The sequence below is a fragment of the Kitasatospora sp. NPDC093102 genome (assembly GCF_040683915.1).
Classification (GTDB): Bacteria; Actinomycetota; Actinomycetes; order Streptomycetales; family Streptomycetaceae; genus Kitasatospora.
The window spans coordinates 75,747-132,920 of record NZ_JBFBFA010000017.1; the positions used below are offsets into that span (position 1 = coordinate 75,747).

45 protein-coding genes (1 of these 45 cut by a window edge) are annotated in these 57,174 nt (G+C 73.2%); 31 read left to right on the forward strand and 14 right to left on the reverse strand.

Going from position 1 to position 57,174, the window contains the following annotated elements; all coding sequences use genetic code 11:
- A protein-coding gene (locus AB0O11_RS22250) for a GH1 family beta-glucosidase (RefSeq protein WP_363389628.1) crosses the window boundary here: on the forward strand, positions 1–1,146 show its 3' portion. Its footprint begins 195 nt before the window's first position; only the last 1,146 of its 1,341 coding nucleotides appear in the window; the start codon falls outside the window, past its left edge; the stop codon is at positions 1,144–1,146.
- Positions 1,147–1,258: 112 nt separating this feature from the next.
- Here the strand turns inward: AB0O11_RS22250 and AB0O11_RS22255 are convergent, their stop codons facing one another.
- Positions 1,259–1,567 (reverse strand): ferredoxin, encoded by a 309-nt coding sequence (locus tag AB0O11_RS22255; protein ID WP_363389631.1) that lies wholly within the window; start codon positions 1,565–1,567, stop codon positions 1,259–1,261.
- A gap of 951 nt (positions 1,568–2,518) precedes the next feature.
- Here AB0O11_RS22255 and AB0O11_RS22260 point away from each other — a divergent pair.
- Positions 2,519–2,770, forward strand: coding sequence for a hypothetical protein (locus AB0O11_RS22260; RefSeq protein ID WP_363389633.1), 252 nt, complete (start codon positions 2,519–2,521; stop codon positions 2,768–2,770).
- Positions 2,771–2,783: 13 nt separating this feature from the next.
- Positions 2,784–3,917 (forward strand): SPFH domain-containing protein, encoded by a 1,134-nt coding sequence (locus tag AB0O11_RS22265; RefSeq protein WP_363389636.1) that lies wholly within the window; start codon positions 2,784–2,786, stop codon positions 3,915–3,917.
- Positions 3,918–4,027: 110 nt separating this feature from the next.
- Here AB0O11_RS22265 and AB0O11_RS22270 read toward each other — a convergent pair whose 3' ends face one another.
- A complete protein-coding gene (locus AB0O11_RS22270; RefSeq protein ID WP_363389749.1) occupies positions 4,028–4,765 on the reverse strand; it encodes a polysaccharide deacetylase family protein in 738 nt (245 codons plus the stop codon).
- A gap of 274 nt (positions 4,766–5,039) precedes the next feature.
- Between AB0O11_RS22270 and AB0O11_RS22275 the strand changes: the two genes are divergently transcribed.
- The 7 genes from AB0O11_RS22275 (at position 5,040) to AB0O11_RS22305 (ending at position 16,001) form a co-directional block, all read left to right on the forward strand.
- Positions 5,040–5,720, forward strand: a complete 681-nt coding sequence (locus tag AB0O11_RS22275) for a response regulator transcription factor (protein WP_363389639.1) — start codon at positions 5,040–5,042, stop codon at positions 5,718–5,720.
- On the forward strand, positions 5,717–7,183 hold the full coding sequence (locus AB0O11_RS22280) for a HAMP domain-containing sensor histidine kinase (protein WP_363389642.1): 1,467 nt from the start codon (positions 5,717–5,719) through the stop codon (positions 7,181–7,183). The genes AB0O11_RS22275 and AB0O11_RS22280 overlap by 4 nt, the downstream gene beginning before the upstream one ends.
- The gene (locus tag AB0O11_RS22285) at positions 7,180–7,659 is read left to right on the forward strand and encodes a GerMN domain-containing protein (protein ID WP_363389645.1); all 480 of its coding nucleotides are present in this window, start codon (positions 7,180–7,182) and stop codon (positions 7,657–7,659) included. The genes AB0O11_RS22280 and AB0O11_RS22285 overlap by 4 nt, the downstream gene beginning before the upstream one ends.
- Before the next feature lie 247 nt (positions 7,660–7,906).
- Entirely contained in the window at positions 7,907–9,421 is a 1,515-nt protein-coding gene (locus AB0O11_RS22290; protein WP_363389752.1) for a TIGR02677 family protein, read from the forward strand.
- A gap of 34 nt (positions 9,422–9,455) precedes the next feature.
- Positions 9,456–10,670, forward strand: coding sequence for a TIGR02678 family protein (locus tag AB0O11_RS22295; protein WP_363389648.1), 1,215 nt, complete (start codon positions 9,456–9,458; stop codon positions 10,668–10,670).
- A gap of 16 nt (positions 10,671–10,686) precedes the next feature.
- On the forward strand, positions 10,687–14,772 hold the full coding sequence (locus tag AB0O11_RS22300) for a TIGR02680 family protein (protein WP_363389651.1): 4,086 nt from the start codon (positions 10,687–10,689) through the stop codon (positions 14,770–14,772).
- A complete protein-coding gene (locus tag AB0O11_RS22305) occupies positions 14,769–16,001 on the forward strand; it encodes a TIGR02679 family protein (protein ID WP_363389654.1) in 1,233 nt (410 codons plus the stop codon). The genes AB0O11_RS22300 and AB0O11_RS22305 overlap by 4 nt, the downstream gene beginning before the upstream one ends.
- Positions 16,002–16,170: 169 nt before the next feature.
- Here AB0O11_RS22305 and AB0O11_RS22310 read toward each other — a convergent pair whose 3' ends face one another.
- The gene (locus AB0O11_RS22310; protein WP_363389657.1) at positions 16,171–17,298 is read right to left on the reverse strand and encodes an NADH:flavin oxidoreductase; all 1,128 of its coding nucleotides are present in this window, start codon (positions 17,296–17,298) and stop codon (positions 16,171–16,173) included.
- A gap of 266 nt (positions 17,299–17,564) precedes the next feature.
- Between AB0O11_RS22310 and AB0O11_RS22315 the strand changes: the two genes are divergently transcribed.
- From AB0O11_RS22315 to AB0O11_RS22335, 5 genes are all read left to right on the forward strand, one after another.
- The gene (locus AB0O11_RS22315; protein ID WP_363389660.1) at positions 17,565–19,700 is read left to right on the forward strand and encodes a SpoIIE family protein phosphatase; all 2,136 of its coding nucleotides are present in this window, start codon (positions 17,565–17,567) and stop codon (positions 19,698–19,700) included.
- Positions 19,701–19,995: 295 nt separating this feature from the next.
- Positions 19,996–22,590 (forward strand): SpoIIE family protein phosphatase, encoded by a 2,595-nt coding sequence (locus tag AB0O11_RS22320; protein ID WP_363389755.1) that lies wholly within the window; start codon positions 19,996–19,998, stop codon positions 22,588–22,590.
- A gap of 181 nt (positions 22,591–22,771) precedes the next feature.
- Positions 22,772–23,899: a hypothetical protein gene (locus AB0O11_RS22325; RefSeq protein WP_363389662.1), complete on the forward strand. Its 1,128-nt coding sequence runs from the start codon at positions 22,772–22,774 to the stop codon at positions 23,897–23,899.
- A gap of 201 nt (positions 23,900–24,100) precedes the next feature.
- Positions 24,101–24,307 carry a hypothetical protein gene (locus AB0O11_RS22330; RefSeq protein ID WP_363389664.1) on the forward strand — a complete coding sequence of 69 codons (207 nt, stop codon included), beginning with the start codon at positions 24,101–24,103 and terminating at the stop codon, positions 24,305–24,307.
- Positions 24,308–24,601: 294 nt separating this feature from the next.
- On the forward strand, positions 24,602–26,662 hold the full coding sequence (locus tag AB0O11_RS22335; protein ID WP_363389667.1) for a phosphocholine-specific phospholipase C: 2,061 nt from the start codon (positions 24,602–24,604) through the stop codon (positions 26,660–26,662).
- Between the two features lie 97 nt (positions 26,663–26,759).
- On the opposite strand, the gene AB0O11_RS22340 is transcribed toward AB0O11_RS22335, so the two are convergent.
- Genes AB0O11_RS22340 through AB0O11_RS22350 form a run of 3 tightly spaced genes read right to left on the reverse strand, consistent with a single transcriptional unit; the run spans position 26,760 to position 30,414 of the window.
- Positions 26,760–28,469 (reverse strand): urease subunit alpha, encoded by a 1,710-nt coding sequence (locus tag AB0O11_RS22340; protein ID WP_363389670.1) that lies wholly within the window; start codon positions 28,467–28,469, stop codon positions 26,760–26,762.
- The gene (gene ureA, locus AB0O11_RS22345; protein WP_363389672.1) at positions 28,466–29,173 is read right to left on the reverse strand and encodes an urease subunit gamma; all 708 of its coding nucleotides are present in this window, start codon (positions 29,171–29,173) and stop codon (positions 28,466–28,468) included. The genes AB0O11_RS22340 and ureA overlap by 4 nt, the downstream gene beginning before the upstream one ends.
- A 38-nt stretch (positions 29,174–29,211) precedes the next feature.
- On the reverse strand, positions 29,212–30,414 hold the full coding sequence (locus tag AB0O11_RS22350; protein WP_363389675.1) for an agmatine deiminase family protein: 1,203 nt from the start codon (positions 30,412–30,414) through the stop codon (positions 29,212–29,214).
- A 266-nt stretch (positions 30,415–30,680) separates the two neighbouring features.
- Between AB0O11_RS22350 and tatA the strand changes: the two genes are divergently transcribed.
- Positions 30,681–30,929 carry a Sec-independent protein translocase subunit TatA gene (gene tatA / locus AB0O11_RS22355; protein WP_363389677.1) on the forward strand — a complete coding sequence of 83 codons (249 nt, stop codon included), beginning with the start codon at positions 30,681–30,683 and terminating at the stop codon, positions 30,927–30,929.
- Positions 30,930–31,005: 76 nt separating this feature from the next.
- Here tatA and AB0O11_RS22360 read toward each other — a convergent pair whose 3' ends face one another.
- Together AB0O11_RS22360 and AB0O11_RS22365 are read right to left on the reverse strand one after the other, a co-directional pair.
- On the reverse strand, positions 31,006–32,694 hold the full coding sequence (locus tag AB0O11_RS22360; RefSeq protein ID WP_363389680.1) for a protein kinase: 1,689 nt from the start codon (positions 32,692–32,694) through the stop codon (positions 31,006–31,008).
- A 154-nt stretch (positions 32,695–32,848) separates the two neighbouring features.
- Positions 32,849–33,418 (reverse strand): TetR/AcrR family transcriptional regulator, encoded by a 570-nt coding sequence (locus AB0O11_RS22365; protein ID WP_224285347.1) that lies wholly within the window; start codon positions 33,416–33,418, stop codon positions 32,849–32,851.
- Positions 33,419–33,709: 291 nt separating this feature from the next.
- Here AB0O11_RS22365 and AB0O11_RS22370 point away from each other — a divergent pair, with 291 nt between their 5' ends.
- From AB0O11_RS22370 to AB0O11_RS22400, 7 genes are all read left to right on the forward strand, one after another.
- Entirely contained in the window at positions 33,710–34,714 is a 1,005-nt protein-coding gene (locus AB0O11_RS22370; RefSeq protein ID WP_363389683.1) for an agmatine deiminase family protein, read from the forward strand.
- Between the two features lie 32 nt (positions 34,715–34,746).
- Positions 34,747–36,396, forward strand: coding sequence for an ABC transporter substrate-binding protein (locus tag AB0O11_RS22375; RefSeq protein WP_363389686.1), 1,650 nt, complete (start codon positions 34,747–34,749; stop codon positions 36,394–36,396).
- Positions 36,393–37,352 carry an ABC transporter permease gene (locus tag AB0O11_RS22380; RefSeq protein ID WP_363389689.1) on the forward strand — a complete coding sequence of 320 codons (960 nt, stop codon included), beginning with the start codon at positions 36,393–36,395 and terminating at the stop codon, positions 37,350–37,352. Before AB0O11_RS22375 ends, AB0O11_RS22380 begins: the two co-directional genes overlap by 4 nt.
- On the forward strand, positions 37,349–38,203 hold the full coding sequence (locus AB0O11_RS22385; RefSeq protein WP_363389692.1) for an ABC transporter permease: 855 nt from the start codon (positions 37,349–37,351) through the stop codon (positions 38,201–38,203). The genes AB0O11_RS22380 and AB0O11_RS22385 overlap by 4 nt, the downstream gene beginning before the upstream one ends.
- Positions 38,200–39,183, forward strand: a complete 984-nt coding sequence (locus AB0O11_RS22390) for an ABC transporter ATP-binding protein (protein WP_363389695.1) — start codon at positions 38,200–38,202, stop codon at positions 39,181–39,183. The genes AB0O11_RS22385 and AB0O11_RS22390 overlap by 4 nt, the downstream gene beginning before the upstream one ends.
- Positions 39,176–39,973, forward strand: coding sequence for an ATP-binding cassette domain-containing protein (locus tag AB0O11_RS22395; protein ID WP_363389701.1), 798 nt, complete (start codon positions 39,176–39,178; stop codon positions 39,971–39,973). Before AB0O11_RS22390 ends, AB0O11_RS22395 begins: the two co-directional genes overlap by 8 nt.
- A 219-nt stretch (positions 39,974–40,192) precedes the next feature.
- Positions 40,193–41,374 carry an agmatine deiminase family protein gene (locus AB0O11_RS22400; protein ID WP_363389704.1) on the forward strand — a complete coding sequence of 394 codons (1,182 nt, stop codon included), beginning with the start codon at positions 40,193–40,195 and terminating at the stop codon, positions 41,372–41,374.
- Between the two features lie 49 nt (positions 41,375–41,423).
- On the opposite strand, the gene AB0O11_RS22405 is transcribed toward AB0O11_RS22400, so the two are convergent.
- Positions 41,424–42,077, reverse strand: coding sequence for a TetR/AcrR family transcriptional regulator (locus AB0O11_RS22405; protein WP_363389706.1), 654 nt, complete (start codon positions 42,075–42,077; stop codon positions 41,424–41,426).
- A gap of 142 nt (positions 42,078–42,219) precedes the next feature.
- Between AB0O11_RS22405 and AB0O11_RS22410 the strand changes: the two genes are divergently transcribed.
- Complete coding sequence (locus AB0O11_RS22410; protein WP_363389709.1) at positions 42,220–43,398, forward strand: agmatine deiminase family protein; 1,179 nt, start codon at positions 42,220–42,222, stop codon at positions 43,396–43,398.
- An 80-nt stretch (positions 43,399–43,478) separates the two neighbouring features.
- On the opposite strand, the gene AB0O11_RS22415 is transcribed toward AB0O11_RS22410, so the two are convergent.
- The 3 genes from AB0O11_RS22415 to AB0O11_RS22425 form a co-directional block, all read right to left on the reverse strand.
- Complete coding sequence (locus AB0O11_RS22415) at positions 43,479–44,639, reverse strand: agmatine deiminase family protein (protein ID WP_363389712.1); 1,161 nt, start codon at positions 44,637–44,639, stop codon at positions 43,479–43,481.
- 88 nt (positions 44,640–44,727) lie between these two features.
- On the reverse strand, positions 44,728–45,765 hold the full coding sequence (locus tag AB0O11_RS22420) for an agmatine deiminase family protein (RefSeq protein WP_363389714.1): 1,038 nt from the start codon (positions 45,763–45,765) through the stop codon (positions 44,728–44,730).
- A gap of 230 nt (positions 45,766–45,995) precedes the next feature.
- Positions 45,996–46,574, reverse strand: coding sequence for a TetR/AcrR family transcriptional regulator (locus AB0O11_RS22425; RefSeq protein ID WP_363389717.1), 579 nt, complete (start codon positions 46,572–46,574; stop codon positions 45,996–45,998).
- 236 nt (positions 46,575–46,810) lie between these two features.
- Here AB0O11_RS22425 and AB0O11_RS22430 point away from each other — a divergent pair, with 236 nt between their 5' ends.
- From AB0O11_RS22430 to AB0O11_RS22455, 6 genes are all read left to right on the forward strand, one after another.
- Positions 46,811–49,603, forward strand: coding sequence for an AAA family ATPase (locus AB0O11_RS22430; RefSeq protein ID WP_363389720.1), 2,793 nt, complete (start codon positions 46,811–46,813; stop codon positions 49,601–49,603).
- A gap of 218 nt (positions 49,604–49,821) precedes the next feature.
- Positions 49,822–50,382 carry an RNA polymerase sigma factor gene (locus tag AB0O11_RS22435; RefSeq protein ID WP_363389723.1) on the forward strand — a complete coding sequence of 187 codons (561 nt, stop codon included), beginning with the start codon at positions 49,822–49,824 and terminating at the stop codon, positions 50,380–50,382.
- A gap of 100 nt (positions 50,383–50,482) precedes the next feature.
- Complete coding sequence (locus tag AB0O11_RS22440; RefSeq protein ID WP_363389726.1) at positions 50,483–51,310, forward strand: zf-HC2 domain-containing protein; 828 nt, start codon at positions 50,483–50,485, stop codon at positions 51,308–51,310.
- 32 nt (positions 51,311–51,342) lie between these two features.
- Positions 51,343–52,152 carry an ABC transporter ATP-binding protein gene (locus AB0O11_RS22445; protein ID WP_363389729.1) on the forward strand — a complete coding sequence of 270 codons (810 nt, stop codon included), beginning with the start codon at positions 51,343–51,345 and terminating at the stop codon, positions 52,150–52,152.
- Entirely contained in the window at positions 52,149–53,543 is a 1,395-nt protein-coding gene (locus AB0O11_RS22450) for a hypothetical protein (RefSeq protein WP_363389732.1), read from the forward strand. Before AB0O11_RS22445 ends, AB0O11_RS22450 begins: the two co-directional genes overlap by 4 nt.
- Positions 53,540–54,124 (forward strand): hypothetical protein, encoded by a 585-nt coding sequence (locus AB0O11_RS22455; protein WP_363389735.1) that lies wholly within the window; start codon positions 53,540–53,542, stop codon positions 54,122–54,124. The genes AB0O11_RS22450 and AB0O11_RS22455 overlap by 4 nt, the downstream gene beginning before the upstream one ends.
- A 139-nt stretch (positions 54,125–54,263) precedes the next feature.
- Here AB0O11_RS22455 and AB0O11_RS22460 read toward each other — a convergent pair whose 3' ends face one another.
- The gene (locus AB0O11_RS22460) at positions 54,264–56,441 is read right to left on the reverse strand and encodes an HAD-IIB family hydrolase (protein ID WP_363389738.1); all 2,178 of its coding nucleotides are present in this window, start codon (positions 56,439–56,441) and stop codon (positions 54,264–54,266) included.
- Between the two features lie 47 nt (positions 56,442–56,488).
- Between AB0O11_RS22460 and AB0O11_RS22465 the strand changes: the two genes are divergently transcribed.
- On the forward strand, positions 56,489–56,698 hold the full coding sequence (locus AB0O11_RS22465) for a hypothetical protein (protein ID WP_363389741.1): 210 nt from the start codon (positions 56,489–56,491) through the stop codon (positions 56,696–56,698).
- 171 nt (positions 56,699–56,869) lie between these two features.
- Here the strand turns inward: AB0O11_RS22465 and AB0O11_RS22470 are convergent.
- On the reverse strand, positions 56,870–57,174 hold a 305-nt coding region (locus AB0O11_RS22470), incomplete at its 5' end, for a hypothetical protein (RefSeq protein ID WP_363389743.1).

Below are 57,174 nucleotides of genomic sequence, written 5' to 3' on the forward strand. Positions count from 1 at the left end.
ATCGCCCTGATGAAGGGCCTCGGGCTGGACGGCTACCGCTTCTCCATCGCCTGGCCCCGCGTCCTGCCCACCGGAGCGGGCACCGTCAACCCGGCCGGCCTCGCCTTCTATGACCGCCTCGTCGACGCGTTGTTGGAGGCGGGCATCACCCCGCTCCCGACCCTCTTCCACTGGGACCTCCCGCAGGCCCTGGAAGACCACGGCGGCTGGCTCAACCGCGACACCGCGTACCGCTTCGCCGAGTACGCCACCGTCATGGCCGACCGCCTCGGCGACCGCATCCCCACCTGGATCACCCTCAACGAGCCCTTCGTGCACACGGTGTTCGGCTACGCGCTGGGCACCCACGCCCCGGGCCGCACGCTCATGTTCGAGGCACTCCCGGCCGCCCACCACCAGCTCCTCGCCCACGGCCTCGCCGCCTCGCTGCTCCACGAGCGCGGCCTGGAGGTGATGCTCTCCAACAACCTCACCCCCGTCCAGCCGGCCACCGACTCCGCCGAGGACGCGGCCGCCGCCGAGGCCTACGACGCCCTGCACAACCGCCTGTTCACCGACCCCGTCCTCCTCGGCCGCTACCCCGACCTCTCCGCCCTGGGCGTCCCCGACGACATCTTCGGCGCGGTCCAGCCCGGCGACGTGGACCTCATCCACGCCCCCGGCCTCGACGGCCTCGGCCTCAACTTCTACAACCCCACCCGCGTCGCGGCCCCCACCGGCCCCGGCCTGCCCTTCGACCTGGTCGACATCCCCGACGTCCCCCGCACCGCCTTCGGCTGGCCCGTCGTCCCCGACGGAATCCGTGAACTCCTCGTCGGTTTGAAGGAGTTGTACGGCGCCGCCCTCCCGCCCATCACCATCACCGAGAACGGCTGCTCCGTCGCCGAGTCCACCGACCCCGACCAACCCCGCATCGACTACCTCGCCACCCACCTCGACGCCCTCGCCGCCGCGGTGTCCGAAGGCGTCGACGTCCGCGGCTACTACACCTGGTCTCTGATGGACAACTTCGAGTGGGCGGAGGGGTTCAACCAAAGGTTCGGCCTCGTCCACGTCGACTTCGAGACGCAGAAGCGCACCCCGAGGGCCTCCTACGCCTGGTACCGCGACCTGATCGCCGCCCACCGAGCCAGGCAGGGACGGTAGTCGGCCTGGGCTGGGCGGCGATGCCGTCGGAACGGTGCGGGGAGCGCCGGGCCTTGTGCAGGAGCCGACCGGCCGGTTCGCCGTTCGCGCGAGTCCGCTCCCTGAGGGCCGCTCACCGGAGTCGGCCGGGCCCCCGCTCGGGGCGGCGCATGCGCAGGGCGAGTGCCGGGCGCTGGTTCGCGGCCCGGCGGGCACCGTGTTCCTGCCAGGGGGCGACGGGGATGCTGGTCGACGCGGGATAGCCGTGCGGGCCGAGCCGGACGAGGCCGGGAGCCAGGACGCCGCACAGGCCGTGCCCGGCGCAGCGGGACCAGTCCACCTCCAGGCGTGCGCCTTCGGTGCGGGGCAGCGGCAGCACGCCGAGGACGGGCCTTCCGCACCCGGGGTCGGCGACGTGGGCCTCGACGTCCCGAGCGAACACGTCGAGTGCGCTCAGCACGAAGCCGGCCGGCCCGCCGGCGCCCGTGGCCAGCGCGGCGAGCGCTTCGGCCGCGTCGGGCAGCCCGCGCCTGTACGGCCCGCACTGCCCGGCGGACTCGCCCGCCAGCCAGGCCGCTACCCGGGTGATCTCGCCGAGCGGGCACGTGACGGCTGAATGGCGATGACGTGGTGGGCCATGGCGACCGGCGCGCCACCGACCGCGGTACCGGGGAGAAGGGTGGGTGCGGACATCTGGAATCCTTCTTCCGATTCGGTGGACCGGCGGGGCGCCGGCCGGCAGCGCCATCGGATCGACTGGACCCGCTTCGAAGCCGCGTCGAAGAGCGCACCCGGTCGTGGGGTGGGTGACACGGCCGGATCCGCCGCCCATTCTCAGTGGCGCCCGAACGGGAGACAAAGGCCCCCGAATACGACACCGGGCAGTAGGAGGGCCCCGCGTGGGACCGGTCCGCAGTGCGAACGGGGGCTCGTGTCCACGGCCGAACGTCGTAGATGCCCGGAGGGATGTAACCGGGCTCACGCTCCGAAGCCGCGGACGGCGACGGAGCGTCGCCGAAGGGCCACGCTCGGCCTCCTCCGCGTCGGCTTCGGGACGTGGCGTCGCGCGCCGGAGGCCTCGTACGCCCGGTGCCGCGACCTGGCCGCCGCCCATCGGACACGGACCAGGAGGCAGGGCGGGCGACAGGGGTCGTCGCGGCGGCCGTCTTTGACGCCGCGTCAGCGCCGGTGTGTGCGCCGCGGACTCCTCGGCGCGGCCGAATGTATTCCTGCGCATTCCTTCGACAGCGGGAGTGCCGCGTGACACCCTGGAATCAGCGTTGCCCCGGTACGGCAAGTCGGTCGTGCGCCTGTGCTCGTGTGCGCCTGTGTGCCTCCGGCGCCGGCTGCTGCCGGGGCGGTCGCGCGACGTTCGACGAGAGAGGGGTCGCCGGTGGTGGCGGACCAGGCCGTGATCGGTTGCCCGGGGGTGTTGGTGATCGGCACCCGGGGGACGGTCGGCCCTGGTGAGGTCCTGGTGAAGATCAGGGGCGGTTCGGAGTCCTTCCTCGCGTGGTCGGAGGAGCCGCTGCCGAAGGGGACGCCCGTCCTGGTGATCGAATCGCGTGGTACGCGCCAGGTCGACGTCATCGAGTGGACCGACCCGACCGACCCGTGGGCCGACCGTGCCGACGGAATTCGCTGAGGAGACGACCAGGATGTTCGGCTATCGCGTTCCCGCGCCCGACCAGGCGATGCTGATCTCAGGCGGAAAGCGCGGCCTCGCGGGTGCGCCGTTCCGCGTGGTGACCGGGCACGGCACGTTCGTGCTGCCGGTCTTCCGCAAGGTCCGCTTCCTGACTCTGGCGATGTGCGAGGCAGAGGTCGCCGAGACCTGCGTCACCAAGCAGGGCATCGCGCTGACGGTGCGGGCGGTGATCGCGTTCAAGGTCGGCAACGACAGCGAGAGCATCGTCAACGCCGGCCAGCGCTTCCTGTCCGACCAGGAGCAGATGTCCGTGCTGACCGGCCGGATCTTCGCCGGGCACCTGCGCGCCATCATCGGCTCGATGACGGTCGAGGAGATCGTCACCGAGCGGCAGAAGCTCGCCACTGAGGTCCTGGACACCTCGAAGGCCGAGATGGCGAAGATCGGACTGACCGTGGACTCGCTTCAGATCCAGTCGATCGACGACGGAGACACCGGGTACATCGTCGCGATGTCAGCCCCGCACCGGGCGGCCATCCAGCGGCAGGCCCAGATCGCCCAGGCCCAGGCCGCCCAGGCCGCAGCGGAGGCGGAGCAGCAGTCCGCCCGGCAGCAGGCCGAGTACGCTCGCCAGACGGCGGTGGTGAAAGCGCAGTACAGCGCCGAGGTGGACCAGGCCCAGGCCCAGGCCGCCCAGGCCGGCCCGCTGGCGCAGGCGCACGCGCAGCAGGAGGTGCTGGCGGCGCAGACCGAGCTGGCCCAGCGCGCGGCGGAGCTGCGCCAGCAGCAACTGGTCGCCGAGATCGTGAAGCCGGCGGAGGCGGAGGCCGAGCGGATCCGTGTCGTGGCGCTGGCCGAGGCGGAGCGGATGAAGATCCAGGCCGAGGCGGCGGCCTCGCATGACCGGGTGGCGCTGGACCGGATGCTGATCGACCAGTTGCCGCAGATCGTCAAGGAGGCGGCGGGCGGGCTCGCGGGCGCCAACGTGAACGTGCTCAACGGCACCGACGGCTTGGGCGAGATCGCCGCTGGCCTGGTCAGCCAGGGACTGACGATCCTGGACTCGGTCCGCCGGGGCCTGGGTACGCAGCAGGGCCACGCCGGCCAGGACGGCGAGCGGGCCGGGATCGAACCAGGGCAGTAGGCGGAGGCCTCCGGCCGCACCCGGGATCGGGAGTCCTGCCGGCGCCTCGTCGCCAGGACCCCCCATCCGGCTTTCTCCCCGACGCCGTCACGTGCACGGTCGATGACCGGTCACCGGCGGGGAAAGCTGAAGGTGTAGCCGTTGTCCTTGAGCCACGGCAGGAGTTGCTCCAGGGCTTCCAGGGTCTGGGCGCGGTTGCCGCCGCCGTCGTGGAGGAGGACGGTCGGGCCGATGCCCAGCTGGGCCTTCACGGTTTCGACGATCTTCTCCGCGCCGGGGCGTTCGAAGTCGCGGGTGTCGGCGTTCCAGCCGAGCGGGCGCATGCCGTGGGCGGCGGCGATCTGACGGCTTTCGGGGGTGAAGGCTCCGCCCGGGGCGCGATAGTACGGAACGGGGGCGCCGCCAGCGGCCTCCTGGATCATCCGCAGGCCGTCGACGATCTCCTTCTCCTGGTAGGCGACATCCTTGTGGTCCATCGCGGTGTCGTGACTCACGGTGTGGTCGCACAGCCGGTGGCCGGCGGCGACGATCCGCTGGGCGAGGTCGGGGTGGGCCTGGGCGTTGGGGCCGAGCATGCAGAAGACGGCCTTGGCCCCGTTCTTGGCGAGGACGTCCAGGATCTGGGGTGTCCACCGCGGGTCGGGGCCGTCGTCGATGGTCAGGTTGACGGTCTTGCCCGGGTCCTCGGACTGACGGGAGATGCTCATGTCCACCACCGGCGACGGCAGGCCCGGGGCCGGGGCCGAGGCCGGGGCCGGGGCCGAGACCGTGCCGCTCGCGCCGGTGGGCACGGAGGGCTTGCTCCCCGCACCGGCGACGCCCAGCAGGGTCAAGGCCGCCGCACCCAGCGCCGCCAGCCCCAGAGCGGTGCTCCGGCGTCCGGACGGCCGGCTCGGCCGGTCCGCCCACGGGTACCAGCTGCGAGGGGTCTCGTCGGTCGGGGTCGGCTCGCGGTGGTCGCGCACGGTGGTACTCCTCGTCAGGGGTTCGGGTGTCGGTGTCCACCACCGTCCACCGCACGGTTGCGCGCCCTGTGATCTGCATATGAGCGTTTCGCAACAACCCACCCCGTCCCCGCGCCGCAGGCACGTCTGCGCAGGTCGAGCCCGGATACTGGCTGGCATGGCACGGCTATTGCTGATCGAGGACGACGACTCCGTACGCGAGGCGTTGGCGTTGGGCCTGCGCCGCCAAGGCCACGAGGTGCGCACCGCGGCCTCCGGCGAGGAGGGGCTGGAGCGCGCGCGGCAGGAGCCTCCGGAGCTCGTGCTGCTGGACCTGATGCTGCCCGGGATCGACGGCTTCGAGGTGTGCCGACGGCTGCGGCAGGCCGGACCGACCCCGGTGATCATGCTGACCGCGCGCGGGGACGACGTGGACACCGTGCTCGGCCTGGAGGCCGGGGCCGACGACTACGTGGTCAAGCCCGCGCAGTCCCGCGTCCTGGACGCCCGGATCCGCGCCGTGCTGCGCCGCGCGGGCGGCACCGGCCCGGAGGCGGAGCGGGAGGCGCACGGCGATCTGGTGCTGGACCGGGCGGCGCTGACCGTCACCAAGCGCGGCGCCCCGCTGCCGCTGGCCCCCAGTGAGCTGCGGCTGCTGCTGGAGCTGGCCGCCGCCCCGGGACGGGTGTTCAGCCGCGAGCAACTCCTGGAATCCGTTTGGGGATTGGGGCGGCAGGAGGACATCCGTCTGGTCGACGCCGGAGTGAACCGGCTGCGCGCCAAGATGGAGGACAACCCCTCCGTGCCACGCTACATCCAGACGGTGCGCGGCTTCGGCTACCGCTTCGGGCCGCTGTGACCACGCCGCTCGACGGCGCCGACCCCCGCGCCCCCCGACGGGTCCGACTGCGCCGTGCGGCGGCGGGGCTGCGGCCGCGGCTGCTGGTCGCGTTCGTCGCCGTCGCCACCGTGAGCGCGCTGGCCACCGCCGCGCTCACCTACCGTGCCGCGACCAACTCCACCCTGGAGCTGACCCAGGACACCACCCTGGACGAGCTGCGCCGCCGCGTCGACGTCCTCTCCCCGGGCCTGCCGTTCCCCCCGACCCAGAGCGAACTCGACCGGCTGGCAGGTGAGTTGTCGGGCACCGACGGTTTCCGCGACTGGCGCGTCCTGGCCGCCTACGGCACCGTGCACTCGGAGTGGACCCAGCCCGTCGCCGTCCCGCCCACCCTGGCGGCCACCGTCGACGCCGGCCACGCCGCGTTCCAGCGTTTCACCGCCGACGACCACCCCTGGCTCGCCGCCGGCGTCCCCGTCACGTACGCGAAGGGCGGCCCGTCCGGCCTGACCGTCTACGCCCTCCTCCCGCTCGACCGCGAGCAGAGTGCCGCCAACGCACTGCTCGCCGGGGCGGCTGGAGCAGGGGTGTTCGCCGCGATCCTGGCCGCCGGGCTGGCACTGCTGGCCGCCCGCCAGGTCCTGCGGCCGGTCCGGGCGCTCGGCGACGCCGCCCGGGCCCTCGCCCAGGGGCGGCTCGACACCCGGCTGACCGTCACCGGGCACGACGAACTCGCCCAGCTCTCCAAGACGTTCAACCACACCGCGCGCACTCTCCAGGGCACCATCGAGGAACTGCGCGCCGTCGAATCCCAGGGCCGCCGCTTCGCCGCCGACGTCTCCCACGAACTGCGCACCCCGCTGGCCGCGATGCTCGCCGTCACCGACATCCTCGACGAGGACGCCGAACTGCTGCCCGCCGACACCGCCACCGCCCTGCGCATGATCAGCAACGAGACCACCCGCCTCACCCGGCTCGTCAACGACCTCATCGAGATCTCCCGCCTCGACGCCGGCGCCGCACCCCTGCACACCGAGTCCGTCGACGCCGCCACCGCCGTCCGCGAGACCCTAGACCTGCGCGGCTGGAACGACCGGGTCGACCTCGACCTGCCCGCCGCCCTGCCCGTCCGCCTCGACCCGCGCCGCTTCGACGTCATCGTCGCCAACCTGGTCGGCAACGCCCTGCGCCACGGCCGCCCGCCCGTTCGGCTCACCCTGCGTGACACGGACGACGAGCTCGTGCTCACCGTCACCGACCGGGGGCCGGGCATCCCACCCGCCGAACTCCCGCACCTGTTCGACCGGTTCTACAAGGCCGACAAGGCCCGGGCCCGCTCCGAGGGCAGCGGGCTCGGCCTCGCCATCGCACAGGAGAACGCCCGGCTGCACGGCGGTCTCATCGAGGCCGCCAACGCGCCGTCCGGCGGCGCTGTGTTCACCCTCGTCCTGCCCCGCGGCCTCGTCACGGAGGACACATGACCACCCGGCACCGCTGCTTGGCCGCCGCGGCCGTGCTGCTACTGGCCTGCGGCTGCTCGATCTCCACCACCGGCCCGGTGCGCAGCGGGCAGCCGGCCACCGGGGTCCAGCCGGGCACCCGGCTGTACTTCCTCGACCAGCACGGCATCCACCTCACCATCCGGCCGGACGCACAACGCGAGGACCTCCAGCAGACCCTGAACACCCTGCTCGCCGGCCCCGACCACGCCGAGACCCGCTCCGGCCTCTACAGCGACCTGCCCGCCTCCGCCGGCGTCCAGGCCACCGTCACCCCCGGAGTGGTCACGCTGCGCCTGTCCTGGCCCGCATCCTCGCTGTCCGCCCCCGCCATCCAGCAGCTCGTCTGCACCACCGAGGACGCCCCCACCACCGGGCCCGTGCCGAAGGTGGCCATCGTCAGCCGCGACGCCCCCTCCGCCATCCAGCAGCAGTGCGACCTCCACCGCGCCGGCTGATCACCACCACGCCGACGGGCCCGGCACGCGAAACACGCGTACCGGGCCCGCGCCGGCACCACCGATCTCCTCGACCGGCACCCCCGAAGCAGCCGATCCACCTGGACGTCCAGCCCGAGGTCCGACCACACCATCGGTCCACGGAGACGCAGGGGAAGCGCATTCGGCACACGAGCACCGGTGTGCGTCCGCGTACTGTGGTGCCCGACGAGGAGGAGGGGGCTCGGTGCGCAGGGTTCCGCCGGAGATGTTCCGGTTCACGACGGGGGAGAAGGCCGAACTCTACGGTGCGATCCTCCAGGCCTTCGGCGCGGCCAACGAGCGGTTGGAGACCGCTCTCGGGCTGGACGAAGTCCGCACCCGGCTGCGGACGGTCGGCTGGCTCGACGCGGTGCACGACGACGATCTCCAGGAGGCGCTGCGGAAACTCAGGGAGTGGCAGCTGCTGGACGTCGTTCAGAACCACGCGGAGAACTACCGCACCGCAGAGGAGTACGAGCGCCGCAACCTCCAGTACTCGCTGACCCGGCGCGGTGAAGCCGCGTTCGCCGGGGTCGAGCACGCCCTGTCCGTGCTCGCCTCGACGGGTGCGCTCCAGACGGCGGTGCTGGAGGCGGTCACGGACCGGCTCGACGAGCTGTACGTCCTGCTGGGCGACTCCGCCTCCTCGGACCGTCGGGTCTTCACCACACTGCAGGAGCTGGAGGGACACCTGGAGGCGCTGCTGGCCAACACCAAGGCGTTCAACGGCGAGTTGCAGCGCCTGCTGCGCGCCGAGGGCGCGGACCTGGCGACCTTCCGCGAGGTGAAGGCCGCAACGGTGGCCTACCTCCAGGAGTTCCTGGTCAACCTCGACCAGCGAGGTCGGACGGTGGCCACGGCCGTGGAACGGGTCGAGCGGCGCGGGGTGAGCCTGCTGCACGAGCGGGCGCTGCGGGGCGCCGAGCTGCCGCCGGTCGCCGACGGCGACCCCGCGCCGGCCTGGTTGGAGCGGCGCCGGGCGCGCTGGGAGGGGCTGCGGGCCTGGTTCCGGCCGGCGGACGGGGCACGGCCCCGGGTGGAGCAGCTGCACGACGTGGCGCGGCGGGCGATCGTGACGCTCCTCCAGGTCCTCGACCGGATCACCGAGTCACGGCGCCGTTCGTCCAGTGCCGTCCAGGACTTCCGGGAACTGGCCCGCTGGTTCGCCGCGGCGCCCGGCGAGGACGACCTGCACCGCCTGTGGTCGGCCGCCTTCGGGCTCGGCCCCGCCCGTCATGCCCATCTCGCGCATCCCGATCCTGAGTTGGTGCCCTCGTCGGGCAGCTGGGCCGAGGCCCCGCCGGTGGAGGTGTCGGCGCTGCTGCGCACCAGCGGCCGCACCGAACGGTTCACGCGCACCGGAAAGGTGCGCGACATCGGCGGCATCAAGGCGGCCCGGGCCGAGCGGGCCCGGAAGGAGCGCGTCGAACTCGAAGCCGCCTGGGACCTCCTGGGCACCGACGGCCCGGTGCGGCTCTCCGGTTTCGGCATGCTGGACCACACCGTCTTCGAGCGGCTGCTCGACCTCCTCGGCCGGGCGCTGGCCGTACGTCCGGACGCCGGCGGAACGCGTCGGGCCGTCACCTCCGACGGCCGCGTCGAGATCGTGCTCCGGCTGCTTCCCGACGGCGGGCGGGCCGTCCTGCGGACCTCCCACGGACGGCTGGAGGGGCCCGACTACCTGGTGGAGATCCGCAGCCCGGGCGCCCCGCGGGCGGTCACCCGTGAGGACAGCGCATGAGTGGGCGAAGCGCGATCCTCATCAGGAGAGGCATATGAGCACCCTTGCCAACCAACTGGTCCTGGCCGAGCGGCAGGACATCGCCCGAGGCATCAGACTCCTCCTCGGCCGACCGCTGATCACCGAGCGCGGCGACCCGCCCGCCTTCGAGCTGATCCGCCGCCGGCAGGACCCGTTGACGAAGTGGTTCGACTACAACTGCGGCTGGCAGCTGGTGGTGGAGCCGCGCCTGGGGTACGCGCGCCTGCTCAAGATCCGGGCCGTCCCCGACGCCTCGCGCCCTGCCCGCCGGCTGCGGTCCGGCAAGGCTCCGTTCGACCGCCGCCGCTACACGCTGCTGTGCGTCGTCTCGGCCGAGCTGCTCCCGGTCCCGGTCACGACGGTCGGCCTGCTCGCCGACCGGGTCGTCCAGGCCTGCGCCACCGACGAGGCGCTGCCGTCCTTCGACACGGCGAGCAAGTCCGAGCGCATGGCCTTCGTGGACGTCCTGAAACTGCTGGAGGCCCACGGCGCGCTCCTCACCGTGGACGGCGTCACGGAGAGCTTCGTCGACTCGGCGAAGGCCAAGGTCCTCTACCGGGTGGACGCCACCGTACTGATGCGCCTGCTCGCCGCGCCCGTCGGGCCGTCCCGGCTGGCCGTGCCGGCGGAGGACGTACCACTGCGCTTCGAGGAACTCCTGCGCGGCACCGTGCGCGAGAGCAGGTACGGCGGTGCCGACGCCTCCGATGCGCAGCGCAACCTCCGGCTGCGGCACTCGGTGCTGCGCCGGCTCCTCGACGATCCCGTCCTCCACCACGACGAGCTCGGCGCCGACGAACTGGCCTACCTCACCTCGCCGACCGGGCGCCAGATCGTCCGGCGCGCCGCCGAACAGGGCGGCTTCGTGCTGGAGGAACGGGCCGACGGCCTGCTGCTCGTCGACCCGGACGGGATCGCGACCGACAGCCGCTTCCCGGACGACTCCGCGACGGCCCGTGTCGCCGCCCTGCTCCTGCTGGAACCTCTGACGGCCGCTCCGGACGGGCTGACACCGGAACAGCTCACCGTCGAGGCGGACGAACTCCTGCGGCGCTTCCCGAAGTGGGCGAAGAGCTACCAGTCGGAGGACGGCGCCCAGCGCCTCGCGGCCGATGCCGTTCGCGTCCTCGGCGACTTCGGCCTGGCCCGTCGGATCGGCGACCGCACCGTTCCCCGACCCGCGGCGTTCCGGTACCGGACCACCGTGACCGACGGTCCCGCAACCTGACCAGGGAAGACCTCCGATGACCGTGACACAGCTCCCGCAGCGCTCCGAGTTCCCGACGGCGGCCGCAGCAGTGCGATGGCAGCCCTCCAGGGCCGGCATCCTCAACGTCTGGCGCTACTACGACGAGACCTTCACCTTCCACGAGGGCCGACTGCTCCTGAGGGGGCAGAACGGCACCGGCAAGTCCAAGGCACTGGAGGTGCTGCTGCCGTTCCTGCTCGACGCCAGCCTGCGCCCCAACCGGCTGTCCACCTTCGGCGGCTCCGAGCGCACCATGCACTGGAACCTGATGGGCGAGGGGACCTCGGGCAAGACCCGCGTCGGGTACGTGTGGCTGGAGTTCGTCCGCGACGACGGCGGCCCCGTCCGGTTCACCTGCGGCGCCAGACTCCAGGCCAGCGTGCACACCCCCGGTGTCACCGTCGACTACTTCACCACCGGCGCGCGGATCGACCACCCCGGCGGTCTCTCCCTGGTCAACGACGCGGGTCAGCCGCTCACCCGCGCCGCCCTGGCCGAAGCCCTGCACGGCCGGGGCGAGCTGCACGGATCACCGACCGACTACCGCAACACGGTCCGGAGCACGCTGTTTCCAGGGCTGAGCGAGCAACGCTACGACGCCCTGATCACCGCACTGCTCCAGCTCCGCACCCCCAAGCTCTCCGAGCGCCTGGATCCCTCACTGCTGTCCTCCCTGCTCTCGCGGGCCCTGCCCCCGCTCGGCCAGGGCGAGATCACCGAACTGGCCGAGGGCTTCGAACGCCTCGACCGCCAGCGCGAACACCTGAAGACCCTGGACGACGAGGTGGCCGCGGCCACCGCCGTCGCGAACCAACAACGCGGCTACGCCCAGCGCGTCCTGCGCGCCGGGGCGGCGGCGCTCATCTCCGCGACGACCGAGATGGACAACCTCGCCCGCATCGCCAGGGAGAGCGAGGCGGAGCACGCCGCGGCCCTGCTCCGGCGCGAGGAGAGCAGGGGAGCACAGGAGGAGCTCGAACACCGACGACAGGAGATCGACGGCGCCATCGAGGGACTGCTCGGCTCCGAGGCCTACCGGCAGGGGCAGGAACTCGACCAGCTCCGGAGCAGGGCCGACCAGGCCACCCGGACCGCCGCCCGGGTCCGTGCCGCCGCCGACAGGAAGGTCCACGCGGCCGCCGAGGACGCCGGGCGTGCCGACGACGCGCGGCTGCGCTCCGAGCAGCGGGCCGAGCACACCCGAGCCGCCCGGGAGGAGACGCGGGGCGCCGCGCGGCGAGCGGCCATGGAGTCCGTCTGCACCGAGGTGCAGACGCTGCTCGGCACCGCACCCGGTGCGTCCGGGGGCACGGAGGAACTGGGGCGCAAGGCGCGCCGGCTGCTGCGCGGTGCGGTCGTCTCGCGGCACGGCCGGATCGCCGAGGTCCGCGCCGCCGTCGAGCGCCATGAGCGTTCCGTCGCTGAGCGGACGGCGGCGGAGCAGCACCTCGACACGGAGCGCGAACGGCTGGCCGGTGCGACCGCGAGGCGCGAGGGGAACGCCCACGCCTACGAGACCGCCGTCGACGCCCACGCCGACCTGCTGCGCCGGTGGGCGACGGCCGACTGCACCGAGCTGTCCATCGACGACGCCGAGGAACTCGCTTCCCGTGCCGCCGTCGAGACCGACGTCCTCATGCTGGTGGAGGCCGCCGCCCGGGCGGCGGAGAGCGCCATCACCGCCGACGAGACGACCGCCCGCGCCGGCCGGGACGACGCCCGTGCCCGGCGTGACCGGGTCGTCGGGGAACTGGAACGCACCGCGGCCGCGGCCGACCTCCCACCGGTCCCGCCACGCACCCGCACGGCCGACCGGTCGGTCCAGCCGGGAGCGCCACTGTGGCGCCTGCTGGCATTCCTGCCGGACGTGCCGCCCGCCGACCAGGCCGGCATCGAAGCGGCCCTGGAAGCGGCCGGCCTGCTGGATGCCTGGATGACCCCCGACGGCGCCCTCGTCGTCGCGGGCCACGACACCCTGGCCGACCCGGCATCGGCCGTGCCCGCAGCGGGCCCCTCGCTGCTCGACGTCCTCTCTCCCGAGCCCGACGGCCCGGTGCCGCCCGGCCGGGTGCAGAGACTGCTGGCCGGCATCGCCTACGGCCCCACACTCCCGGCCGGTCACCCGGCTGCCGTGGCCGCCGACGGAAGCTGGCGGCTGGCGACGGCGGTCGGCTCGTGGACCAAGGAGGAGTCCAGCCACATCGGCGCCGCCGCCCGGGAACGCGCCAGGCAGCGGCGGATCGCGGACCTCACCGCCGAACTGGCCGAGGCCGACATCACCGTCAACGGTTTCGAGACGCGGCTGCACGCCCTCGCCGACCGCCGGACGCGCCTCGGTGCCGACCTCCGCTCCCGGCCCCACCACCGGGAGGTGGAAGAGGCCAAGCGTGCCTGGGAACGGTCCGAGTCCGAGGTGGGTGCCCGCGAGGACACCGTACGCGAGGCCGTCGAACGGCTCGCGCGGCAGGAGGACGCGGTCGCGGACGCGCTGCGCACACTCGCCGTCGCCTCGGCCGAGCACGCCCTGCCGACCGAACGCGCCGCCCTGGACGCGACCGCCAGGGCAGTCGACGCGCTGCGCGAACAGGCCGACATCTGGCTCGACGCCCACCTCGCCTGGACGGCCGCCGAGCACGCCTGGGACACCGCCCGCAGCCACGCCGAGGCGTCCCGCGGCGAGGCGGCGGAGAGCCTGGACGAGGCCGAGGACGCCGAAGCCGCCGCTCGCGGGCTCCGGTCCGCGCTCCAGGCCGTCGAGAGCACCGTCGGCGAGGACTACCGCCAGGTGGCCGCCCGCATCGGCGACTTCCGGGAATCGCTCGACCGGACCCGCCGTGAGATCGACACCGGCACCCGGGCACTCCTCGCCCTCGAAGGCCGGATCGGTGCACTGGGCGCCGCCACGGCCCAGGACGCGGCCCTTCGCGACGGCGCCGTGGCGGCCCGTAACGAGGCAGCCCGCGGCTTCCAGCGCCTCTGCCTCCTCGGATTCCCCGAGGACGCGGGCCTCGGGCTCGTCCTCACCTCCGTGGACGGCACCCGCGCCACCCTCGAAGCGGCGCGCGAGACCGCCGCCGCGTGGCCCAACCTGCCACACGGCACCAGGAACCTCGGCGACTCCCTGAACCGTCTCTCCGAGGCCGTCCACCGAGCCCGCCAGAGCCTCAGCAGCCGTGCCGACCTCGAACTCGAAGCCGAGGAGGACGTCCACGTCCTCACCGCCACCATCGACGGCATCCGGGTCGGCGCGACCAGCCTCCTCTCCATCCTCACCGCCGACCGTGACCGCAGCCAGGACGACATCACCGCCGCCGAGCGCAGCCTCTTCGACCGGACCCTCACCGGCGACACCCGCCGCCACCTCGCCTCCCGGATCCGCCAGGCCGGTGAACTCGTCGAGCGGATGAACGGCCACCTCGAACGGGTCCGTACCGCCTCGCGGGTGGCCGTCCGTCTGGTGTGGCAGATCCACCCCGACCTGCCCGCCGGCACCCGGACGGCCCGTGAACTGCTGCTCAAGGACCCGGCCCGGATCACCGAGGCCGACCGCGAGGCCCTGCACGCCTTCTTCCGGGGCCGCATCGAGGAGGCCAAGACCCGCAACACGGCAGCGACGTGGGAGGAGCAGCTCGCCGAGGTCCTCGACTACACGGCCTGGCACCAGTTCGTCGTCAAGCTGGACCGCGCCAACGGCTCCGGGTGGCAGCTGCTCACCAAGAAGCTCCACGGCGCGCTCTCGGGCGGTGAGAAGGCCATCGCCCTCCACCTGCCGCTGTTCGCCGCCGTGGCCGCCCACTACGAGGCGGTGCCGGAATCCCCGCGGCTGATCCTGCTCGACGAGGTCTTCGTCGGCGTCGACACCGTCAACCGCGGGCAGGTCTTCGGCCTCCTCGCGGCACTCGACCTCGACCTGGTGCTCACCTCCGACCACGAGTGGTGCACCTACCGGGAGCTCTCCGGCATCGCCGTCCACCAGCTGATCACCGGAGGCGACGGCGACGACGCCGTCACCAGCGCCCGCTTCGTCTGGACGGGTACCGACCTGCTGGCCGACGACGCCGGGGCGGAAGAGCCGGCATGACCGACCGCCACCCCCTCGACCTCCCCGAACTCCGGCCCCTCTGGTCGGCCGTCCACGACCGCCTCTCGACCGGCCGCCCCGTCAGCCGGGTGCGGTCCGGACCGCTCGACGACGCCGGCCGGGAGGCCTTGGCCGACCTCCTCGGACTCGACCGGCTCCCCGGCACCGAACCGACGATCCCCCTCGCCGGACTCGACGGTGCCGTGCTGGAGGCCTGCGGTCGGCCCGTCCGGGACGTGGTGACCGCGATCCTCGGCCCGATCCACGACCGGGCCGCCGAGCGCGAACGCAGGACCGGCCAACGCGAAGCCCTGTGGGGGTGGTTGGCCGGCCACGAGGTGGTCACCGCCCAGCCCGCTCTCCTGGAATGGGTCGGCCACCTGCGGACCAACGGCCTCCTCGACGGCTCACCCGACCGGACCAGGGGCCTGCTGACCGCCGCGCTGGCCGTCCTCGCCGCACTCCCGGCCGAGGGCGAGCCACTACCGGTCCTCGCCGCCCGCCTCCTCGACGGCGACTCCCACGCGCTCGACGACGGGACCCGGCTGTCCTCGCTCGTCCTGCGCGCACTGGCGGTGCTGTACGGCACCGACATGCCCGACGCCGCCGAAGGGCGACGCGCACTCTGGAGCCGAGCCGGTGTGGCCGACGACGAACTGTCCTCCAGCGTGCTCGCCGTCGGCCTGCACCTCGACGGCGACGGCCCGGTCGCCAAGGTCTCCCGGATCTGCGCCGAAGCCGGCCACCCCGTCAGCCTCACCCTCGCCCAGCTGCGCTCACCCGGCGGATTCACCGGTCCCGCAGGAACGGTGCACATCACCGAGAACCCCAGCGTGCTCGCACTGGCCCTGCGGCGCTTCGGCCACCACTGCCCGCCGCTGGTCTGCACCTCCGGCTGGCCCAACACCGCCGTGATCCACCTGCTGCGCCGACTCGCCGAAGTCGGCGCATCCCTGCGCTACCACGGCGACTTCGACGGCGAGGGCATCCGCATCGCGGCCCACGTCCTGGCCAAGACCGGAGCCGTTCCCTGGCGGATGGCATCCGAGGACTACCGGGCCGCTGCGCCCCGGGTTCCCTCGGGCCCCGATCCGGGCCGCCTCACGCCCGCACCGTGGGACCGGTCGCTCGTCGCCGCCATGGCCGAACTGCGCACGGCAGTCGTCGAGGAGGTGGTCGCCGACCTCCTCCTCGGCGACTTGGCAGACCACCGACCGGCGATGGCGTGAACTCCCGTGGAATTCCGCTTCACATCTTCGCCCAGGCTGGTTCCGCGGGCCGATGGTGGCGGCCGTGGGAGAACCGGACCAGACCCTCGCCAACCGGCAAGGGCCTGGTCGTCGTTCCCCGCGCCGGGACGCGGCTGCCGTCGCCGCACTGCCCGCGGGGGTGTGATGGTCAGCTCAGGGTGCGGACCGCGGCGGCCTCGTAGGGGCGCAGGTCGGTGAAGCGGCCGGAGAGGACCTTGGAGGCCCACTGCGGGTCCTGGAGGAGGGCGCGGCCGACGGCGACCAGGTCGAACTCGTCGCGTTCCAGCCGGTCGAGCAGGTTGTCGATGCCCTGGACCGGGGCGCCCTCGCCCGCGAACGCGCGGACGAAGTCACCGTCGAGGCCGACCGAGCCGACGGTGATGGTGGGGCGGCCGGTGAGCTTCCTGGTCCAGCCGGCCAGGTTGAGGTCCGAGCCGTCGAACTCGGGGACCCAGTAGCGGCGGGTCGAGGCGTGGAAGGCGTCGACGCCGGCTTCGGCGAGCGGGGCGAGGATCGCCTCCAGTTCCTGGGGGTTCTCGGCCAGGCGGGCGTCGTAGTTCTCCGACTTCCACTGCGAGTAGCGGAAGATCACCGGGAATCCGGGGGAGACGGCCTCGCGCACCGCGGCGACGAGCTCGGCGGTGAACTTCGTCCGGGCGACCGGGTCGCCGCCGTAGGCGTCGGTGCGGCGGTTGGTGCCGGCCCACAGGAACTGGTCGAGCAGGTAGCCGTGGGCGCCATGCAGCTCGACGCCGTCGAAGCCGATCCGTTCGGCGGCCGCGGCGGCCTCGGCGAACGCGCCGATGACGGCGTCCAGGTCGGTCCGGGTCATGGCCCGCCCGGTTCCCTCGGTGCCGTCCAGCCGGATGCCGGACGGGCCGACGGCGGGGGCGTCGGCGAACGGCGGGTCGCCCTGCTTGCGCACCATGCCGATGTGCCAGAGCTGCGGCACGACGGTGCCGCCCGCCGCGTGGACGTCTTCGGCGACGCGGGCCCACCCGGCCAGCTGTTCTTCGCCGTGGAAGCGCGGGATGTCGTCGCTCTGGCCGGCGGACTCGTGGCCGACGTACGTTCCCTCGGTGACGATCAGGCCGACGCCTGCGGCGGCACGGCGGGCGTAGTACGAGCGCACGTCCTCGCCGGGCACGCCACCCGGGGAGAACCTGCGCGTCATCGGCGCCATCACGATGCGGTTGGGCACGGTCAGTCCGTTGATCGTGACGGGCCGGGACAGGATCTCGGCCGCGCGGGAGGTGGAGGGCTCGGTGACGGTCATGGGGGTTCCTCGCGGATAGCGGTGGTGTGCGCCGGGTCGGAAACGGTTGCCCGCACCAACCACCTCGGCAGCCTCCGCATTTCGCCGGCCGCACGGAACCCGCTGTGATCCGTGCCACTGCACGCCGGTGGGGACGGTCGTCTCTTCACGACTGGGTCGGGTCGGTGCCTGTGACGGGGCGGACGCGACGGGACGTTCGGTGCCGGCCGAGCCACTATGGGAGGAGGCTCACGGGCTCACTGGCCGGCTCGAATGGGGTGCTTGTGATGGGCGTGCCGTTGCATCCGTCGCCGAGGCCCGGACTCGAGGCCGCCGAGGCGCCGGCCGGGCGCGCTCTGGACGCGGCGGCGCGGATCCTGCGATCGGCGCCGGCCCGGCTCGACGCGTACTTCGGCGGCCTCTACCTGCTGTCGGGGGACCGGCAGCTGCTGGAACTGGCCGTGACGCTGGGGGCCGCCCGGCAGTTCACCCGGCCGTGGCAGCGCGTCGGCATGACCGCACCGATACCGGTGGCCGAAGCGGCGCGCAGTGGCAGGGTCGTCTGGGTGGCCGGCACGGACGACATGGCGCGCAGGTACCCGAGGGTCGCGCTCGCCATGCCGTACCCGTTCTGCCTCGCGGCCGCTCCGCTCGTCGCACGAGGGACCACGTACGGGGTCGTCTTCGTGTTCTGGCCCGCCGCGCATCCCCCCGAAATGTCGCACGGTGAACGGGACCGGTTCGACGCCTTCGCCGCGAGCCTGGCCGAGGTGCTGGCGGAGGCGGCGCGGGCAGGCCGCCCGGTCCGGGCCGGCCCGCGTCCCGAGGTGGCGGAGCGCGGTTCCGCCGCCCCCCTCACCACGATGGCGGAACGGCTTCCGGAGGGCATCTGCGGCATCGATCTGGACGGCAGGCTGGCCGTGGTCACACCGGCCGCCGCCGAGCTGCTGGGGGAGCCGGTCGAACGGCTGCTGGGCGTACGGCTGTGGGCGGCCCTGCCGTGGCTGCGGGATCCGGTGTACGAGTACCACTACCGGACCGCGGTGATCAGCGGGCAGTCCACTTCCTTCGTCGCGTTGCGGCCGCCGAACCGGTGGCTGTCGTTCGAGCTCTTCCCGGACCCGTCCGGACTGACCGCGCGGATCGTCTCCGCCGACGCCGCCCGCCGCGACCGGACCACCGGAACGCCGTCCGTCCGGGCGGCGCACACGCGGCCCGGAGCGCTGTACCACCTCCTCCAACTCGCCGGCGCGCTGACCGAGGCCGTCAGCGTGCAGGACGTGGTGAGCATGGTCTCCGAGCAGATCGTGCCGGCTTTCGGCGGTCAAGCCGTGGCGGTGCTGATGGCCGAAGGGGGCCGGCTGCGCATCGTGGGCCATCGCGGCTACCCACCGGGCCTGGTCGACCGGTTCGACGGCACCCCGCTGACCGAGCCCACACCCGGTGTCCGGGCGTCCACCAACCCCGCGCCGAAGTACTTCGAGAGCCGTGCGGAGCTGGAGCGGCTCTACCCGGGCCGCCCCGAGACGCAGGACGGGATGGCCGCCTGGGCCTATCTGCCGCTGGTGACCTCGGGCAGGCTGATCGGCACCTGCGTACTGGCGTTCGCCGAGCCGCACCACTTCGATCTCGAGGAACGAGCCGTCCTCACCTCGCTCGGCGGACTGATCGCCCAGGCCCTGGACCGTGCCCGGCTGTACGACACCAAGCTCGGCCTCGCCCACGGCCTCCAGGAAAGCCTGCTGCCCCGTGCGCTGCCGCACGTCCCGAGCCTGGAGGTCAGCGCCCGCTACCTGCCGTGCACCCAGGGAATGGACGTCGGGGGCGACTTCTACGACCTCATCCGGGTCGGGCCCGACACGGTGGCCGTCGTGATCGGCGACGTCCAGGGCCACAACGTCAACGCCGCCGCGCTGATGGGCCAGGTCCGTACCGCCGTCCGTGCCTTCGCTTCGGCCGACGCCGATCCGAGCACCGTGCTCTCCCGCACCAACCGCCTTTTGGCCGGCCTGGACACGGCCCTGCTGGCCAGCTGCGTCTACCTGCGCGTCGACCTCGCCCGGCGCGAGGCCTGGCTGGCCGACGCCGGCCACCCGGTACCCCTGCGGTACGGCCCGGACGGCCGGGCGGACGCACTGGAGCCGCTCGTCGGCATGGTGCTGAACGTCGACCCCGCCGCCGACTATCCGCAGATCCGCATCGACCTGCCGATCGGCACCACCCTGGTCCTGTACACCGACGGCCTCGTCGACACTCCCGGTACGGACCCCGACCGGGCGCTGGCCGACCTCACCGCCACGCTGGCCCGCCACGGCGGCGAACCGCTCGACCGGCTGGCCGATGCGCTCGTCGATCGGGCCGGGCAGGGAGAGCACCGCACCGACGACGTCGCGCTGCTGCTGATCCGGTCCGTCCCCCGGTGAGCCGACACGGGAGCGGGGCCGCTTCCGAGGGCGGGCGGGTTTCGGCGCCCGTGCGGGGACGGCGCACGCGGGCACGGCGCGCGCGAGCGTGCTCGGGCGGGGTCCCCCGTGTGCTGTGTCCCGCTCGTGCCAGGGGCGGGACCATGGGTGTATGGCGAAAGACACGGGCCCCTCTCCCCGGGCTCCGAGCGGAGCGGCCGGCCGCAGTGGGCGGCGGCATCCACGCCCGATCCCGCGGGGGCCGTCGGTGCGGCGTCTGCGGTCGGTGACGAGCATCCGCAGCGTCGCCGGCCAGATGTTCCTCCTCCAGGTGTTCATCGTGCTGCTGCTCGTGGTGGCGGCCGTCGTCGCGCTGCTGGTCGAGTCCCGCAGCGACCGGTACGCGGCCGCGCGCGACCGATCGCTCGCCGCGGCCGAGGCGTTCGCCCACGGCCCCGGCCTGGTGGCGACGATGCAGGGCCCCGATCCCAGCGCGGTGCTCCAGCCGCTGACCGAAGCGGCCCGGACAGGGGCCAAGGTCGACTTCATCGTGGTGGCCGACCGGAACGGCATCCGGTACACCCACCCCGAGCCGGCACAGATCGGCAAGAAGTTCGTCGGCACCATCGAGCCGTCGCTGCACGGGTTGGTCACCGTCGAGCGGGTGCACGGCCCGCTCGGCCTGGAGTACCAGGTGGTGGTTCCGGTGGAGGACACCCACGGCGGGGTCGTGGGCGTCGTGGCCGCCGGGATGAAGGTCGCCAACGTGAGCAGCGCGATCAACCGCCAGCTGCCGGTCGTCCTGGGTGCCGGCACCGTCGCGCTCGCCCTGGCCACGGCCGGAACGGGGCTGGTGGGCAGGCGCCTCCTGCGGCAGACCCACGGCTTGGGGCCGGAGGAGATGACCAGGATGTACGAGCACCACGACGCGGTGCTGCACGCGGTGCGCGAGGGCGTGGCCATCGTCGGCGGCGACGGCCGGGTCCTGCTCGCCAACGACGAGGCGCGCCGGCTGCTGGACCTGCCCCCCGACGCGGAGGGGCGCGCTGTCACCGACCTCGGCCTCGACCCCCGTACGAGCGAACTGCTGCTCTCCGACAGCACGGTCACCGACCAGGTGCTCCCCGTCGGCGACCGCCTGCTGGCCGTCAACAACCGCCCCACCGACAGCCGGGGAGGCCCGCCCGGCAGCGTCACCACCCTGCGTGACTCCACCGAACTGCGCGCCCTCGCGGGGAAGGCCGAGGTCGCCCGCGGTCGGCTCAGGCTGCTGTACGACGCGAGCATGACCATCGGCACCACGCTGGACGTCCGGCGCACCGTGAAGGAACTCGCCGACATCGCCTCCCGGGACTTCTGCGACTACGCCACCGTCGACCTCGCCGAAGAGGTCCTGCGCGGCGAGGAACCGCACCCCCTGGCGGTCGGTGCCGGGGTGGAGCTGCGGCGGGTGGCGCTCACGGGCATCCGGGACGATTCGCCGCTGTACCGCGAGGGCAGGCTGGTCCGGTGGGCGGGGACCACCCCGCAGGCGGCGGGCTTCGCCAGCGGGCGATCCGCGCTGGTCGCCGAGCTGGCGACCGACGTCGGGTGGCGCATGCAGGAACTCGAGCGCACGCAGGCGGTGCTGGAATTCGGCCTGGCATCGCTGATCACCGTTCCACTGACGGCGCGGGGCGTGCTGATGGGCGTCGCCTGCTTCTGGCGCGGCCGGGACAGGGGCCCGTTCGAGGACGAGGACCTGTCCGTGGCCGAGGAGCTGGCCGCCCGGGCCGCCGTGTCCGTCGACAACGCCCGCCGCTTCACGCGCGAGCACACGATGGCCGTCACCCTGCAGCACAGCCTGTTGCCGCGCGCGTTGCCCGAGCAGAGCGCCATCGAGGTCGCCTACCGCTACCTGCCCGCCCAGGCCGGGGTCGGCGGCGACTGGTTCGACGTGATCCCGCTGCCGGGTGCCCGGGTCGCGCTCGTCGTCGGCGACGTGGTCGGCCATGGCATGCACGCGGCCGCGACCATGGGCCGCCTGCGCACCGCCGTCCAGAACTTCTCCACGCTCGACCTGCCGCCGGACGAGCTCCTCGGACACCTGGACGAACTGGTCGCCCACATCGACCAGGAGGCTGCCGCAGCCGGGGGTGAGCTCACGATCACCGGTGCCACGTGCCTCTACGCGATCTACGACCCCACCACCGCCGTCTGCGCGCTGGCCCGGGCGGGCCATCCCCCGCCCGCCCTCGTCCACCCGGACGGCACCGTGGAACTCCTCGGCCTCCCCGCCGGTCCGCCGCTCGGCCTGGGCGGGATGCCCTTCGAAGCCACGCAGGTGCGACTGTCGCCGGGGAGCAGCCTGATCCTCTACACCGACGGCCTCGTCGAGGACCGCACCCGCGACATCGGTGTCGGCCTGGACACCCTCACGGCCGTCCTGGGCCGCCCCGACCGGTCGCCGCAGGAGGTCTGCGAAGCCGTGCTCGACGTCCTGCTGCCCGACCGCCAGAACGACGACATCGCCCTCCTCGTCGCCCGGACCCGCGTGCTGGAGCCGGATCGGATCGCGGAGTGGGAGGTGGCCTCGACTCCGGAGGCCGTGGCCCAGGCCCGCGCCGAGGCCACCCGACAGCTCGCCGAGTGGGGTCTTGACGAGGCAGCCTTCGTCACCGAACTGGTGCTCAGCGAACTGGTGACCAACGCCATCCGCTACGGGACCGGACCGATCGGGGTGCGGCTGCTGTACGAGCGCACGCTGATCTGCGAGGTCTCCGACACCAGCAGCACCGCCCCGCACCTGCGCTACGCGGTCGCGGAGGACGAAGGCGGCCGTGGCCTGTTCCTCGTCGCCCGGCTCACCGAACGCTGGGGAGTCCGCTACACCCCCGAGGGCAAGATCATCTGGGCCGAGCAGTACCTGTGACCGGGCGTCCCGGCATCCGGCCGCGTGTGGCACCGTCCGCAGGCCCACCCTTGGCGGAACTCACCGCGCGCCTGGACCGGGGCGGGTCTAACGTTGCGTAGCGGGGGATAACTCTGTGTGACTACTGCGGGTCGGGGCCGTCGAGCCTCGGGGCTCCGGGCCGCCCTTCAGGAGGAAGTGCATGAGATTCCAGGTATGTTCGAGCGCGCTGGCGACCGCCGTGCTGACCGTCGGCCTGACCGGTGCCGCGACCCCGGCGGGGGCCGCCGACCGTACGCCGTTCCTCGACCGCCTGCACACGGTGAACACGGTCGCGTCCACCGTTCCGGCGAACGGCGACCAGAACCCGTACGGCACGTTCGTGATCCGCGAAAGCATCGGTGACCTGCACCGGGGCAACATCCTGGTCAGCAACTTCAACAACTCGGTGCCCCCGTCCGGGGAACAGGGCAGGGGCACCACGCTGGTCCAGATCACCCCGGGCGGACAGGCGTCCACGTTCGCCACGATCGATCCGAACAACCTGCCGGGCCCCTGCCCGGGCGGGGTCGGACTGACCACCGCGCTGACCGTCCTGCCCGGCGGCTGGGTCGTGGTCGGCAGCCTCCCGACCGCGGACGGCAACTCGGCCACGGCCCAGGCCGGCTGTCTGTTGGTGCTGGACAGCCACGGGACGGTGCGCGAGACGATCGCGGGTGACGGCATCAACGGCCCGTGGGACATGACCGCGGTCAGCTCCGAGCGGCGGAGCGAGCTGTTCGTGACCAACGTGCTCAACGGCACGGTGGCCGCCGGCGGTGCGGAGGTCGACCAGGGTACCGTGCTGCGGATCACCCTGAGCTCCGAGGGGGACAGGCCGCCGAAGCGGGTCGCCACCACCGAGATCGCGTGCGGGTTCCCCGAGCGGACGGACCCGGCGGCCCTGGTGGTCGGACCGACCGGCGTGGCCCTGGGCAAGGACGGAACGCTCTTCGTGGCCGACACCGTTCGCAGCCGGATCACCGCCATCCCCCGCGCCCTGACCCGCCAGGACAGTGACGGTATCGGGAAGGTCATCAGCGAGGGTGGCAACCTCAACGGCCCGCTCGGGATGGCCCTCGCGCCCGGGGGCGACATCCTGACGGTCAACGGCGGGGACGGGAACATCGTCGAGACCACCGAGCGCGGCCAGCAGGTGGCGGTCAAGCAGATCAACTCCGAGGGCAACCCGCCCGGTGCCGGTGCGCTCTTCGGCCTCGCGGTGGACCTGGACCGCGACGCGGTCTACTTCGTCAACGACGTCGACAACGAACTCGACGTTCTGCACTGAGGCTTGAGCGCCGTGCTCGAGGAATAGGGGCCTCCCGGACCGCAGGACGCCGTCCTGCGGCCGGGGGCTCCTGGGTGCGGGCGTGGGGATTGCCGCGCTGCCGGCTGCGGTGACCCCCACGCCCGCTGTTGTCGTACCGGAACCCGCCACACCGCTGCCGCCGGTGGCCCACCGGTCCCCGGACCGGGCGCTCGCGGTGGTGTGCTCGGCCGGTGCTCGACCAACCCGCCGGCCGGTGCCGACCACCCGGCTCAGGCGGCCCCCGCCCTCGCCCGCTCCCGCTCCGGTGAGGCCGGCCCGTACCCCGCCTGGGCCGACGAGCGCTGCGCCGACGAGCGCTGCGCCGACCGGCCGCTCCGGGACCGCACGACCGACTCCTTCGAACCCGATCTCGCCGACGGCTCCTGAGCGGAGCCGTCGGCGTCGGCGTGCCGCCGGCGAGGTGCCGAGACCGACCCGTACCGCACCTCCGTTCTCCGGGCGGCAGGCGGTGCGCCGCACTCGCCGGTGCCGCCTGGACGCCGATCCCCGGTGCCGTCGGTCGACCCGTTGCCATGGGTGCCGCATCTTGTCCGTACAACTCGATGCGTTCGTCTGCCGTATGGCGGGCAGTCATGAATGGGCCGCCGGACGGTCCCCCACGCACGCTGTCCTTGGGGACGCCGTCCTCCACCTACCTGACATGCAGAGGTCAACCCACCCATGGCAGAGCTGAACCGCCGCCGATTCTTCCAACTCGCGGGCGCGACCGTCGCGTTCTCGTCGCTGTCGCAGAGCATCGCCCGAGCCGCTTCCATCGCCCCGCTGGGGAGCACCGGCACCCTCCAGGACGTCGAGCACATCGTCGTGCTGATGCAGGAGAACCGTTCGTTCGACCACTACTTCGGGTCGCTGAAGGGCGTCCGAGGCTTCGGCGACCCCCGTCCGGTGACCCTGCCGAGCGGCAAGCCGGTGTGGCACCAGACGGACGGCCTCAAGCGGGAGGTGCTGCCGTTCCGGCCTCAGGTCAGGGATCTCGGGATGCAGTTCATCCAGGACCTCAACCACGACTGGGCCGGCGGTCACAAGGCGTTCAACAGCGGCAAGTACGACCAGTGGATACCCGCCAAGACGGCCACCACGATGGCCTACCTGACCCGCGACGACATCCCGTTCCACTACGCGCTCGCCGACGCGTTCACCGTCTGCGACGCCTACCACTGCTCGTTCATCGGTTCCACCGACCCGAACCGCTACTACATGTGGACGGGCTGCACCGGCAACGGCGTCACCGGCAGCGGCCCGGTCCTCGGCAACCAGGAGGCCGGCTACAGCTGGACGACCTACCCCGAGCGGCTGGAGAAGGCCGGGATCTCCTGGAAGATCTACCAGGACGTCGGCGACGGACTGGACGCGGCCGGCTCCTGGGGCTGGATCGGCGACGCGTACCGCGGGAACTACGGCGACAACTCGCTGCTCTACTTCAACAACTACCGCAACGCCAAGCCGGGCGACCCGCTGCACGACAAGGCCCGCACCGGCACCAACGCCAAGGCGGGCGAGGGCCTGTTCGACATCCTGCGGCGCGACGTGCAGGCCGGCACGCTGCCGCGGATCTCCTGGATCGCCGCACCCGAGGCCTTCACCGAGCACCCCAACTGGCCCGCCAACTACGGTGCCTGGTACGTCTCTCAGGTGTTGGACGCGCTGACGTCCAACCCCGATGTGTGGGCCAGGACCGCGCTGTTCATCACCTACGACGAGAACGACGGCTTCTTCGACCACGTCGTGCCGCCGTTCCCGCCCTCCTCCGCCTCGCAGGGCCTGTCGACCGTCGCGACCAGCGCCGACCACTTCGCCGGCAGCATCGGCTACTCGGCCGGACCGTACGGCCTCGGCCAGCGGGTGCCGATGCTGGTCGTCTCGCCCTGGAGCACCGGCGGCTACACCTGCTCGGAGACCTTCGACCACACCTCGATCATCCGCTTCATGGAGCGCCGCTTCGGCGTCCGGGAACCCAACATCTCGCCCTGGCGGCGCGCGATCTGCGGCGACCTGACCTCCGCCTTCGACTTCACCACGTCGAACACGACCCCGGCGGCGCTCCCCTCCACGGCCGCCTACGTCCCGCCGGACCGCAACCGGCACCCGGACTACGTGCCCACCCCGCCCGCCGGCGGCACCATGCCGAAGCAGGAGCCGGGCGCAAGGCCCACCCGCCCGCTGACGTACGCGCCGTACGTGGACGGTTCGGCCGACACCGCCACGGGAAAGTACCGCCTCACCTTCAGCGCGGGCGCGACGGCGGGCGCCCAGTTCCTGGTGACCTCGGCCAACCGCACCGACGGTCCGTGGACGTACACCACGGAGGCCGGCAAGACGATCGCGGACGCCTGGAACACCACGTACTCCAAGGGCGTCACGGACCTGACCGTCCACGGCCCGAACGGCTTCCTTCGCCGCTTCCGCAACCCCGGCACGGCCGCCGGGCCCGAGGTCACCGCCCGCCACAACCCGACCACCGGCAACCTCGACCTGACCATCGCCAACCCGGCCGGCGCGGACGCCGTTCTCACCCTGACCAACGCCTACGGCGGCACGCCGCAGACCCTCACCGTCCGCCGGGGTGCGACCGTCACGTGCACCGTCGACCTGAGTGCCTGCCGCAGGTGGTACGACGTGACCGTCACCGCAGGCGGGACCGCCGACTTCGTGCGCCGCCTCGCCGGCCACGTCGAGACCGGCGCCCCCGGCCTCTCCGACCCGGGCATCGTCACCTACTGACGACGCCCTGCACGATCCCGCACGCGGCCGCCCCGGGCACCCAGGTGCCCGGGGCGGCCGGACGAGGACCCCGACAGCCGGCTGCCCGGCCGGCCGGTCAGAGGAAGTAGAGGCGGTTCAGCGGGACTTCCTCGGCAGGGGAGGACTGCAGCGGGGTGCCGTCGAGGGTGACGAGGCCCTGGCGTGGGTCCACGAGGACCTCGCCGAGACGGGTGTTGCGGACCATGTCGCGCGGGCCGATGCCGCGGGTGTGGCGGACGGCGACGCGACGGCGCCGGGTGGTCATGCTGTCGTACGGGCGGGCGTGGGTGCCGGACTCGGCGGCGGCGCGGCTGGTGAAGGCGACGGAGAGGTCGGCCGGGGTGGCACCGTGGGCACCGAACAGGGGGCCCATGACGAGGGGTTGGCAGGTTTCGGTGGCGGCGTTGGGGTCGCCGGTGACGCCGTAGGCGGGGAAGCCGGCCTTGAGGACCAGCTGCGGCTTGGCGCCGAAGGAGGCGGGCTGCCACAGGACGATGTCGGCGAGCTTGCCGACCTCGATCGAGCCGACCTCGTGGGAGAGGCCGTGCGCGATGGCCGGGTTGACGGTGAGCTTGGCGATGTAGCGCAGCACGCGCTCGTTGTCGTCCTCCGGGCCGTCGCCCTCCAACGGGCCGCGTTCGGCCTTCATCTTGCCGGCCACGGCGAAGGTGCGGCGCACCGTCTCGCCGGCCCGGCCCATGCCCTGGGCGTCGGAGGAGGTGATGCCGATGGCCCCGAGGTCGTGCAGGACGTCCTCGGCGCCCATGGTGCCGGCCCGGATGCGGTCGCGGGCCATCGCGGCGTCGCCGGGCAGGTCGGTCTTGAGGCCGTGGACGGAGACGATCATGCCGTAGTGCTCGGCGACGGCGTCCCGGCCGAAGGGCAGGGTGGGGTTGGTGGAGGAGCCGATGACGTTCGGCACGCCGGCCATCTTCAGCACGTTGGGGACGTGCCCGCCGCCGCAGCCCTCGATGTGGAAGGCGTGGATGGTGCGGCCTTCGAGGACGCGCAGGGTGTCCTCGACGGAGAGGCACTCGTTCAACCCGTCGGTGTGCATGGCCACTTGGACGTCATGGGCCTCGGCGACGGACAGCGCGGTGTCCAGCGCGCGGGTGTGCGCGCCCATGTCCTCGTGCACCTTGAAGCCGCAGGCCCCGCCCTCGGCCAGGGCTTCGACGAGCGGGGAGGGATGGGAGGAGGAACCGCGGCCCAGGAAGCCGATGTTGACGGGCCAGGCGTCGAAGGAGTTGAAGGCGTGGCGCAGCGCCCAGGGCGAGTTCACGCCGACGCCCCAGGCGGGCCCGAACTCCTGGCCGATGATGGTGGTGACGCCGGAGGCGAGCGAGGCCTCCATGATCCGCGGGGACATCAGGTGGACATGGGTGTCGATGGCGCCGGCGGTGGCGATCAGGCCCTCGCCGGAGACGATGGCCGTCCCGGTGCCGACGACCACGTCGACGCCGTCCAGGGTGTCCGGGTTGCCGGCCCGCCCGATGGCGGCGATCCGGCCCTCCCGGATGCCGATCGAGGTCTTCCGGATGCCCTGGATCGCGTCGATCACCAGGACGTTGCTGATGACGAGGTCGCAGGTGTCCCGGACGGCGGCGGCCTTGAGGTGCAGGCCGTCGCGGGCGGTCTTGCCGAAGCCGACCAGGAACTCGTCGCCCGGCCGCTGGGAGTCGGACTCCACGCGGACGACCAGACCGCTGTCGCCGAGCCGGACACGGTCCCCGGCGCGCGGGCCGTGCACGGCGGTGTACTCGGACGCTTCGATGCTGCTGCTCACGGCTGGTTCTCCTGCTCGTCGTCGACTGCTCCGAGGTAGCCCTGCTCGGCCGCCCGGCGCAGGGCCTCCTGCCGTGTCCGCGGCGAGTCCAGCGGGCCGTCCACGAGCCCCGCGAAACCGATCGCGACCCGCTCACCGCCGATCGGCACCAGGCCGACCTCGACGGTGGTGCCCGGGTCGAAGCGCACCGAGGACCCGGCCGGGACGGCCAGGCGGGTGCCGTAGGCGGCGGCCCGGTCGAAGGCCAGCCGCGGATTGGCCTCGAAGAAGTGGAAGTGCGAGGTGACCGAGATCGGCACGTCCGCGGTGTTGCGCACGGCGAGGGTGTGCACGGGCTCGGGGCGGTCGTCGAGGTGGCCGGTGGGGAGCACGGCGCCCGGCGCGGCCTCGCCGAGGGTGCCGCCGCCGAACGGGTCGGCGATGACGGCGAGCCGGGTGCCGTCCTCGAACACGGCCTCGACCTGGATCTCGGTGACCAGGTCGGGGACGCCGGGCAGGACGTCGGCGGGGGAGAGGACGGAGCGTCCCCGTCGGACGGCCTCGGCCAGCCGGAGGCCGTCGCGGGCGGCCTCGCAGACGGTGTCCGAGACGAGGGCGATGGCCTCGGGGACGTTGAGCCGCAGGCCGCGGGCACGCCGGGCGCGGGCGAGTTCGGCGGCCGTGAAGATCAGTAGCCGGTCGCGTTCGGTGGGGGTCAGCTGCACAAGGGTTCCCTTCTCCCTCGGTGCGGGACGGCGGGGGGTCAGCCGGCGGGCTGGTCGTGGGTGGAGCAGTGGATGCCGCCCCCGCCGCCGGCGATGGTGTCGATCTGGAGGGGGACGATCTCGCGGTCCGGGAACTGGTCCCGGAAGATCTCCTGGGCGTGGCCGTCGGCCTTCGCGTCGCCGAACTTCGGCAGGTAGACGCCCTTGTTGCCGATGTAGAAGTTCAGGTACGAGGAGACGAAGGCGTCGCCGCGGCCGGTGATCCGGTCCGGGTCGGGCTGGCTGATCTCGATCACCCTGAGCTTCCGTCCAGCGGCGTCGGTGGCCTCGGCGAGGACGGCGCGGGCCTGGTCGGCGGAGCGGGACCAGACGTCCGGCGGGGTGCCGGGGAAGGCCCGGTCGAGGAGGACGACCCCGGGGGCGGCGAAGCGGGCGAGGCAGTCGACGTGGGCGTCGGTGATGTCCTTGCCCTTGACGCCCGCGAGCCAGATCACCTTGGTGAGGCCCAGCACCCGCCTGAGTTCAGCTTCGACCTCGTCGCGGGTGCGGCCGGGGTTGCGGTTCTCGTTGACCACGGAGCTCTCGGTGACCAGCAGGGTGCCCTGGCCGTCGGTCTCGAAGGAGCCGCCCTCGGCGGTGATCGGGGTCTCGATCCGTTCGATCCCGTACTTCTCCAGGACCGTGCGGGCGATCCGGGCGTCGTCGGTGTGCTCCTGCTTGCCGCCCCAGCCGCTGAAGTTGAAGTCGACGCCCTGGACCTTGCCGCCCTCCTCCACGAAGACCGGGACGGTGTCGCGGGCCCACAGGTCGTCCACCGGGACGGAGAGCAGCTCGACGCCCGAACCGCAGGCGTTGCGGGCCGAGGCCTCCTGGCCGGGGCGGACGAGCAGGACCACCGGTTCGCGCTCACCGATGGTCCTGGCCACCGAGGCGATGTCCTGGCGGGCGGCGCCGAGCTGGTCGCCCCAGACGTTCTCGGAGGCGGGCCAGGCCATGAAGGTCCGTTCGTGCTTCTCCCACTCGCCGCCGAGGCGGCGTCCGCGGGCGGGGGTGGGGGCGGACGCCGGGGGCTGTGCGGGCGCCTGCGTCGAGGGCTGGTCGGGGGCGCCGGCGACCGTCGGGGCCGCGGAGCCGGCCGGGTCGTCACCGGAAGCGGCGCAGGCGCTCGCGCCGAGGGCGATCACACCGGCTCCGGCGAGGGAGCGCAGTACCGTGCGGCGGGCGAGGGGGGAGTGGGACACGCTGGACTCCGGTGGGGCTGAGGGTGGTTCCGGTCCGGCGGGCGGGCCCGGCTCCGGGGGGAGCGGCCCGCGTGGCGCCGGTGAGCGGCGGACGAAGAGGCCGTCCCGGGGGGACGAGGTCGTCCGGCATCGCCGGAACTGAACTCTCGCATTGACTGAAAAATCAGTCAAGCTTTACGGTGAAGGTACCCAAACCACCCCGAGACGACCGGACCGCCGCCGCGAGCGGCCCCGGTCACGACGATGAAAGGCCGGGTGAGGCGGCGATGCTGCGCAATGGTCTGGAGCCCTGGCACGTCCTGGTGACGGTGGCCGTCCTGGTGCTGCTGTTCGGCTCCAGGAAGCTGCCCGAGATGGCGCGCGGGCTGGGGAGGTCGATGCGCATCCTGAAGTCCGAGACGGCGGCCCTGCGGGAGGACGGGGCGCCCGCCGGTCCGTCGGCGCAGCCGTCCGCCGGGCCCGCGGCGCCGTCGCCCGCCGGGCCCGCGGCCGAGCCGGCGAAGCGTCCGGTCTGACCGCAGGGGCCGCCCAGGGTCCGTCGCCGACTTCGGGAGCCGTCGTCCCCCCGCCACCCGGTGGGGGAGCGGCGGCTCAGCCGTTACGGCGGTAGTGGTCCAGGGACACCCGGACCGGCCCGTCCGAGCCCGCCGTCGACAGCACCCGGACGACGGCGAGGTCCCGCCCGTCCGCGGACCGGACGCAGAAGGCGCCGCGCGGCCCGACGGCGGTGAACGGCAGTCGTCCGGCCGGGCGGCTGCCGAGGCCCTTGAGACAGTCGGCCACCCCCAGGCCCGCGTCCCGGCCGATGAAGGAGTCGGCGGTCTCCGGTACCAGGAACTCGCCGTCGCCGCGACCGACGTACCAGGTCGCGCTGTCGACCGGGACCACGGTGCCGGTGGCGAGGTCGAACTCGTAGCCGGAGTCCGCCGAGGTCAGCTCGACCGCGCGGTAGACCGTGGCGTACTCGGCGGTGGGCGCGGGCGGTACCGGGGCGGTCGGCGAGGCGGCGGCCGGCCGGGTGGGCGTCGGAGCGGCCGTCGGGGTGCCGGGTGCGGCCGTGCCGGACACCGGGGCGTCGGCGGTCGCGGCCTCCTCCGGCTCCTGGTCGTCGAGCAGGAACACCGCCGCGGCGGCGCCGACGGTCAGGGCGACGGCGGCGGTCAGCGCGGTGCGTCCGAGGGTGCGTCTGCGCCCGCCCTTTCGGCGGGTGCTCTCGTGCGGCACCCGCGCGCCGGGCGCGGGCCCGGAGCCGGCCGCGGGCGCGGAGGCCAGCACCGTCGGCGTCGGGGTGGCCGGCGGGGCGAGGACCGTCCGGGCCGAGTCCGACCCGGCCCCGGCGGCCCCGGCGGGCACCTGCGGCAGCTCGGCGTGCCGGGTGATGTGGCTGGTCAGTGGGTATGGCAGCCAGTCGTCGCCGAACCTGAGGTGCCCGCCCACCGCCGGGTGGTTCCGGGCGGCGGCGATCACCTCGGCGGTGGTCGGCCGGTCCTCGGGCCGCTTGGCGAGGCACTGCAGCAGCAGGTTGCGCAGGCTCTCCGGGACCCGGTCGAGGTCGGGCTCCTCGTGGACGGTCCGGTAGAGCGCCGCCGGGTCCGGGCCGTCCCCGAAGGGCGGGGTGCCGCCGGCCACGTGGACGGCCAGGGCGCCCAGCGCGTAGACGTCGGTGGCCGGGGTCGCCGGCCGGCCCATCGCCTGCTCGGGCGCCATGTAGGCGGGCGAGCCGATGCGCAGTCCGGTGCCGGTCAGGGCGCTGGCGTCAGCCGCCCGGGCGATGCCGAAGTCGATCACCCGGGGGCCGTCGGAGGCGATCAGGACGTTGCCGGGCTTGAGGTCGCGGTGGACCACCCCGCTGGCGTGGATCGCCTGCAGGGCCTCGGCGATGCCCGCCACCAGCAGCAGGACGGTCCGTTCCGGCAGCGGGCCGAAGCGCTGGACCACCTGCTGGAGCGAGGGGCCCGGCACGTAGGTGGTGGCCAGCCACGGGGTGGCGGCGTCCACGCCCGCGTCGACCACCTGCGCGGTGAACAGCCCGTGGATGCGCCGGGCGCTGGCCACCTCCTGGGCGAAGCGGGCCCGGAACTCGGGGTCCTCGGCCAGCTCGGGCCGCACCACCTTGAGCGCCACCGGCCGGCCACCGGGGGTGTACGAGAGGTAGACCCGGCCCATCCCGCCGGCGCCGAGCCGGGCGTACAGCAGGTGGCCGCCGACCTCGCGCGGGTCGTCCGCGGTCAGCTCCTGGAAGACCGGCTGGAGGGTGAAGGGGGATCGGTCGACGGACATGCGGTGGCCTCTCTCGGCGGGCAGGGAGGGGGGCGGAGCCGGAACGGCGTCCCCGGGCGGCCACAGCGCTGTGCGGCGCAGACGGCATCGCGAAGTTTAGAGGTAGGGTCAGGGTAGTCGTGACGGGCGGACCGGACGCCGCCGGCCGGGGCCGTCAGCGGTGCAGTTCGGTGTCGACGGCGCTGCGCAGCAGCCGGCGGGCGTGGTCGAGGGGCAGCGAGCCGCTCAGCCAGCGCACGCTGAGGCCTTCGACGAGGGTGGTGAGCCGCTCGGCGGAGGCCGCGTGCGCGGGTGCGGTGCCGGTCGGGTCGGCCCGGGCGAGGAGTTCGGCGATGTCGTGCACCCAGGTGTGGGTGGTCCTCGCCAGGTCCTCGCGCAGGCTCGGTTCGAAGACCGCGCTGGCTCTCAACTCGCCCCAGGCGGTGCTGTTCTCCCGTACTTCGGTGCTGTCCTGGAGCTCGCGGAGCAGGACCCGTTCCAGGTCGGCCCGGGGGTCCTCGGTCCGGGGTGCGGGGTCCTCGTCGGCGGTGTAGTGGTCGGCGCGGTCGCTGATGAACTCCAGCGTCCGGCGCAGGATGCCGGCCCGGTCGGTGAAGTGGTAGTAGATCAGCGAGGTGGACACCCCGGCCTCGGCCGCCAGTTCGCCCACCCGTAGTCCGCGTACGCCGCGCCGGGCGATCACCCGGGTCGCGGCTTTGAGTATTTCCGTCCGACGGTCCGACATGGTCGCCCACTCTACCGGGCCTCCTGGCTGGTCAGACAGGTTCCTGATGATCGTTTCAGGGAGTTGCGCCGGCTTTGAGCCAAACGCTTGACTGAATTTTCAGTTCGATAGAGGATGCGGGGCAACCCCGCCCCCTGCATCACCCAGGGGCCCTCTGAGACCCCCCGGCGGCCCGTCCGGTACCCCACGGAGGCGGGCCGCCGGGGACTTCCCGTCCCACCACCCTCCCTCCCGACCGCCCCGCGCACCGGACGCGCCGGGCCGGCCGGGCCCCGACAGAAGAGGTTTCCCGTGACGTACCGAATGCCCGCGGAGTGGACCGAGCACGAGGGCTGCCTGATGGCCTGGCCCGTCCGCCCGGACCTGTGGGGCGACACCCTCGACGAGGTGAAGCGCGAGTACGCGGCGGTCGCCCGCGCCATCGCGGAGTTCGAGCCGGTCACCATGGTGGCGCCGCCCGGCCACGGCGAGGAGGCGCGTGCCCACTGCGGCGAGGGCATCACCGTCATCGAACTCCCCACCGACGACTCCTGGTTCCGCGACTCCGCGCCGATCTTCGTCCTCGACGGGGACGGCCGCCGGGCCGGCCTGGACTTCCGCTTCAACGCCTGGGGCCGCAAGCACAGCCCCTGGGACGCCGACGACCGGATCAGCGGCCTGTTGCTGGAGCACCTCGGCACCCCGGCGATCCGCTCCGAGATGATCCTCGAAGGCGGCGCGATCACCGTCGACGGCGAGGGCACGCTGATCACCACCGAGCAGTGCCTGCTCCACCCCAACCGCAACCCGGAGATGACCCGGGAGGAGATCGAGGCCGAGCTGAAGGCGCGCCTCGGCGTCACCAAGGTGATCTGGCTGCCGTACGGCGGCGCGCTGGACACCGAGACCGACGGGCACGTCGACGGCGTCTGCGCCTTCGTCGCCCCCGGCAAGGTCATGGTGCAGCTCCCGGCCGACCCGGAGCACCCGGACCACGTGCGGATGCGGGCCAACCGCGCCGTGCTGGAGCACTCCACCGACGCCCAGGGCCGGCCCTTCGAGATCGTCGACCTCACCCAGGCCGCCTTCGTCGAGGTCGACGGCCGCGAGGTCGAGGTGGGGTACCTGAACTTCTACCTGGCCAACGGCGGTGTCGTCGTGCCGGTCGCCGACCACCCCGAGGACGAGGGTGCGCTCGCCGTGCTCGCCGCCGCCTGCCCGGACCGGAAGGTCGTCGGCGTGCGGGCCAGGGTCATCGCCCACGGCGGCGGTGGCGTCCACTGCATCACCCAGCAGATCCCGGCCGCCCGCGCCTGACCCCCACGCCAGCGAACGGAGAACCCACCCTCATGCCTCCCACCGCGCCCGCGAGACGTGCCGCCGCCCCCGGCCGGCTCGCCCTCGCCACCGCCCTGCTCTCGGCCACGGCGCTGGTCGCCGCCTGCTCCGGACCGCCGCGCGGCGGCTCCGACCAGGCGGAGGTCCGGCTGTCCGCCGACACCCCGCCGGCCAAGGGCGAGCTCGACTCCTTCACCTGGGCCACCTACGCGGAGCCGCCCACCCTCGACTACCTCCAGGCCTTCGACTACCCGCAGAACACCGTCCTCGCGAACGTCTGCGAGAGCCTGATGCGCTGGACCCCCCAGCTCACCCTGGCGCCCGGCCTGGCCGAGAAGGCCTCCAACCCCGCCCCCACCACCTGGGTCTACGACCTGCGCCCCGGCGTGCACTTCCACGACGGCACGGTGATGACCGCCGACGACGTCGTCTACAGCCTCGGCCGGCAGACCAACCCGGACAACGCCTCCGCCTGGGCCCAGGTGTTCCAGAACGTCGACTCGGTCACCAGGACCGGCCCGCTCCAGGTCACCGTCAAGCTCAAGCAGCCCGACTCCCAGTTCCCGCAGTACATGGCCACCGCCGCCGGCGTGGTCGCCGCCAAGGCCGGAGTGGAGGCCGCCGGCAAGGACTACGGCACCGGCGGCAGCCTCGACTGCACCGGCCCCTTCAAGCTCGGCACCTGGGCCAAGGGCCAGTCGATCGAGCTGCAGCGGTTCGACGACTACTGGGGCACCAAGGCCAAGTCCAGGAAGGTCGTCTTCAGCTTCCTCACCGACCCGTCCGCCCGCACCAACGCGATGCTCACCGGCGACGTCGACGGCGGGTACCTGATCCCGACCGAGAGCTACGACCGGCTGCGCAAGAGCGGCGCCGGCACGCTCTACTTCGGCGAGGGCCTGAGCACCGTCAACCTCAACGTCACCAGCATGCAGGGCGTGCTCGGCGACGTCCGGGTCCGGCAGGCGCTGTCCCTTGCGCTCGACCGCTCCGGCTTCGTCAGGACCGGCCTCGCCGGCGCGGGCACCGTCACCGGCTCCCTCACCACCCGGGCCGCCTGGGCCGGAGCGCCCGACGACGTCCGCAAGAGCGCCTTCGAGCACCTCACCCCCACCACCCAGGACGTCGACCGGGCCAAGGCCCTGGTCAAGGAGGCCGGGGCCGAGGGCAGGACGCTCACCGTCGCCACCAGCACCATCGGCCAGGACGTCTCGCTGCTCTCCACCGCCGTCCAGGCCGCCGGAGCGAAGATCGGCCTGAACGTCCGGCTGCGGACGATCGCCCCGAACGCGTTCACCGCGCTGTTCACCGACCCCAAGGCCCGCGAGGGCCTGGACATGTTCCCCGAGACGTACTACGACTCGGTGACCGACCCGCTCGACCTGCTCACCAACTTCAGGACCGGCGCCTACCAGAACTTCGCCGGCTACAGCGACCAGGGCTACGACGGCCTCGTCGACCAGGCCACCGCCGAGTACGATCCGGCCAAGCGCGCCGCCATCGAGGCCAAGCTCCAGCAGACCGCCTCCGAGCAGCTGCTGTGGATCCCGGTCGCCGAGTGGCCCACCGCCGTCTTCCTCAACAAGCGCATCACCGGCGCCCCCACCACCATCGCGTACATGTACTACCCGTGGGCCGCCGACGTGGGGGCCGCACGGTGAGCTTCCTGCGATTCGCCGTCCGGCGGCTGGTCGAGATGGCCGCCACCCTGCTCGGCGCGTCCTTCGTGGTCTTCGGCGCGATGTACCTGGCGCCCGGCAACCCGGCGAGCTTCCTGCTGTCCGGGCGGTCGGCCTCCCCGGCCGCCCTACAGGCCATCAACGACCAGTACCACCTGGACGACCCCTTCCTGGTCCGCTACCTCCGCTGGCTCGGCCAGGTGCTGCAGGGCGACTTCGGACGCTCCCTGACCTACCGCACCGACGTCTCCCGGCTGCTCGCCGACCGGCTGCCGGCGACCCTGACGCTGGTGGCCATGGCCCTGCTGGTGGTCGTCGTCATCGGCCTGGTGCTCGGCTGGATCGGCGCGGTGCGCGGCGGCGCGACCGACTCGGCGATCCTGGTCTCCACCACGCTCGCCGTCGGCACCCCCTCCTTCGTCGCGGCGGTCCTGCTGCAGGGCCTGTTCGCGGTCAAGCTGGGCTGGTTCCCGACCAGCGGCACCGGTGACGGCTTCCTCGACCTGCTGTGGCACCTCACCCTGCCGTCGACCGCCCTCGCGCTGTACCTCATCGGGATGCTCGCCCGGGTCACCCGCTCGGCGATGCAGGAGGCCCTGGAGGGCGAGCACGTCGCCGTGGCCCGCAGCCGCGGCGTGCCCGAGCGGGAGGTGATCCGCCGCCACGTGTTCCGCAACTCGCTGGGCACCGTGCTGACCACCGGCGGCCTGATCGTCTCCACCCTGCTGGTCTGCACGATCCTGGTGGAGTCCGCCTTCAGCATCGGCGGCATCGGCCAGCTCCTGGAACTGTCCACCACCACCAAGGACTTCCCGACCGTCCAGGCCATCTCCCTGATCATCGTCGCCCTGTTCATGACGGTGAACCTGCTCGTCGACCTGCTCCACCCCCTGGTCGACCCCCGGGTCACCCTCGGTTCGAGGAGGTCCGACGCATGACCGTCGCCCTCACCCGCAGGCCCGGCCTCGGCCGCCTCAAGGCCGCCCGCGCCCCGCTCCACCTGATCTGCCTGGGCATCGTCGCCCTGGTGGTGCTCGCCGCCGTGCTCGCACCGTGGATCGCCCCGAGCGACCCGAACGGCGTCGACCTCGGCAACGCTCTGGCCGGCCCCTCGGCCGACCACCTGCTCGGCGTCGACGCCGCCGGCCGGGACACCCTCTCCCGGCTGCTGCTCGGCGCCCGCACCTCCCTGCTCGGCCCGCTCGGCGTGGTCGTCTTCTCCACCGCGGCCGGCGTCCTGGTCGGCCTGGTCGCCGGCTGGCGCGGCGGCTGGCTCGACTCCGTCCTGTCCCGCAGCACCGAACTGGTCTTCGCCTTCCCCGGCATGCTGCTCGCCATCCTGATCGTCTCGGTGTACGGGGAGGGCCTGCTCGCCCCCGTCCTCGCCCTCGCGGTCGCCTACCTGCCGTACGTCTCGCGGCTGACCCGCTCCCTGGTGCTGGCCGAACGGACACGGCCCTACGTCAGCGCCTACCGGGTGCAGGGCCACTCCGCCGCGCAGATCTGCCTGCGGCACGTCCTGCCCAGCATCGCCCCGATCGTCCTCGCCCAGTCCACCATCAACTTCGGATACGCCCTCATGGACCTGGCCGGCCTGTCCTTCCTCGGACTCGGCGTCCCCGCGCTCACCCCGGACTGGGGGCGGATGGTCTTCGACGGCCAGACCGCGATCCAGCACGGCTACCCGCTCTCCGCGATCCTGCCCTGCGTCCTGATCGTGCTCACCGTCGTCGCCTTCAACGTCGTCGGCGAGCGCTGGGCCGACCGCGTCGCCCGGAGGACCCCGTGAACCCAGCGGAGCACACGAACCCGGAGGGCCCCGTGCGCGCCCTCGACATCCGGGGCCTGCGGCTGCGCCTGCCCGGCACCGCCCGGCCCGTCCTCGACGGGGTCGACCTCACCGTGGGCCCGGGGGAGACCGTCGCCCTGGTCGGCGAGTCCGGCTCCGGCAAGAGCCTCACCTCCCGCAGCGCCCTCGGCCTGCTGCCGCCCGGCGCCACCGCCGAGGGCAGCGTCCTGGTCGACGGCGAGGACGTCCTGACGATGGGCCCCGACCGGCTGCGCGCGCTGCGCACAGGCCGGGCCGCGATGATCTTCCAGGACCCCCGCGCCGCCATCAATCCGCTGCGCCGCATCGGCGACTTCCTCACGGAGGGCGTCCGGCTCGGCGGCCGCACGGGCGCGGCCGACGCCGAACGGCGCGCGGTCGAACTCCTCGACGCCGTCGGCCTCGGCCCGGAACTGCTGCGCCGCTACCCCGGGCAGCTGTCCGGCGGCATGCTCCAGCGCGTCATGATCGCCGCCGCGCTGATGGGCGACCCGGTCCTGCTGCTCGCCGACGAGCCCACCACCGCGCTCGACGTGACCAGCCAGGCCGAGGTCATCGCACTGCTCGGCCGGCTGCGCGAACGCTTCGGCACCGGCCTGCTCTTCGTCACCCACGACCTCGGGCTCGCCGCCGCCATCAGCGACCGGGTCCACGTGATGTACGCCGGGCGGATCGTCGAGAGCGGCCCCGCCGAGGCGCTGTTCGAACGGCCTCGTCACCCCTACACCGCCGCGCTGCTCGCCGCCACCCCCCGGCTGGATGCCCGGCCCGGCCGGCTCGCTGCCATCGACGGCCAACCACCGGACCTGCGGCAGGAGTTGACCGGCTGCGCGTTCGCCGCCCGCTGCCGGTACGCGACCGACCTGTGCCGCGAGCAGACCCCCGCGCCGCACCCGGTCGCCTGCCACCACCCGCTTCGAGGGAGCCTCGCCGATGCCTGAGACCGTACTGGAGGTCACCGGGCTGCGCCGGACCTTCGGCTCCGTGCGGGCGGTGGACGACGTCTCCTTCACCCTCGCCGCCGGCGGATCGCTCGGCATCGTGGGTGAGTCCGGCTCCGGCAAGACCACCACCGCCCGGATCATCGTCGGCCTCGAACAGGCCGACGAGGGCGCGGTGCTGGTCCGCGGCCGGGCCCGCACCGGACGGGCGCGGGGCAGGACCGGGCGGCTGGAGCGCGCCCGCGAGGTCCAGATGGTCTTCCAGGACCCGTACCTCTCGCTCGACCCGCGCACCAGCGTCGAGGCCGTGCTCCGGGAGACCCTGCGCCTGCACTTCCCCGGCGCCGACCACGCGGCCCGGATCCGCGAACTCCTCGACCAGGTCGGCCTCGGTACCAGGGCGGCCGACGCGCTGCCCCGGCAGCTCTCCGGCGGCCAACGCCAACGCGTCGCGATCGCAAGGGCGTTGGCCGTCCAGCCGGCCGTGCTGGTGCTGGACGAGGCGGTCGCCGCACTCGACGTGTCCGTGCAGGCGCAGGTCCTCAACCTGCTCGCGGACATCCGCGAGGAGACCGGCGTCGGCTACCTGTTCATCACCCACGACCTCGGCGTCGTCCGCTGCGTCACCGACGAGGTCGTCGTGATGCGCCACGGAGCGATCGTCGAATCCGGCCCCACCGCCGAGGTCCTCGACTCCCCGCAGCACGCCTACACCCGGCTGCTGCTGGAGTCCGTCCCACGGCCCGGCTGGGATCCCGACCGGATCGCCGCCGCGCGCCGCGCACTGTAAGGCGGCCCCGGCCCGGCAGGTGGTGGGGCCTGCCGGGCCGAGGCGACCGGGCAACACCGGCGGTGACGCCGGGCAGCAGTGAACCTGCCGGCCCGGCGCCACTGCCGCAGGAAGGACGAGCGGATTCCCCCCGAACGGCGGGTGCGTGCCGCGCCGGAATCCGACATTCCGATCAGTAGCCTGCGGAGCCGAACCCGACACCAACCGGAACGAGGCTCCATGGCTCACCCCCGGCCGTCCCGCCGCTCGATCCTGCAGTCCGGGGCCGCGCTCGCCGCACTGGCTCTGGCCGGTGGCTGCTCCTCCGGCAGCGGAGCGGAGTCGCGGCCCGGCCCGGGCGGTACGGCCTCGGGTGCGGCCCCGTCCGGAAGCGCGGCGGCGGGCGGGTGGGCCATGCCGGCCGAATCCGACCCGCACACCCGGACCTTCATGGCCTGGCCGGCGCTGGAGGAGGTGTGGGGCGACCAGCTGCCCGGCGTCCGACAGGACATCGCGGGGCTGGCCCAGGCGATCGCCGGCTTCGAGCCGGTCGTCCTGCTGGCCCGCCCCGACCAGGCCGACCAGGCCCGGCAGGCCTGCGGCTCCTCGGTCGAGGTGCTCGAACTGATGGTCGACGACCTGTGGGTCCGGGACACCGGCCCGACCTTCGTCACCGGCCCCCAGGGGCTCGCCGGGGTCGACTTCAACTTCAACGGCTGGGGCGACAAGCAGACCCACGCCAACGACGGCCAGGTCGCCCGCAACCTCCTCGACCACTACCGCATCACCCGCATCCAGGCGCCGATCACCGGTGAGGGCGGCGGCATCGAGGTGGACGGCGAGGGCACGCTGATGGCCACCGAGAGCTCCTGGGTCAACGGCAACCGCAACCCCGGCGCGTCCCGCGACCAGATCGAGGCGAGCCTCAAGGAACTGCTCGGCGTCGAGAAGGTGATCTGGTTCCAGGGCGTCGCCGGGCAGGACATCACCGACAGCCACGTCGACGCGCTCGCCCGCTTCGCCGAGCCGGGCACCGTGCTGCTGCACCGTCCCGCCGCCGACGCCCCGCCGGACGTGTGGACCACCGCCTCCGCGCAGGCGCTGCGGGTACTCCGGTCGGAGACCGACGCCAAGGGCCGCACGCTCGAGGTGGTCGACCTCCCCGAGCCCGACATCGGCCGGATCCCGGGCGCGGGCAAGGACTTCCTGGCCACGTACATCAACTACTACGTCTGCAACGGCGGCGTCATCGTTCCGCGCTTCGGGGACCAGGCCACCGACGACCGGGCGGCCGGGATCATCGGTGGCCTCCACCCCGGCCGCAAGGTCACCCAGGTCGGCATCAACCACATCGCCGCGGGCGGCGGCGGGATCCACTGCGCCACCCGGCAGCAGCCCGTCGCGCCCGGCTCCACCCCGTGACCGGTCGGGCGCCGGGCGGTCGGGCGGTGCGCGGTCGGGCCGCGGACCGTCAGGCGCCGGACGGCCGGGCGGCGGACGACAGCGAGTCCAGCAGGGTCCGCAGCACCCGCTCGGCGTCCACCGTCCCGTCGAGCGACCCGATGGCGGCGAGCCCGTCGACGGCGGCGGCGAAGGCCTCCCCGAGGGGGGCCGGGTCGGCGCCGTCGCCGCGTTCGTCCGTCAGACACCGGAACAGCCGTACGAAGGAGGCCCGCCAGCGCGCGTACTCGGCCTCCAGGCTCGCTCGGACGCGTTCGTCGTTGAGGGCGAGCCAGTGCAGGGCGGCGTGGAGCCGGGCCAGGTCGGGGCTCTCGGGCCGGGTGAGCAGCGTCAGGACCCGCTCGGCGCGCTCGGCGTAGCCGCCGGGGCCGGCGACCGCCTCCTCCAGCGGTGTGATCCACTCGGGCCGGATGTCCGCCACGACGGCGACGATCAGGTCGGTGCGGTCCGCGAAGTGGTAGTGGCACATCCCGTGCGAGACCCCGCAGAGCGCGGCCACGTTGCGGGTGGTGAACCGCCCGGCGCCGTCGCCCGCGAGCAGGGTACGGGCCGCGGCGATCAGCCGGGCCCGGGTCTGCTCGCCCTTGGCGGAAGCGCGCGCCCGGCCGGGGCCGCCCGCTCCGGAGGCCGTTCGTGCGGCCGTGCCTGTCGCCTGTGTCGCCATGGCCGTCACTGTAACGACTGGGGGAGCCCGGCAGGGGCGCATCCGTCCCGATAGCTGCGCAAAGTATTGACCGAGCGCTTGGCCAGTTTTACCTTTTCGGTCAACTGCTGGACCAGCAGGAGACTTTGACAGGGAGGCAGTGATGGAGGACAGCTTCAGACCCCACCGGACCACCACCACCGACGGACAACTCGGCCGACGCCGGTTCCTGACGGCCGCCGGACTCGCCGTCGCCGGCACCGCGCTGACCGCCGCGAGCGGTGGCGGGCAGGCATGGGCGGCACAGCCTCGCACCGCCGCCGGGGGCCCGGCCGGCTTTCGGGTGCCGCCGGACACCGTCCGCCACACCCGGACCTGGATGGCCTGGCCGGACAACAGCACCATCTGGCGGAACAAGCTCAGCGGTGTCCAGGCGAACATTGCCCTCATCGCCAGGACCATCGCGAAGTACGAGCCGGTGACCATGTGCGCCAACCCGGCCAGTGTGGCCAAGGCGCGCTCGATGTGCGGCTCCACCGTCACCGTCATCGGGGACATCCCGGTCGACGACTGCTGGATGCGCGACACCGGCCCGGTCTTCCGCACCGACGGCACGGGCAGCCTCGACACGATCGGCCTCAACTTCAACGGCTGGGGCAACCACCAGAACCCGCACGGCAACGACGCCCTGGTCGCCCAGCGCGTCGCCGCCTACCTCGGCCTGCCGTTCACCGCCGCGGGCCTGGTCGGCGAGGGCGGCGGCATCGAGACCGACGGCGCGGGAACGCTGATGGCCACCCGGAGCAGCATCCTCAACGCCAACCGCAACCCCGGCATGTCCCAGGCCGCGGTCGAGAGCGCGATGTGCGCCGCCTACGGCGCCACCAAGGTGATCTGGTTCAACGGCATCGCCGGCCAGGACATCACCGACGACCACGTGGACGCCACGTCCCGCTTCCTCGGCCCGGGTACGGCCGCGGTCCAGATGCCACCGGCGAGCGACACCGACGCCTGGTCGAACGACGCACGGCAGCAGTACCGGATCCTGACGACCTCCACCAGCGCCCAGGGCACCCCGTTCACGGTCAGCCAGATCCAGGGGCCCGACTACAACCTCATCCGCTCGACCGACCCCAACTTCGTCGGCTCCTACGCCAACTACTACCTGTGCAACAACGCGGTGATCTCTGCCCAGTTCGGTGACACCGGGGCCGACGGCGCGGCCAGGACCGCCCTCGCCCGGCTGTTCCCCGGCCGGACCGTCGAGCAGCTCGACATCGACTACCTCGGGGCGGGCGGCGGCGGGATCCACTGCGTCACCCAGCAGCAGCCCGCCGGGTGAGAGGGCAGGGCCGGGTCCGGCCCGCCGACCGGACCCGGCCCCGAGCGCCGGGCCGACTCGGAGGGCCGGCCCGGCGCGGCTCAACCGAGGGCGGGGATGTCGTGGGTGGCGCAGTGGATGCCACCGCCGCCGGCCGCGATCGCGTCGATCTTGACCGGGACGATCTCCCGGCCCGGGTAGTACTGCTTCAGGATCTGCTGGGCCCGGTCGTCGGCCCGGGCGTCGCCGAACTTCGGCAGGTAGACGCCCTTGGTGCCGATGTAGAAGTTCATGTACGAGGAGACGAAGGCGTCACCGCGCCCGGTGATCCTGTCAGGGTCCGGCTGCTGGAGCTCGACCACCTGGAGCTTCTTGCCGGTCGCGTCGGTGGCGTCCTTCAGGACGGAGCGGGCCTGGTCGGCGGAGCGGGACCAGACGTCCGGAGGGGTGCCGGGGAAGGCCTGGTCGAGCAGCACCACACCGGGAGCGACGAAGCGGGTCAGGCAGTCGACGTGGGCGTCGGTGATGTCCTTGCCCTTGACGCCCGCCAGCCAGATCACCTTGGTCACGCCGAGGACCTGCTTCAGCTCCGCCTCGACCTGGTCACGGCTCATGCCCGGGTTGCGGTTGTCGTTGACGACGGAGCTCTCGGTCACCATCAGGGTGCCCTGGCCGTCGGTCTCGAAGGAGCCGCCCTCGGCGACCAGCCGGGTCTCGATCCGCTCGACACCGTACTTGGCCAGCACCGTCCTGGCGACCTTGGAGTCGTTGCCGCGCTGCTGCTTGCCGCCCCAGCCGTTGAAGTTGAAGTCGACACCCTTGATCCTGCCGCCCTCCTCGACGAACACCGGCAGGGTGTCCCGGGCCCACAGGTCGTCGACGGCGATCGGCACCACCTCGACCGCCGAGCCGCAGGCCTTCTGCGCGGCGTCCTTCTGCTCGGGGCGGGCCATCAGCACGACCGGTTCGCGGGCGGCGATGGCCTGGGCCAGGCAGGCCACGTCCCGGCGGACGTCCGGGAGCTGGTCGCCCCAGACGTTCTCGGAGGCGGGCCAGGACATCACCGTGCGCAGGTGCTTGTCCCACTCGGCGCCGAAGCGGCGCGGGCCGGGAGTGCCGCCGGGCTGGGGCGGCACGGCGCCGTCCGGGTCCTCGATGCCGTTGGGGTCACAGGCGGTGAGGCCGAGGGTGAGGGCGCCGACACCGAGGCCGACACCGGCGAGGGAGCGCATCAGGGTACGGCGGGACGGGGTGTTGGTCATACGGGAACTCCGGCTGCTGGTCTGGACGGTGGACGGTGGACGGTGGGTGCGGGGTGCGGGGTGCGGGGTGCGGGGTGCGGGGTGCCGGCTACGGCAGCGGCTCGTGCATGGTCGAGCAGTGGATGCCGCCGCCGCCGGCCATCAGGCGGTCGACGTCGATCTGCACCACCTCGCGGCCGGGGAAGGCCGCGGCGAGCGCCTCCCTGGCGGCGGCGTCCTTGTACGCGTCGCCGAACTCGGCGGTGATGACGCCCCCGTTGACGAGGTGGAAGTTGAGGTAGGAGTCGACGAACTTCGAGCTGCGGGAGCGGACGGTGTCCGGGCCGTGCACCGGGATGACCTGGAGGCGGCGGCCCCGTGCGTCGGTGGCGGCGGAGAGGATCGCGAACTGCTCGCGGGCGTCCCGCGCCCAGGCGTCGTTGCGGTCCGCCGGCGGCAGCTGCACCATCACCATGCCGGGGCGGACGAACCGGGAGGTGACGTCCACGTGGTCGTCGGTGATGTCCTGGCCCTTGATGCCCGGCAGCCAGATCATGGTGTCCGCGCCGTAGGCCTCCAGGACGGCCTCCTCGATCTCGTCCCGGCTCATGCCGCGGTTGCGGTTCTTGTTGACCAGGCTGCTCTCGGTGGCCATCACCGTGCCGTCGCCGTCGGTCTCGATCGCGCCGCCCTCGCCGACGAAGTCCGCGTAGGTGTGGCGCAGGCCGCGGCGGGTGGCCAGGCGCTCGGCGACCCGGGCGTCGTCGTGGTGCACCTGCTTGTTGCCCCAGCCGTTGAAGTTGAGGACCACGGCGTCCAGGCCGCCGTACCCGTCCTGGCGGAACACCGGGGCGATGTCGCGCATCCACAGGTCGTCGGTGGGGATGGCGGTGATCACCTCCACCCCGGCGCCGCACCAGGACTGGGCCTTGCTCGCGGTCCAGTCGTCGGGGGCGCACATGACCACCGGCTCGAACTCGGCGATCGTGCGGGCGATCAGGGCGATGTCCTCCTGGACGCCGCCCAGGCGCAGTCCCCACACGCCCCGGCGGGAGGGCCAGGACATCCAGGTCCGCGCGTGCGGGACGTCGTCCGCCGGCACCCGGGGGTACGGCCCGGTGGAACGGTCGTCGGGGTAGTGGGTCATGAGGAGCTCCAGATCGTGCGACGGCGCCGGGAAGGGTGTCGAGGGCCGCCGACTCCCACTCTTCGCGCCGCGACGCGGCGGCGCACCACGGGGACGGGCCGGCGGCAGCACCCTGCCTGCGGGTTCAGACTCGCACTGACTGAAAAATCAGTCAAACTCATGGGCGTGCCATAATGCATCCTTGACGGGCTCCCTGCGCAGAGTGGCGCTCCCTGAGCGGTCCGTACGGCTCAGGACCCGAGCCGGGCCACCTCGCCGTCGATCGCATCGGCCATGAGCGTGCGGGCGTGCGCCAGCGGCAGGCTGCCGCTGAGCCAGCGCGTGCTCAGTCCCTCCAGCAGCGCGGTCAGCCGCTCCGCCGCGCCGGCCAGCGCGACCGCCGAGGACATCGGCTGCACGCCGCCGAGCAGTTCCGCGATCTCCTGCACCCAGATCCGGGTGGCCCGCGCCAGGTCCTCGCGCAGCGTCTCGTCGAACACGGCGCTCGCCCGCAGCTCGCCCCAGGCGGTGCTGTTCTCCCGCACCTCGGCGGTGTCCTGGAGCTCCAGCAGCAGGGTCTGTTCCAGTTCCTCGCGGGGCGTCAGCGGCGGGGCGTCAGCGGCGCGTTCGGTCGTGTACCGCTCCGCCCGGTCGTTGATGAACTCCAGCGTCTGGCGGAGGATCCCGGTGCGGTCCTTGAAGTGGTAGTAGATCAGCGCGGTGGACACACCCGCCTCGGCCGCGAGTTCCTCCACCCGCAGCCCGCGCACCCCGCGCCGCGCGATCACCCGCGCCGCTGCTTCCATGATCGACGTTTTACGACTGGCCACGATCCACCACCTTACCGGGGACGCGGGCACCGATTCCGTCCACCTGCTGACCGGCTGATCAGCCGGAGGCGGCTGGGCGGGAAACGCGCCGGTCCGGCGGCGCAGCGGCGTGACCGACTGGTGTCCCCACTCGGTGTCAGGCCGGGCGGATTGTCAAGCCCGCACCGGATCCGTCCGTTCAGCAGTAGCCTCGGCACTGGTAGCGACTGCCCTGGAAGGGCGAATTGGAGGCGACGGTGGCCGAAGGGGAGCCCGCGGCCCGGGACGGCGGTGGGGCCGGCGAGGACGGCAGTCCGCTGCACGAGCGCGAGGCCGAGATCCGGTCGGCAGGGCAGGCGGTAGGGGCGCTCACCCGGCCCGTCGGTACCGGGCTCGGGGAACTGCTGGTGTACACCGGCGCGGCCGGGCTGGGCAAGACCGCGGTGCTGACCGAGGTGCGGCGGGAGGCGGAGCGCGCGGGCTGCACGGTGCTGTTCGCCCGGGGCGGGGAGAGGCAGCGTCACGAGCCGTTCCACGTGGTGCGCCAGCTGGTGCAGCCGGTGCTGGCGGCCTTGTCCGACGAGGACCGGGCGCAGGTGTTCGGGCCTTGGGAGGACATCGTCGGTCCGGTGGTGGGGCTGCTGCCACCCGGAGAGCGGCTCGACCCGCAGGGAGTGCGGGACGGGCTGGACTTCGTGCTCACCCGCCTCGTGCAGCGCCGCTCGCCGCTGGCCGTGATCGTCGACGACCTGCACTGGGCCGATGCGGAGTCGCTCGGCTGGCTGGCGGGCTTCGCGGTGCGGGTACGGGAGCTGCCGGCCCTGCTGGTGCTCGCCTGCCGTGACGAGTTCCCCGACGACGCCCTGGCACTGCAACGCGGCCTCGTCGGCAGGGCCGACCGGCGGCACGAACTGCGGCCGCTCCAGCCGGCCTCGGTCGCGCGGCTGGTCCGCTCCACCCTGGGCGCGCAGGCGGAGGACGCCTTCTGCCGCCACGTCTGGGCGGTCACCGGCGGCAACCCGTACGAGACCACCGCCCTGCTGCGCGAGGTGCTCGACCAGCAGCTCGACCCCGTCGAGGAGAGCGCCGACCAGCTGCGCGAACTCGCCGCCAGCGCACGGGGGATGACGCTCCGGCACTGGCTGGACAAGATCGGCCCGACCACGGTGCGGTTCGCCTGGGCGGCGTCCATGCTGGGCACCGACATCCGCCCGGACCTCGCCGCCGTCATCTGTGCTCAGGGCCCGGAGACCGCCGCCGAGTCCGTCCGGGAGCTGCGCCGGCACGGGGTCCTGATCAGCACGCCGGGAGGTCGGCTGGAGTTCGTCCACCCGCTGATCGCCACCTCGGTCTACCAGTCGATGCCTCCCGCCACCCGCACCGGGATGCACGGGGTCGCCGCCGTCGAGACCGAGAACGCAGGCCTCGGCCTGCTGACGGCATCCCGCCACCTGCTGGAGACCCTGCCCGAGGGCGACCTCGAGATCGTGGGCAAGCTGCGCCGGGCGGCCCGCGAGCACCTGGCCATCGGTGCGCCCGAGGCGGCCCAGCGCTGCCTGCGCCGCGCCATCAGCGAACCGCCCGCCGACGAGGACAGGGCCGAGGTGCTCTACGAACTCGGCTGCTCGGCACTGCTCACCGACCCGGCGACCACGGTCAACCAGCTGCGCCTGGCACTCGCGGACCCGTACGGGCTGAGCTCCGAGCTCCGGGTCGACGCGATCTTCCGGCTCGCACAGGCCCTCGCCCACAGCAACCGGCTCGGCGAGGCCGCCGGGGTGTGCGCCGAGGAAGCCGCTCGCACCCTTCCCGGCCCGGGCCGCCTGCGTCTGGAAGTCGCCCACTTCATGTTCGCCGCGTTCCAGTCCGAGGACGAGGACGGTCCGGGCCGCTCCCGGAGGCTCGCGGAGTTCGACCGGATGCTCGAAACGGTCGGCATGGCCTTCAGCGACATCGGGGCGGGCGACTCGGCCTCCGCCGCCACCGCCACCGGCGCGAACGGCGAGCCGCCCCCGGACCAGGCCGTCTTCGAACACAACGGCCTGGCCCACGCGGTGGCCGTGCTGCGCTGCTGGGACCTCACGCTGCGCGGCGTGGACCGCGAGGAGGCGATCGCCCTGGCCGAGTCCGCGCTGCCGGGCGGCCGCCTGCCCCGCAGCCTCGGCTGGACCAACACCACCTGGGGCTTCGAGCTGCCCGGCATCCTCGGCGTCAGCTACCTCTACGCCGACCGGGTCGACCGGGCGGAGGAACTGTTCACCGAGGCGGTCCGCGCGTACGAAATCGCCGGGTGGAGCGGCGGCCACCTCGGCTTCGCCTACCTGCTGACCGGCATGCTCCGGTTCCGCTGCGGTGCCCTTGCGGAGGCGGAGGACTACCTGCGCCGGGCTCTGCGCATCGCCGAACGGATAGGCCCGGACGCCCCGCTGCACTGGGACGCGGTCGGGGCGCTGGCCGAGACCGTGGCCGCGCGCGGCCGGTTGTCCGAGGCCCTGGAGCTGGCGCGCAAGTACGCCTTCGGCCCGCCGTACCCGACGGTGATGGTGCTGCCCGACGCCCCCACCCTGTACGGCCGCCTCCTCCTGGCCCGGGGCGACGCGCCCGGCGCGGTCGCCGCACTGACCGCCGCCGGCGCGGCCCTGGACGCGCGAGGGTGGCGCAACACGGTGTGGGCGCCGTGGCTCGGGCACCTGGCGCGCGCCGTCGCCCCCGACCAGCCGGACCGGGCCCGTGACCTCGCCGAGGAGGCCGTCTGCCGGGCGCGGGAGTCCGGGACGGACTCGGCCATCGGCAGCGCTCTGCGGCTCTGCGCGTCGGTACACGACCGGTCCCGGGCAGCCGAGCTGCTCGCGCAGGCCGTCCGGCACCTGGAACGGTCACCCGCCCGCTACGAGCACGCCATCGCCCTGGTCGATCTGGGCGAGGCGTTGGGTGCCACTCCGGCCGCCCGCACCGCCCTGGCCCGGGGGCTGGAGCTGGCCACCCACTGCGGCGCGGGCGGCTTGGCCGCCCGCGCCGAGGACCTCCTGCACGCGGGCGCGGCGGGCTGAGGCGGGTTCAGGACGCCGCCGTCGTGCCAGGCCGCCGCGTTCGCAGACCCGGGACCCGGGCACGACTCCGGGATCTCCGCCCTCCGCGCTCTTCGGGGCGTCCACCGCGCTGACCTCGACCGGAGTGGCCGGATCCGACCCGATGGCCGGGATTCCATCGTGTGACGCAGGTCACGTCGGGCGCAGAACCCGGGCGTCGGATCGCGCGTCTGGCTGGTGTGAGATCACGCAGGAGAGCACTGGACGACGTGGACGAGGAGCGCCTCCTCCGGCTGGTGGCCAAGGGTGACCGCGGGGCGTTCGACGAGCTGTACCGGCGTACGTCGCCATGGCTGGCGGTGCGGCTGCGCCGCCGCTGCGCGGACGAGCAGATCGTCGCCGAAGTCATGCAGGAGACCTATCTCGCGGTGTGGCGCGCGGCCGGCGCGTTCGCCGGGAGCGCGGTCGGCGGGACGGCCGTCGGGTGGCTGTGGACGATCGCGGCACGCCGCCTCGTCGATGCGTTCCGGCGCCGTGCCCACCACGCCGAACCGCCGGTCGCCGCCGCCGAGCGGGCGGTGGTGCCCGCGGCGGAGGAGGAGGCGCTCGCCGGGACCGTCGGCGGCGACGTCGGCGACGCCCTGCGACGGCTGGCGCCGGAACTCCGAGAGGTACTGCAGGCCACGGTGCTCGACGGGCTCTCCGTCCGGGAGACCGCCGTCCTGCTCAGACTGCCCGAAGGCACGGTCAAGACCCGTGCCCGTCGGGCCCGGATCGCGATGCGGGAGGCGCTGGCATGAGCGGGCGAAGCATGGGGGTCCCCCCGGCCGAAGGCTGGGGGAGAGTCGTCGAGAGGTGTGCGTTGCGCGAAGCGCCTGCCGAGCGGAGCGAGGTGGGCGCATGAGCGGGGAACACGCGTCCAGGCAGCTGATCGACGACTACGCACGTGGCGACGTGACGATCGCGGCGGACACGGTCTGGGCACTGGAGGCCCATCTGGAGACGTGCGCGCCCTGCCGGAGCCACCTGGCGGCCTCCGTGGCCACCGGAGCGCCCGGCATCGCCGCGCTCGTCGAGACCGTCCGGGCCGGTCTGGAACCGCAGTTGGACGCGGCGGTCAAGGTGGCCTCGCGGCGGCACCGTCCGAGGTGGGTGTCGTCCTGGCTGACGCCGGCCATGACCCCGTGGCTGGCCATGACCGCCGTCGTCACCCTGGTGGCGCTGCTGCTGGACGCGGCCGCGCCGTCGGAAGTCCTCGGCGGCTCCTCGCCGGTGTCGCTGGTCGCGCCGGTGCTGCCGCTGTGCGGTGTCGCCGCGTCGTGGTCGAGCGGCCTGGACCCGGCACACGAACTGACCGCCTCGACCGCCCGGGCCGGCCTGCCCCTGCTGCTCAGGCGCACCACCTCGGTCCTCGTGGTGGTCCTGCCCGCGCTACTGCTGGGGGGATGGCTGACCGGGACCATGACGGCCGGGCAGTGGCTGCTCCCCTCCCTGGCCTTCACCTCCACCGCCCTGGCGCTGGGCAGCGTGGTCGGGGTGACCCGCGCCGCCGTCGGGCTGGCGGTCGCGTGGGGCGTCGCCGTCGTGGCACCCGCATCGGTCACCGGCCGTGTCCCCGCCGTCCTGCAACTGGCCCTGCAGCCGGACCGGTTGCCCGTGTGGGGGCTGCTCCTCGCGCTCGGCACCGGCGCCGTGATCGCCCGCAGGGACGCGTACTCGACGCTGTGAAACCCATGTCCACCATCGAAAGGGACCACCGCATGACACCCATGACGAGCGCGGCCGACACCGCGCCGAAGACCTACGCCTGGGAGATCCGGGCCAGCGGCCTGCGGGTGCGCGTCGGACGGAACAAGATGGCCGTCGACGGGCTCGACCTCTCCCTGGGCACCGGTGCCCACGGCCTCCTGGGGCCCAACGGAGCGGGGAAGACCACCCTGATCCGGACGCTGGCCACGGTGCTGCGCCCCACCGAGGGGGAACTGGAGATGCTCGGCACCTCCTTGGGCAGGATGGGCGACCACCGGGCCCTTCGCCGCCGCATCGGCTACCTGCCGCAGGACTTCGGCTTCTACAAGCGCTTCACGGTGCGCGAGTTCGTCGAGTACATGGCCTGGTTGAAGGAGGTCCCGAAGACGGACATCCCCGAGGCCGTCCAGCGCGCCGTGGAACGGGTGGGCCTGGCGGACCGCGCCGACCACCGGATGAAGACCCTGTCCGGCGGCATGGTGCGGCGGGCCGGCATCGCCCAGGCCATCGTCAACTCTCCGGCGGTGCTGCTGCTGGACGAGCCGACGGCCGGCCTCGACCCGGCACAGCGGCTGCGCTTCCGCGAGCTGCTGCACGAACTGGGCCGCGACACCTGCGTGGTCGTCTCCACTCACCTGGTCGAGGACGTCGCGGCCGCCTGCTCCGACGTGGTGCTCTTCGCCGACGGCCGCCTCGTCTTCCAGGGCACGCCGGACGAGCTGGCCGCCGCGGGCAGCACCGAGCACCCGGGCGACAGCCCCCTGGAGCGCGGCTACTCGGCGCTGCTCCGTGACTCCGGACAGCTGGGGAGCGCCTGGTGAACGGACGTGTGCTGCGAACCGAACTGAAGCGCTCGGCCGCCCCGTGGGCCGGCGCCGTCGTCCTGGCCGGCAGTCTGGCGGTCTTCTTCCTGATCGACGGGATCTGGTGGCAGGGCACCGCCGGGTGGACGGCCCAGTGGACCACCATGGCCATGTGGACCCGTTCCCAGCTGGCCTTCTGGATGCCGTTCGTGGTCGGCATCGGGGCGGTCTACGGGCTGCGTGAACGCCGCTCGCGGATGACCGAACTGCTGGCGACCACGCCGCTGCCGGCCTGGCGCCGTGCGGCGCTGCCGGCGGGAGCGACCGCGCTCGCGCTCGTGGTGGGCTTCGGCCTCCTCACCATCGTCGGCGGAACACAGGTGGCGCTCGGCCCGACCACCTACACGGGCCTCGGCTGGCTGCCGATCCCGCTGGTGGCAGTCCTGGGCCTCGTCGCGGCCGCCGTGTTCGCCATGGGCGTCGCGCGGACGCTGCCCTCCGTCCTCACCCCGCCGGCCCTGGTGGTGGCCTGCCTCGTGATGACGAACATGCTGCGCGTGCGGATCGAAGGGGAGGTGCCGGAGAGCAGGACGTCGAACCGGCTCGGCCTGCTGTCCCCGGTGACCGCGGAGCCGCGGCAGATGCTGCTGACCCTGTCCGACTCCGTCCACCTCGGCCAGACGGTCTGGCTGCTCGGCCTGCTCGCCACCGGCCTCGCGTTGCTGGCGGCCGCCACCCGTCGGGCCCGGCTGCTCGCGGTGACTCCCGCGCTGGCCGGCGCGGCCGTGGCCCTGCTGATCCTGCCGGCCGCCCCGCGCGACAGCTACGTCGTCGACAAGGCCGCCGCGGCCATGGTGTGCGACGGGCCGGTGTGCGTGACCCAGGCCAGCCGGTCGCACCTGGCCGAACTCGCGCCGCGCGCCCGGGAGGCGCTGAGCGTGCTGCACGACGTCCTGGGAGACAAGGCGCCGACCTCGGTGCGGGAGGACACCGCGCTGCGCGCGCTCGGCGATCCCCGCTCACTCCCCGGTGACGCGGTGCTGGTCGACTTCGACGAGCAGCTGTTCATCGATGCGTCCGGCGAGGACCTGACCCGCGCGCTGGTCGCCCAGGGACTGGCACCGAGCTGCCACGCCCGGACCTCCCGGGAGGGCGGGGGACAGGACGACGTCGCCCTCCAGAGCATGGCCGTGAGCTGGGCCCTCGGTGACCCAGCCCTCCGACCGATGGTGGAGCTGGCCACCGACGAGTACTCGCGCAGGACCTGGGCGGATGCCGACGCCGCCTGGCAGGAGCTGAAGGGACTGGCGCCCGCCGAGCAACGCTCGCGGATCGCCGAGCTGCGCACCGCCGCCCTCTCCTGCACGGCGAGGCTGCGCGAGCTGCCGGCCGGGGGTGCGTCGCGATGAGGTGGCTGATGCTGTACGCACGTTCACGACAGGTGCCCACGTCGGCCGCCGCGGTCGCGCTCGTCGCGTTGGCGGTGTGGGCCTTCACCCGGGGCGACGGTACGGGTGCGGCGGATGCGATGGACCCGACCGCGTTCTTCGTGCTCGCCGCGAGCGTGGCGGCCGGCTCCGTCGGGTTCGGCGGGCAGGACCTCGCACTGGACCGGACGGCCGCGATCCGGTGGGTGCCCCGCCGGGCGGCGCACACGGTGCTGATCGGCGCGGTCGCCGGTGCGGCGCTGCTGGCCGTCCAGGCGGTGGGCCCGAAGTTCGTCCCCACCGAGGTCGTCGCCCGGGACAGCGCGGGCCTGGTCGGCCTGGCCGCGCTCGGGGCGGTGCTCTTCGGGGCGCACCTCGCCTGGACGCTACCGACCGGTTGGCTCGCGTTCACCGTCCTCGTCCCGCCGTTGCCGCCCAACACCGTGGGGAAGGCGGTCGGTTGGATGACGTTTCCCCCCGGCACGGAGGCGTCCACCTGGGCCGCGGTGGCGCTGCTGGTGACCGGCGGCGCGCTGTACGCCGTGGCCGGCCCGAGACGCTGACGGGTGCGTCTGTCGGCCGCCGAGTCCGTCCGGACCCCGTCTCCGGACCGTGCCGTCCGGAGACCCTCCACCGGACAGCCTCGTCCGGACACGACGAGGGCCGGTTCGACGGACCGGGGCCGTCGCCGGTGGCTTCGGTTCAGGTCCACCCCGCGGTTTCCGGCCGCGGGTGGGCGGATGGCCGGGCCTTCGGCGACGTGACGGAGGTGCTGCGGATCGCGTGGACGATCCGGGCGGCCCAGTCCGCGGGCCGCTCCCGACCGAGGAGTTCGGCGAGCCGCGCCATGCGGGCCCGGCGTTCGGTGGGGGCGAGGTCGAGGGCGCGGGCCAGGACGGTGGCGAGGTCCCCGGGCGAGCGCGGGTCGGTGAGCAGGGCGGCCTCGCCGAGTTCGGCCGCGGCGCCGGCGTGGCGGGAGAGGACCAGGACTCCCGGCTCCGCGTCACTGTGCAGCAGGGCGGCCCGGGCAGCGATGAACTCCTTGGCGGTCAGGTTCATCCCGTCCTGGAGCGAGGTCACCCAGAGCACGTCCGCCGACAGGTACTCGTCGACGACCTCGGTGGTGGACAGACTGCGGGGACGGTAGTCGATCGGCTGCCAAATTCCCTGCTGCCACCGGGAGTTGACCTCGGCGACGCGCTGTTCGAGTTGATGGCGGGTGGTGTCGTAGGCGGTGATGCCGGGCTCGGGCGGCGGGCAGACCAGCCGGAAGGTCAGCCGGCCGCGCAGTCCGGGCCGACGGGAGAGCAGGTGATCGACGGCCTCCACCTTCTGGATCGGGGCCTTGGCGTAGTCGAGGCGTTCGACCGAGAGCACCACTCGGCCGACGGCCGGATCGCGGCGGGGCATGCAGAGGTGGGCGAGCCTCTCGACGGCGAGCTTCTCGACGGCGGGCCGGTCGACCCCGAGCGGGTGGACGCCGGTGCGCGGCGGATCGGGCAGGCCGGCCAGGGTCCGGCGGAAGTGTCCGGCGAAGTCCTCGGTGTGGAAGCCCGCCCAGTCGAGGCGCGCCAGCGAGCTGCGAAGTTCGGCGGCGACCGGGAGGGTGGCGAAGACGTCCGGGGCCGGGAAGGGGGTGTGGTGGAAGATCCCGGTTCTGAGGTCGGGCCGGATGCGGTGCAGCACGCCGGGGACCAGCCAGAGGTTGTAGTCGTGGAGCCAGACGGTGGCGCCGGGCGCGGCCTGTGCGCTGATGTGGCGGGCGAAGCGGGCGTTGACCGTCCGGTAGTCGGCCCAGGCCCGTTCGTCGAAGACCGACCGGCCCGGTTCGGACATCAGGACCGGCCACAGCGTCTCCTTGCAGGCGCGGTGGAAGTAGCCGGTCCAGGCGTCCTCGTCGAGCGGTACGGGGGAGAGCGGCAGCCCGGTGGGGTGCGCGCGGTCGCCGCACGGGGCGCCACCGACCAGAGCCGTGACCCAGACGCCCGGCAGGCCGTCGGTGAAGGCGCTGGTCAGGGTGGGCAGGATGCCGTTGGGGCTGCTGGGCGGCTGCCAGCTCTCGCCGTTCCAGTGCAGCGGTGGGCGGTGGTAGGCCACCACGAGGGAGTGCGGGCCCGCAGCGTGTTCGGGACCGGAGCGCGTGGGCTCGGCCGCGGGGGCGAGCCAGCCGAGCTCCTGGAGCACCGCGTGGACGCCGGCCGCGCCGGCCCGGCCGGGGCGGTGCAGGAACGGGTTGTCGGCGTGAGTGGTGAGGGCGGTGAGCAGGGCCGGTTCGGCTCCGGCGACGACCACCGCGTGCGTGCCGGCCCGGAACAGCGAGAGGTCGTTGAGGGAGTCGCCGGCGACGAGAATCTCGTCGGGCTTCCAGCCCAGTTTCCCGGCCAGGGCCCGAAGGGCGTTGCCCTTGGACGCTCCCGGCGGCAGGACGTCGAAGAAACGGTCCGCCGAGTACACCCAGGTGCAGCCGAGGGCCTCGACGGCTGCGGTGAGTTCGTCGGTGAGCCGCTCGGGGGCGAGGTGGTAGGAGCAGCGGCCGTCCTGGACGACGCCGTGCTGGTAGCCGAGTTGGGGGAATCGGCGCAGCGCGGCGCGAACCCGGTCCGGGCCCGGCCAGCCGGTCCGCAGGTGTTCCTGCACCGGGTCGATCGGGGTGAAGTCCGTACCGTCGGCGACGGTGGCACCGACGTCGGCGATGATCCACCGGGGCCGCGGGACGAGCGGATCGCGAACGACCTCACGGACGGAGGCCAGCCCGCGCCCGGTGGCGAAGACCAGGGTCACCTCGGGGTGGAGGGCCAGGGCGTCGCGCAATCGGCGCCGGTCGTCCCGGGTGCCGCCGAGTAAGGTGCCGTCCAGATCGGTGACCAGAATCCTCGACATCCGAGGGACGCTAACACGATCACGCCCCGTGGTGAAGTGTTCACCTCATGCTGATATCCGTCCGGCGAGGCCGGAGTGGACCGACGGCCGGCGCCCAGGTGGACGGCATCATCGCGGGCTACGGCGCCTTCACCGGCGTGCGCGAGTACGACAACACCTGGCAGGGCGCCAACGCCGTCAACCTTGTCCGGGACTGGGTGAAGCGCCACAGCGGTACCTACCGCATGGCCACCAGCGGTGACCGCCTGTTCAAGTAGGGGGGAAGGAGCGCCCCGTGTCGTTCACGCAGGGAGTTTGTCTCGGGAACGGAGGAGGAGTACTGTCTCCCAGTCGCTCGACTGGGAGCACCGGACACGCGTCAGCGCGGACGGTCCCGGGGCGGCCAATCCTCTGAACCAACACTTCCGGACTCGGGCCGGGCAAACCTGTCATGTGCAGCCGCCGGCCTGGTCTTTATGTGGCGTGTTCGTTTTATCGGATTGCGGCCGGATTCGCTTTTCGGAGCGCGGGTCGGCTAAGGTTTGAAACGTCGGACAGGGCGCCAAGCGCTGGAAGGCACCAGCAGGTCGGAAGCAGAAAGCCCCGGTAAACGGAGCGGAAAGCGTCTGATAAGCTGGAAACACGAAAGAACGAAGCCTGGAGGGTCCGCTGGAAGGCGGTCCGAAGGAAGCGTCCGTTCCTTGAGAACTCAACAGCGTGCCAAAAGTCAACGCCAGATATGTTGACATCCCCG

Bases quoted from the DNA above. Each gene is read 5' to 3' on its own strand.
- AB0O11_RS22265 (WP_363389636.1), top strand. From the start codon at position 2,784: ATGTTCGGCTATCGCGTTCCCGCGCCCGACCAGGCGATGCTGATCTCA.
- AB0O11_RS22275 (WP_363389639.1), top strand. From the start codon at position 5,040: ATGGCACGGCTATTGCTGATCGAGGACGACGACTCCGTACGCGAGGCG.
- AB0O11_RS22285 (WP_363389645.1), top strand. From the start codon at position 7,180: ATGACCACCCGGCACCGCTGCTTGGCCGCCGCGGCCGTGCTGCTACTG.
- AB0O11_RS22290 (WP_363389752.1), top strand. From the start codon at position 7,907: ATGTTCCGGTTCACGACGGGGGAGAAGGCCGAACTCTACGGTGCGATC.
- AB0O11_RS22295 (WP_363389648.1), top strand. From the start codon at position 9,456: ATGAGCACCCTTGCCAACCAACTGGTCCTGGCCGAGCGGCAGGACATC.
- AB0O11_RS22300 (WP_363389651.1), top strand. From the start codon at position 10,687: ATGACCGTGACACAGCTCCCGCAGCGCTCCGAGTTCCCGACGGCGGCC.
- AB0O11_RS22305 (WP_363389654.1), top strand. From the start codon at position 14,769: ATGACCGACCGCCACCCCCTCGACCTCCCCGAACTCCGGCCCCTCTGG.
- AB0O11_RS22310 (WP_363389657.1), bottom strand. From the start codon at position 17,298: ATGACCGTCACCGAGCCCTCCACCTCCCGCGCGGCCGAGATCCTGTCC.
- AB0O11_RS22315 (WP_363389660.1), top strand. From the start codon at position 17,565: ATGGGCGTGCCGTTGCATCCGTCGCCGAGGCCCGGACTCGAGGCCGCC.
- AB0O11_RS22320 (WP_363389755.1), top strand. From the start codon at position 19,996: ATGTTCCTCCTCCAGGTGTTCATCGTGCTGCTGCTCGTGGTGGCGGCC.
- AB0O11_RS22325 (WP_363389662.1), top strand. From the start codon at position 22,772: ATGAGATTCCAGGTATGTTCGAGCGCGCTGGCGACCGCCGTGCTGACC.
- AB0O11_RS22335 (WP_363389667.1), top strand. From the start codon at position 24,602: ATGGCAGAGCTGAACCGCCGCCGATTCTTCCAACTCGCGGGCGCGACC.
- tatA (WP_363389677.1), top strand. From the start codon at position 30,681: ATGCTGCGCAATGGTCTGGAGCCCTGGCACGTCCTGGTGACGGTGGCC.
- AB0O11_RS22360 (WP_363389680.1), bottom strand. From the start codon at position 32,694: ATGTCCGTCGACCGATCCCCCTTCACCCTCCAGCCGGTCTTCCAGGAG.
- AB0O11_RS22365 (WP_224285347.1), bottom strand. From the start codon at position 33,418: ATGTCGGACCGTCGGACGGAAATACTCAAAGCCGCGACCCGGGTGATC.
- AB0O11_RS22375 (WP_363389686.1), top strand. From the start codon at position 34,747: ATGCCTCCCACCGCGCCCGCGAGACGTGCCGCCGCCCCCGGCCGGCTC.
- AB0O11_RS22385 (WP_363389692.1), top strand. From the start codon at position 37,349: ATGACCGTCGCCCTCACCCGCAGGCCCGGCCTCGGCCGCCTCAAGGCC.
- AB0O11_RS22395 (WP_363389701.1), top strand. From the start codon at position 39,176: ATGCCTGAGACCGTACTGGAGGTCACCGGGCTGCGCCGGACCTTCGGC.
- AB0O11_RS22400 (WP_363389704.1), top strand. From the start codon at position 40,193: ATGGCTCACCCCCGGCCGTCCCGCCGCTCGATCCTGCAGTCCGGGGCC.
- AB0O11_RS22405 (WP_363389706.1), bottom strand. From the start codon at position 42,077: ATGGCGACACAGGCGACAGGCACGGCCGCACGAACGGCCTCCGGAGCG.
- AB0O11_RS22410 (WP_363389709.1), top strand. From the start codon at position 42,220: ATGGAGGACAGCTTCAGACCCCACCGGACCACCACCACCGACGGACAA.
- AB0O11_RS22415 (WP_363389712.1), bottom strand. From the start codon at position 44,639: ATGACCAACACCCCGTCCCGCCGTACCCTGATGCGCTCCCTCGCCGGT.
- AB0O11_RS22420 (WP_363389714.1), bottom strand. From the start codon at position 45,765: ATGACCCACTACCCCGACGACCGTTCCACCGGGCCGTACCCCCGGGTG.
- AB0O11_RS22440 (WP_363389726.1), top strand. From the start codon at position 50,483: ATGAGCGGGGAACACGCGTCCAGGCAGCTGATCGACGACTACGCACGT.
- AB0O11_RS22445 (WP_363389729.1), top strand. From the start codon at position 51,343: ATGACACCCATGACGAGCGCGGCCGACACCGCGCCGAAGACCTACGCC.
- AB0O11_RS22455 (WP_363389735.1), top strand. From the start codon at position 53,540: ATGAGGTGGCTGATGCTGTACGCACGTTCACGACAGGTGCCCACGTCG.
- AB0O11_RS22460 (WP_363389738.1), bottom strand. From the start codon at position 56,441: ATGTCGAGGATTCTGGTCACCGATCTGGACGGCACCTTACTCGGCGGC.
- AB0O11_RS22465 (WP_363389741.1), top strand. From the start codon at position 56,489: ATGCTGATATCCGTCCGGCGAGGCCGGAGTGGACCGACGGCCGGCGCC.